Here is a 57671-nt window from a genome sequence, read left to right on the forward strand (position 1 = left end):
TCCGGCAGCAACGTGACTTGCGTCCGAGCCTCACCCTCAATGAACCGTTTCATGATCGTCCCCGCCACGATCTCGACGATCAGAAGGTTAGACAATCACTGGCGTTTTCACACAGCCTGGGTCGATAGCGGCCATTCATTCACGTCCACGCTTAGTTGGCCGCAGGCCATTATCGTGTGCCCCTGTGCCCCGAAATTTGACACGCTTTTCTGCAGCATGAGATGTTGCCCTCATGACGAACTACAGCTGCGTAACCTTGATGCGCCCCATGATGTCCCCCTTCGGCGGGCCATAGGGCGTTGCGCGTGTAAATTCCACTCATCCCCTAAGCCCCGCCCACAATGGTCGGGGCTTTTTCATGCTCCGATCATGAGCACACATGATAAGGAGCATGAGCATGTTGGAGATCCGCCCAGCCAGGTACAGCGACGCCGAAGTCGCTTTCGATATCCGGCTTCAGGCTATACGGCACCAGTGTATTACCGTCTACACGCCAGAACAGGTTCAAGCCTGGACGCAGGTGCCGTTGACGGACCGGTACCGGGCCAGTGTCGAGCGCCAGTACCACATTGCATGGTGGGGCGAAGCAGCGGTGGCCACGGGGTTTATTGATTTCCAGTCGGCTGAGCTGGGTGCTGTATTTGTCCTGCCGGGGTTCATGGGGCAGGGAATTGGCAAGTCCATGATCCATTACCTGGAGCGGCTGGCGCTTGAGGCCGGGCTGGCCGAAATACATCTGGACGCGACCCCAAACGCTACTGCGTTCTACCATCGGTGTGGGTTCCACGGGGAGGAACGCGGCATCTACACCTCGCCTTCGGGGCTTGAAGTGGCGTGCACGCCCATGCGCAAGCGATTGATCGGATGAAGAGGGCAGGTTCTGTGGGAGCGGGCTTGCCCGCGAACACCGGCGTAGCCGGTGCCATCCACAGCGTCGCCTGCTTCGCGAACAAGCCCGCTCCCACAGGACCCGGTAGGAGCGAGCGCAGCTCGCGATGGGCTGCAAAGCAGCCCCAGCACTATGAGCCGCGAGGCTGAAACCCTGGGGCCGCTGCGCGCCCCATCGCGAGCTGTGCTCGCTCCTACCGGGGGCGGCGCTGGCCTGGAGATGGGCGCTTGATCGGCAGCCCAGGGTTGTGGTGTAGGTCAAGCGCCGGTGTTCGCGTATCCCATTTTTGGGCACTCACGCATTGCAGCGCAGCGCCAGGGCGGCGGGTGGACTCTCAAGGGCTCACACCGTTTCCTCGACGCGTTCGGTGGCGGGCTGAGGCGATGACGCATGGCGGTTCTGCGGTACTTCCAGCCCAAGGTGCCCGCGCAACGTACGGGCCTCATACTCGCTACGGAACAGCCCGCGCTCGCGCAGGATCGGCAGCACCTCGTTGGTGAAACGGGCGAAGTCGCTCGGTGCGCCCACATGAATGTTGAAGCCGTCCACGGCACCCTCGCGGAACCAGCGTTCGATTTCGTTGGCCACGGTCAGCGGTGAGCCGACGAACTTGGAGTAGGGCTGGCCGAAGCGCAGGGCCGCCTGGCGCAGGGTCAGGTTCTGTTCGGCGGCCACGCGCTTGATGCGCTCGGCGTGGCCACGGTAGCCGTTGCTGCCCAGGTCGCCCAGTTGCGGGAAGGGCGCGTCAAGGTCGTACTGGCTGAAGTCGTGATAGTTGAAGGGGCGGCCCAGTTGCACCAGCGCCTTGTTGAGGTCCAGCTCACCCTTGCGTTCGCGCTCGATGGCCTGAGCCTGCTCGTCGGTATCGGCAATGATCGGGTCGATGCCGGGGAACAACAGCACATGATCGGGGTTGCGTCCCTCCTCGGCGGTGCGCCGTTTGATATCGGCGTAGTACTCGACCGCGTCTTCGAAGTTGTCGACGCCCGCGAAGATGCCTTCGGCGATCTGCGCCGCCAGGCCACGACCCGATTCAGAAACCCCGGCTTGAAAGATCACCGGCTGCCCCTGGGGCGAGCGGGAAATATTCAACGGCCCTGTGACCGAGAAAAACTCGCCCTGGTGGTCCAGACGATGCTGCTTGCTGGCTGTGAGGAAGCGCTTGTTGGCTTTATCGCGGGGGAAGGCGTCATCCTCGTAGGAGTCCCACAAGCCTTGTACCACGGCGACGTGTTCATGGGCGCGGCGGTAGCGCTCGCCGTGGTCGATATGCTGCTCGCGGCCGAAGTTGCCGGCGGCACCCTCCAGGCCGGTGGTGACCACATTCCAGCCGGCGCGGCCATGGCTGATATGGTCCAGCGAGGCGAACTGGCGAGCGACGTTGAAGGGTTCGGTATAGGAGGTGGTCAGGGTGGCGACCAGGCCAATGCGCTCGGTGGCGCCCGCCAGCGCCGACAGAAGGGTCAACGGCTCCAGGCGGTTGAGAAAGTGCGGCGCCGACTCGGGGGTGATGTACGGGCTGTCGACGATGAACACGAAGTCGAACTTGGCCGCTTCGGCGGCGCGCGCCTGTTGCTTGTACCAGTCGATATCGATGCTGGCATCGCCAGGTATCTCTGGGTGCAGCCATTCGTGCTGGGTAGTACCCACGCCGGTGAGAATGGCGCCAAGGTGCAGTTTGCGTTGAGTCATGGGGTTATCCTTTCATCAGAAGTTGTAGGTCAGCCGAGTGAAGTAGTAACCACCGGTAAAGCCGTAGGGCGAATAGGCGCCGTAGCCTTTGGTCATGGTCTTGCTGCTTGGGTTCTGGCGCTCGGGGTAGATATCGAACAGGTTCTGCGCACCAACGGCCAGGTTGAGGTCCTTGGTCAGTTGGTAGCCCACATCCACATCCGTGATCCAGCGTGCCTTGTACTCGCGGTCCAGGCTGCGGTCAGCGGCGGAGTTGACTTCGCGCCAGGAGCCGTAGCGGGTCAGAGTCAGGTTGCTGGTCCAGCGGTCCAGCTGCCAGTTGGCGCCAAGAATCAGCTTGGTGTTGGGTTGTACATCGGTGATGAAATTGCGGGCCTGGCGATCCATCAATGCGTAGTTGGCACCCTGGATGCTGACATTTTCCTTGTAGCTGAGGATGTCGGTCTGGTTCCAGTTGAAGGCCGCCGTCCATTTCACTTTGCCCCAGTTGCCCAGGGCCTGGTCGTAGTTGCCGACCAGGTCCAGGCCCTTGGTACGGGTGTTGGCGCCGTTGGTGAAGTAGCTGCCTCCGGTGGTTGAGTCGATGCCGTTGGCCAGCAAGGTCTGGGTCACTTCGGGGCCAAGCAGGGTACCGGTCAGGGTGATGCGGTCGCGCACGTTGATCACGTAGGCGTCGGCAGTGAATGACAGGCGCTCGTTGGGCTGGAAGGTGGCACCGAGGCTGAAGTTGGTCGAGCGCTCGGGTTTCAGCGCCGTCGCCCCCAGCGCTTGAGCGGCGCCCGATTCGACCGGCAGAACGCCGTAGTTGATCGACTGGTAAACCCCATTGACCACGCCATAGGTGGTCGAGCGCGCACTGAACAGGCTGTTGGCCAGCGAAGGCGCGCGGAAGCCGTTGCTGACGGTTGCCCGCACCGCGAACTCAGGGGTGAAGTCGTAGCGGGTCGTCAGCTTGCCGCTGCGGGTGGCGCCAACGCCCTGGTTGTAGTGTTCGTAGCGCAGCGCGCCACCCAAGTACCACTGCGGCAGCGGGTTGAAGCCGACGTCTATGTAGCTTGCCACGCTGTTGCGGCTTGTGCTGGTGGCTTCGGCCGGCGAGATACCGTTGGTGACCTGGGCGCCGGACGCGGCGCAATCACCGGGGGCACGGCAGTAACCACCGTTGGCCCAGGAGGCCCAGTCACCGTCGCGGACCTGATAGGTTTCCTTGCGGTGCTCCAGGCCCACGGCCAGGTCCAGTGGTTTTTCCAGGCCGATATCAAAGCTGCGGCTGAGGTCGAGGTTGCTGGTCAGTTGGGTGGCAATCCAGGTGCCGGACTCGAAGTGATTGGGCGTCGCCTCGCCGAGCGACGGGTTCTGGTTGTGCGTGGTGCCTTGCAGTGCGGCATTGCGCCCGTAGGTGCTGGACAGGTCCCAGGCCCACTCGCCGATCTCGCCACGCCCGCCAAGGGCCGCCTGGAAGTCGTCTTCATCGATGTACCAGGTTGGCGTGTAGCCGGCGGGGTAGCCATTGGGGCCGGTGGTGATGGTGTTGGTGATGGTCGGCAGGCGGAAGTTCTGGCCCTGCTCGGCCTTGCGGTGCGAATAGGTGGTGAAGGAGTACAAGGTGAGGTCGTCGCTGACTGGCAGTTCGGCGTTGTAGCCCAGGGTCAGCAAGTTGATCTTCGGCGTGCCGTAACCGCCATAGGTTGCCTTGCCGGCCTTTTCATAAGCCTCTGCATAGCTATAGCCGTTGGCGCTGGCCTTGTTGTCGTCGTTCTGGCTGCGCGCATCCAGCGCCAGCTGGAGGATGCCGCCATTACCGATTTCGAAGCCCTTGTTGAGGCTCTGCTGCACGGTCTGCTTCTTGCCGTCGTATCCCTGGCCGACGTTGGTCACCGAAGTGCCGGACTCGTCGGCCTTGAGGATCACGTTGATCACCCCGGCGATGGCGTCCGAGCCATATTGCGCGGCAGCGCCATCACGCAGTACTTCGACGTGGTCGATCAGGCTGATGGGGATCAGGTCGAGGTCGGTGGGTGCGGCGCCGGCATGGATGCCGCTGATGTTCAGGGTGGCGCTGGTATGCCGGCGCTTGCCGTTGACCAGCACCAGCACTTGAGCGGCGTTGAGGCCACGCAGGCTTGGCGCGCGGGCCATGCCGCTGGCATCCCAGCCGGTTTTTTCCGGCAGGGTGAAGGAGGGCACGGTGGCGCTCAGCGCTTCCATCAGGCCGGGTTTGCCGGTTTCCTGCAGTTGTTTGGCGCTGATTACGTCGATCGGTACCGGGCTGGTGGTGACGGTGCGTTTCTCCGAGCCCCGGTTGCCGGTGACGATCACCGTGCCCAGTTGCGCCGAGGTGGTCGCCTGGTCGTCGTTGCTGGCGGCGAAGGTGGTTGGGGCGCCCAGGCTGGTGCCGGCGGCGGCCAGTGCCAGCAAGGCGGGTCGAACGTGGACGGTTGGCAGATGTAAAGGCATGCTCTCTCTTCCTGAGGCGCTATTGATTTTTGCTTGCACGAAGCCTGTCCGCCGGGCTGGCCCGGCAGAAGGAATGAATGGTGCGCAGTGGGAGATCGCCGCTCCCGCAGGGTCCCTGCTAATTCAATGAGGTAGCGTTTTCTCTATGAACGGGTGGCTAGGGAGCCTTGGCGGCAATTGCTTCGATCTCGACCAGCGCGCCTGGCAGCGGCAGGGCAACGACCTGCAACGCCGTGCGGGTGGGTTTATTGGGCTGGTCGGCGGTGGCGAAGAATTTTGTGTAGGCCGCCTGCAGGCCGGCGAAGTCGAGCTTGCCGCCGTTGGCCGGGTCACCGACCAAAAACACCCGCAGTTGCACGATATCGCCCAGGTCCAGGCCCTGGCTTTGCAGCGCCGTGCGGATCTTGCTCAGTACCGAAAACGCCTGGGTTTCGGTGTTGCCGTACGCCGCAATCGTCTGCGGTGCAGCCTTGGGGTCGGCAACGTCCGGCAGGGTGCCGCTCACGAAGGTCAGCGCGGCGCCTGCCGGCACGGTCACCAGTTGCGAAATGGGGAAGTTGGAGCCAGGTGGGGCGACACGTTTGATGGTTTCGGCCTGGGCGTTGAGTGCAGACAAAGTCATAAGGGTTCCAAGTAGCAAGGCGGCGGTTTTCATGGGCAGGTTCCTGGTTCAGGCGGCGACGCCGCGTTGCTGTTGTTGCGCGTGGTTGGCGATCTGCTTCACCACATGGCGCGCGGACTCGGCGGCGGTGTTCTGCCAGATGCCGACGCCACCGTGGGCCAGGGCATCGCTGGCCAGCCAGGTGCGCCCCTTGGCCTGGTTGAGCTGGCTGTAACCGGGCTCGGCCACTTCGTCTTGCACGATCCACGGGCTCTCGCTGAAGGGCACTTTCGACCAGTTGACGGCCACGCCATTTTGCAATTTGCCGCCATGCCCGGGGTGTAGCGACTCCACCGCACTGCGCGATGAAGCCAATTGCTGGGCAAGCGACTGGCTGGCGAACTTGCGCGCCACGTCGCCGTTGTTGTAGGTGCCGATGAGCACGCCACGGGCGCTGTTGAGGTGGTCGCTGGGGTACCAGAGCAGGCGCGCTTCGTGGTTGATGTAGGAAAGGCCGCCATAGATCTGGAATTCGCTTTCCCAGAAGCGCGGCGCCTGCCAGGCCACCTTGTTGGCCAGGTCCGGCTTGGCCAGTTCGATGGCGTCTTGCGTCGGTTTGCCGAAGTTGTGCTCGACCTTGGCCAGCAGTGGCAAGGGAATGGTGACAATGGCGTAGTCAGCGCTCTCTACCTGGGTCTTGCCGCTGCGCCGGTCACGCCAGCTGATGCGTGCCCCGCTGTCGGAGGTCTGGATCGCCTGCACTTCGGCGTGCAACTGCACCGCGTCCTGCACCTTGGCGTACAGCGCCTTGGCAATTTGGTCCATGCCGCCCACCGGCTGGAACATGGTCGCGGAAAACTCAGGGATTTCGTCAAAAACCAGTGGCAACATCAGGTTGGGGTTGAGCAACTGTTTAAGGGCAACCGGTTGGCGCTGGATCGGCGTCTGCTCACCTGCGCCTGCGAAGCGGCTGTAGCCGGCGCGCACGGAGCCTTGGTATGTGCGCTGCTCGTTGAGGTCGCCGTAGACCTTGAGAAAATCCAGCAGCGCCTTTTGGTCGGCGGCGTCCAGCTGCTTGTCCAGTGCCTTGCTGCTGACGCTGCGCGACAGCAGTTCGCTGAGATGGCCACGGGTATCGTTGACCGCCTGGCGCAACAGCAACGGCGGCTGGCTGAGGTCGGGTTGGGCGAGGGCGTTGCGGCTGCTGTTGACCAGCACTTCCAGCGGTACGCCGAGTTCGCGGCAGTAGCCAAGGATGGTCAGGTGATGGCTGGGCAGGCGCGCTGGGCCTGCGTTGAAGTAGTGGCCCTCATCGAACTGCACCGTCTGGCGAGTGCCATCGTTGTGTTCGATGCGGTCGCCATTGCGCAGCGTCCAGGCCCGCCCGCCGATCCGCTCGCGGGCTTCGAGGATGCGTACGTCGAAACCGGCCTTGCGCAGTTCATAGGCACTGACCAGGCCACTGATGCCGGCGCCGACGATCAACACGCGCTTGCCGTTGCCGGCTGCGGTCGGCAGGCCCAGTGGGGCGAAGCTGGTGGCGGCTGCCGTGCTTGGCAGCAAGCCCAGCGCGGATAGGCTGCCAAGGGCGGCGCCGTAACCGCCAGCGGCCATCAGGTGGCCGATCAGATCCCTACGGGTGAGTCCCATATCGAATGTTCCTTATCGAAAGTGGTGGCCAGCCGGGCGGCTGGCCCAACGTGAACTAGAGGCCGTAACGCACGCTGAGCAGCGCGGTGACGGTGACCGTTGGCAGGCGCTCGTTATCGGCTGCATTCGCGAAGTGGGCGAGAGGTGCAAGGGGTGCCAGGGCACTGGCAAGGGCGGGGTGATCGAGCGCGATATTCGGCGAATGGTTCATGGCCGCGAGTTCCTGACAACCAACAGTGGAAGTGATGTCGGATGCCAGCATGCCAAGGCCATTTACCACGCCGATGGTCGGCTACGGATACGGACGAAGGAGCGGAGATCCTTTGCCTCCACCTGTCCGTGGTCGGTCTGAAGGGAACATATCTCTATAAGAAAATATTTTGAAAGACTTTATGGTTCTATTCTAATTATCGAAAATATGCATTTATAGTGATATATAAAATATGGGTTACGCATTTTGTTGACTGTTAGGTCGCTACCGATGACAATTCATCGCCAGCAAGCTCGCGCCTATGGAAAAATCGCAACTATCTGATTTAGAAGATTTTTATGTAGGATCGGGCTTGGCCCGCGAAGCAAGCACCGCGGTGCATGGCACCGGCTTCGCCGGTGTTCGCGGGGCAAGCCCGCTCCTACAGAGGATTGCGGCGCGCCTGCTGGCACTGTTCCCTGGGAGACAGCGCAGCCCGCGAGTGCCGGTCAGATGGAGATTGCGCTGAGTGGATAGCCGGCGCGATAAAAGGGTTGTGGTCACGGCCAAGGCTGTCCGGGTCGTCCTTGTCAACACAGCGCTACGCGCTACGATTCACCGCCGGACAGGGTGGCTGGAAATGCCTCCAGGCGATGGGCCAGGCCCACTTCGGTAAGCGTCTGCACGGCGCGATCATCGAGCCGGCAGGGCTGCTTGCCCCAACGTTCATGATCGATACCGAAGCCTTGGCTCGCTGCAAGAAGCAGCAGCAATTCATTGCAGATGGCGGCTACCTGACCATGACGCCCCAGGAGCTGTTCGAATCGAATGCTCAGTTCCACGAGACGCTGGCCAGTTTTTCCGGCAACCGATTTCACGTTCAGACGGTTCGTCGTCTCGACCAACTTCGCCGTTTGGTGGAGTACCGTCAGGCGAGCAAGCGCGCACCTCGGCGAGAGCAGGCGGTTGAACATCTGGCGATCCTGGCTTGCCTTGAAAAAGGTGATCGGCTGGCTGCGGCTGACCATATGCGCAAGCACCTGGAGCAAGCGCGCCGGCATAAGGTGGCAGCTGAGTTGTTTGAGGCCGTTGAGTTGCCTGTTGAGGCTGCTTTTGCGTCGGCCTGAGCAGGCAGCCTGAACCGCGTGTTTGACGTCATCAAGGCAGCACGATCAGGGGTGTTTTGGCGCTATTGATTTTTAGGCGCCCCGCAGGTGTCACGAACGATCAACTTGGGTTTGAGCAGGTACTTCATGGGCGGCGCGTCTGGGTTCTTCAGGCGCGACAGCAGCATTTCACTGGCCACCTCTCCAAGACGCTCTGGCTCCAGAGCCAGTGTCGTCAGGGGAGGGCTGCAGTAGGCCGAGGCAGCAGTTCCATCACTGCCGACCAAGGCAATATCCTCTCCGGCTCTCAGGCCGCGATTGCCCAGTTCGCTGAGGGCGCCTGTGGCGATGAGGTCGTTGTAGCAGACCACGCCAGTAGGGCGGTGTTTCTGGTCAAGTAGCCTGCTCATGCCGTCCTTGCCACCGGCCAGGCTGATAGCTGTTTCGATCATCCAGTCAGCATTCGGTGTGATGCCATTTTTCTCAAGGCAATCAGCGTATCCACGCAGACGCTCCAAGCTGACCGCATAAGTGCTGTTTCGACCGATGAATGCGATGTCCCTATGGCCAAGGTCGATCAGGTGCTGGGTCGCCATCTGGATGCCCAGGTAGTTGTCGGCGCCTACGAAATCGGTGTCATCGCCTCCCAGCGCCCGCATGACGGTGACGAAGGGCATTCCCCATTGCCCGAGCGAGGCGACGAGCTCTACCGGGGTTTCGAATGTTGGGCAGATGATGATGCCCGCAGCTTTGTGCTCCCGCATCGACGCCAATACCTGACGCTGTACGTCCTGATCCTCAGCCGTATGGGCAAGCAGGGTGATGTAGCTGGACTCCAGCAGTTTGCGCTCGGCGCCAATCAGTAGCTCCACAAAAAAGGAGTTGCTCAGGTCGTTCACCACCATCCCGATGACGTTGGACACACCCTGGCGCAGGTTCGCGGCGCTTCGGTTGTACACGTAGCCGAGCTGTTCAGCGGTAGCGCGGACCTTTTCCGCTGTGGCAGGGCGGACCAGGGGGCTGTTGTTCAGAACCAGCGAAACGGTTGATTTCGATACACCGCTCGCCTTGGCGATATCGGTGATGGTGACCTTTTCTTCGCTTTGGCGCGTGCTCAACGGAAAAATCTCTACTGATGACGGGATAGGAACGTTCCAAACGTACCAATTTTATGCCGTTCAATGCTAGCCAGTTATCGACGATCTTACCGATTCTGAGCGTTTTTCTCGTACAGATCGTTTGATTTTCCCACCATTGCAACTCAGGCCATCCCAGCCCCGGCCGATGAAGGGTGTTGACAGCTTAAATCAGGCAATTTACCGTTTTGGAACGTTCCAAAAACAATGTGGAACGATTTAATAACAAAAATGGTGATCGTCATGAACGTTGTCTACTCACTGCTTTCCCTGCTCCGCTTGCGTACCTGTGCGCGTCCTTCTGCTTTGCATTCAGCCCCGACCCGCTCCCCGGCGACTGCCCAGTTCGTGCTCACTGAAATGAACGCGGATCCGTTCGCAGGCGCCTTGGGCTTGGCCGTGCTCGCGAACATCGCAAGTGTTAGCCCAAGACATTGAGAGACAGCCGCGCCTGAGCGCTGCCATTCCAAATTTCCATACGGCGAAAGGTTTTATGAAAAAGCTCATCACTGCTGAACAGGCTGCGAGCCTTATCCACGACGGCGACACGGTTACCGTCAGCTCTTCCAGTGGCCTTGCATGCCCTGATGCAGTGCTGGCCGCCCTCGGGCAACGCTACCGTGACACGGCTCATCCTGCTGGCCTCACCCTGCTGCATCCGATTGCTGCAGGTGACCTGTACGGCATCAAGGGGATCGAGCACCTCGCACAACCTGGCCTGATCAGTAAGGTGGTGGCGGGTTCCTACCCAAGCGGGCCTTCGTCCCAGCCGATGCCAGAGATCTGGCGGATGATCACCGACAACGAGATTGCCGCGTATAACGTGCCCAGCGGCATCCTGTTCGATTTGCACAAAGATGCTGCGGCCAAGCGTCCTGGTGTGCTGACCAAAGTGGGGCTCGATACGTTCGCAGATCCATCCCGCCAGGGTTGCGCGATGAACGAACTCGGTGCCGAGCATCCGATTGTCGAAAAGGTGACCTTCGCGGGTGAGGACTGGCTTTTCTTCCCAACCATCGTCCCTAAGGTCGCCATCATTCGTGCGACCACCGCAGATGAACGCGGCAATCTTTCCTATGAGCATGAAGGCGGCTTGCTGGGCGCGCTCGACCAAGCGCTGGCTGTGCGCAACAGCGGCGGTATTGTCATTGCTCAAGTCAAACGGGTGGTTCGTGCGGGTTCGCTGAAACCCCACCACGTCCACGTGCCTTGCAACCTGGTGGACCACATCGTGGTTGATCCTGAGCAGATGCAAACCACCCAGGTTGCTTACGATCCCGCTATCAGTGGTGAAATCCAGCAACCAGAATCCACCTTTGAAATTGCCCCATTCAATCCCGAGAAAGTCATTGCCCGCCGCGCGGCGATGCAGGTTGAGCAGGGTATGGCTGTGAACCTGGGCTTTGGCATCTCCGCCAACGTACCGCGTATCCTCCTGGAAGAAGGGCACAACGGCGCAGCGACCTGGGTGATCGAGCAAGGCGCGGTGGGAGGGATGCCACTGCTGGGCTTCGCTTTTGGTTGCGCCGCCAACGCGGATGCAATCATGCCTTCCTCGGCCCAGTTCACTTATTTCCAGGGGGGTGGGTTCGACTTGACCCTGCTGTCCTTCCTGCAGATCGATCGTCACGGCAACGTCAACGTGTCGAAGTTGCCAGGCAAACCCTACCTGACTGCAGGTTGCGGCGGGTTCGTGGACATCACAACCCATGCCAAGCGGATTGTGTTCTCTGGTTTCTTCACCGCCGGTGCCAAGCTCGAAGCAGGTAACGGCGAGCTGCAGATTCTGCAGCCAGGCAAATCTCGCAAATTGGTAGAAGCCGTGGATCACGTCACCTTCAGCGGCCGTATGGCGCTTGAGCGTGGCCAAGACGTCACCTATGTGACTGAGCGCTGCGTGATGAAGCTCACTGCACAGGGCCTTATGGTCACCGAAGTTGCCCCTGGTATCGATATGGAGAAAGACGTGCTTGCCCAGGCCGAGTTCCCGCTGCTGGTGGCGGACAACGTCAGTGTCATGAGCCCCGCACTGTTCACCGACGCCCTGATGGGCCTGGAACTGAAGGAGCGCCAAGCATGAGCGCCGAAGGCATTGTCTCCCTTGAGATCCAAGGGCATGTGGCAATCGTCACACTTGAGCGTCCAGCCAAGCTGAACGCGCTGACGCCTGAAATGATCACCGCCCTGGGCAATGTTGCGAGTGATCTCGACAAGCGTACCGACTTGCGGGCGGTGGTGCTGACTGCCAGTGGCGAGCGCGCGTTCTGTGTCGGCGCCGATATCCGCGTTTGGTCGGGCTTGCAGCCTCTGGATATGTGGCGCCAGTGGGTGCGTGACGGCCATCGCGTGTTCGATGCCTGGGCCAACCTTCGCTTGCCTGTGATCGCAGCCATCAATGGGCATGCATTCGGTGGCGGCCTGGAGCTGCTTGCAACGGCAGACATTCGCGTGTCTGAGCCTGGCGCGACCTTCGCACTTCCGGAGGCTGGTATCGCGACCTGCCCAGGGTGGTCGGGCACCCAGCGCCTGGTGAAGCTGATCGGGCCAAGCCAGGTCAAATTGATGGCCTTGACCGGGCGCCGCATCGATGCAAACGAAGCTCAGCGCGTAGGCCTCGTCCAGGACATCTGTGAGCCTGGCGACGCGCTGGCCCATGCCTTGGAGCTGGCCCGGCAGATCAGCCAACAGGCACCGATTTCCGTGCAGCTGACCAAGCAACTTATCGACGCGGGCACCGGCATCAATGTAGCGGCTGTGCTCGAAGGGATGGCCGGCGCACTCGCCGCCACCACCGCAGACGCAAAAGAAGGCTTGGCCAGCTTCAGCGAGCGTCGTCCAGCAGATTACCAAGGAGTATGAAATGCAATTCTTGCCTGTAGATAACCCCACCCAGATCATTGGCCAGCCTTACAAAGGCCGCATGCTGATTGATGGCGAACTGTGCGAGGCGCAGAGCGGCGCTCAAGCTGAGCGCCGTAGCCCGGCACACGATGTGGTGGTGGGTATCTATCCTGATGCTGCTCAAGGTGACGCCGAGCGTGCTGTCGATGCTGCACGTGCCGCCTTCGATGAAGGCACATGGCCGAATATGTCGGGGCGTGAGCGCGCCGAAGTGCTGCTCAAGGTGGCCGAAGGCATTTCGGCTCGCGTCGAAGAGATGGCCCTGATCGAATGCCTGGAAACCGGTAAGCCCCTGAGCCAAGCGCGTGGGGAGGTGAGCGGTTGCGTTGACCTGTGGAAATACGCGGCATCCCTCGCGCGCACCTTGCATGGCGAGAGCTACAACACCCTGGGTGACTCGCATCTGGGCGTTGTCTTGCGTCAGCCTGTGGGTGTGGTGTCGATGATCACGCCCTGGAACTTCCCGATCTGGATCCTGAGCCAGAAGCTGCCCTTCGCCTTGGCGGCGGGGTGCACCACCGTTATCAAGCCAAGCGAGCTCACCAACGGCACCACCCTGATGCTGGGCGAGATCCTGCTTGAAGCAGGCCTGCCGAAAGGCGTCGTGAACATCGTGACCGGCCTGGGCCCAGCCGTCGGCCAGCCACTGGTTGGCCACTCGAAAGTCGACATGGTTTCGTTCACCGGCTCTACTCGCGTAGGCCGTCTAATTGCTGCCGAAGCCGGCGCTGCGTTGAAAAAGGTGTCGCTGGAGCTGGGTGGCAAGAACCCACAGATCATCTTCCCTGACTGCGACTGGGACGCTGCCGTGGATGCTGTTGTCTTTGGCGTGTACTTCAACGCAGGTGAATGCTGCAACAGCGGCAGCCGCATCCTGGTACACAAAGACATCGCCGCGCGCTTCTCTGATGCCGTCATCGAACGCGCCCGCCAAGTACCGGTGGGTGACCCCCTGCACCCTGACGTGAAAGTTGGCGCGATCATCAGCGAGATGCAACTGGGGGGAATCCAGGCTGCCATCGACGACGCTCGTAAAGCCGGCGCGACCATCAGCTTGGGGGGCGAGCGTCACGAAACCGAGCGTGGCCTGTACCTGCAGCCGACCATCGTCACCGGTGTAACGCCGGAGATGACCATCGCCCGTGAAGAAGTCTTTGGCCCCGTACTGTCGGTACTGACTTTCGACTCGCTGGATGAAGCCATCGCGCTGGCCAACGACACCTGCTACGGCCTGTCGGCTGCAGTTTGGAGCAAAGACATTGATGTCTGCCTGAAGGCGGCTCGCAAGATCGATGCGGGTACCGTGTGGGTCAACACCTTCCTGGATGGTTTCGCTGAACTGCCATTCGGTGGCTTGCGCGATTCAGGGCTGGGCCGTGAGCTGGGCCGCCATGCTGTTGAGGATTACACCGAGCAAAAGAGCGTCCAATTGCACATTGGCGAGCGCCAGAACTGGTGGCTTGCGAAGTGAAACGCCGAGCTTTGTTGCACAAAAATTGGAACGTTCCAAACAGTTGAGAATGCAGCCATGACAAACAACAATATTTCGCAACGTCCCATCGCACTGGTCACCGGAGGCCGGCGCGGAATCGGCGCCGCCATCGTGCTTCGGCTGGCTCGTGATGGTTTCGACGTTGCCTTTACCTGCCGTAGTGAAGACGAAGTGGCCCGACAGCTGTGTGCTGAGATTGAGTCGCTGGGCGGGCGAGGGCTGGCAGTTGCCAGTGAGTTGCAGAGCCTGGAAGCCCACGTTCAATTGCTTGAGCGTGTTCAGGCGTGGGGTGGTGCAGTCGATTGCTTGGTAAACAACGCCGGCATTGGCTCGCCGTCCCGTGGCGATCTTTTGGCAATGAAACCGGAAGCATTCGATGTAGTGCTGGCAACCAACCTGCGTGGGACTTTCTTCCTCACGCAGCAGGTGGCTAAGCAGATGCTTGAGAACCCCTCGTCGCATCCCCGCAGCATCGTCAATGTTTCCAGCGTGAGCGTAGAGCTCGCTTCCCCGGAGCGTGGCGAATATTGCATGTCCAAGGCTGCCTTGGGCATGTCCACCAAGCTGTTTGCCTTGCGCCTGGCTGCGGAAAACATTGGTGTGTTCGAAGTGCGTCCAGGTGTGATCCGTACCGACATGACCGCTGGTGTGGCTGACAAGTACGAGCAGCGCTTCAAGGATGGACTGGTACCGATGGGGCGCTGGGGTGAAACCAGCGACATCGCTGCCATCGTCAGTTCGCTGGCCAGTGGGCAGTTTGGCTTTGCTACTGGCTCGGTCATTCATGCCGATGGCGGCCTCGCCATCCCACGTCTGTGAGTGCCGTCATGACGTACGACTACATCATTGTCGGCGGTGGTTCGGCGGGCTGTGTGCTCGCCAATCGACTCAGCGAAAATCCAAGCAATAAGGTGCTGCTGCTGGAAGCTGGAGGAGGGGATCGCCATCCCCTGTTCAGCATGCCGGCTGGCTTCGCCAAGATGACCAAGGGACGGGGCTCCTGGGGCTGGTCGACAGTGCCCCAGAAGCACCTGAAAAATCGGGTACTGCACTTCACCCAGGCCAAGGTTATTGGTGGGGGCTCCTCCCTCAACGCGCAGATCTACACGCGTGGCGCGGCGGCTGATTATGACGAGTGGGCCAGTGAGTGTGGCGCTGAAGGCTGGGCCTACGAAGATGTCCTGCCTTACTTCAAGCGCGCTGAAAAAAACCAGCGTTATGCGAACCAGTATCACGGCTATGACGGGCCACTGGGGGTGTCGAATCCCATCAGCCCACTGCCAATCTGCGAAGCGTTTTTCCAGGCCGGTCAAGAGTTGGGCATTCCGTTCAACCCCGACTTCAATGGTGCCGAACAGGATGGTTTAGGCTATTACCAACTGACCCAGTTGAATGCCAAACGCTCTTCAACGTCTGTTGCTTACCTGCGGCCGGCAATGCATCGCTCGAACCTGACCGTTGTGCTCAATGCCCTGACTCATCGAGTCGTGCTTGAAGGCAAGCGTGCAGTTGGCGTTGAGGTTTCCGTGCAGGGGGCAACCCCAGTGCTCCACAAGGCTGCGCGAGAAGTCATCATCAGCAGTGGTGCTATCGGATCGCCCAAGCTGCTCCTGCAATCCGGCATCGGCCCTGAAGATCACCTTCGTGAAGTGGGCGTGAAAGTTGAGCATGCATTGCCTGGCGTGGGCAGCAATCTCCAGGATCACCTGGATCTGTTTGCCATCGCGGAATGCACCGGTAAGCATACCTACGACCCATACGGCAAACCGCACATGGCCGCATGGGCTGGCCTGCAATACTGGCTGCTGAAGAAAGGCCCTGTAGCGTCCAGCCTGTTTGAAACGGGTGGGTTCTGGTATGCCGACCCTGCAGCCCGTTCACCTGACATCCAGTTCCACCTCGGCCTGGGGTCAGGCATCGAAGCGGGTGTCGCTCAGATGAGCAACCCGGGTGTGACCCTCAACTCGGCGTTCCTGCGTCCTCGCTCGCGCGGCACCGTTCGGTTGGCCAGTGCCAACCCCACCGATGCTCCGCTGATCGATCCGAACTATTTCGCCGACCCCTACGACCGCGACATGTCGATCAAGGGCCTGCGCCTGGCGCGTGAAATTCTCGCGCAACCTGCGCTCAAGCGCTTCGTCCTGGCCGAGCGCCTGCCTGGCCTCGACAGGCTCAGCGACGAGCAGTTGTTCGAATACGCCTGCGCGAACGCCAAGACCGATCACCACCCGGCAGGCACCTGCCGCATGGGCCACGGTGATGATGCGGTGGTTTCGACCAACCTCAAGGTCCATGGCCTTACCGGCCTGCGGGTCGTGGATGCGTCGATCATGCCTCGCTTGAACAGCAGCAACACCAACGCCCCGACCATCATGATCGCCGAGAAAGCGGCAGATCTCATTCTTGGCAAAGCCCCCCAGTCAGAGGAAAAGTCTCGTGAATATTCTGTTGCCCACGCTTGATGGCCGTATTGATCGCTACGAGCTGAAAAACGCTGATGCGCCTTTTGCCAAGTTCGAGAAGCGCCCGCTGAGCCGCATCGCCTACGCTGCCGCTCACGTGGTGATCGATCCCGCTCGCCCAGCCAACCCGTGGGACGAAACGGTCGCCATCGACTGGGACAAGACCCTGGGCTTTCGCGAGTACCTGTGGAGTCTCGGCTTCAAGATCGCCGAGGCGATGGACACTGCTCAACGCGGCATGGGCCTGGGCTGGAAAGATTCCGCCGAACTGATCCGCCGGAGCGTCACCCACGCTCGCCAGATCGAGGGTGCTGACCTGAGCTGTGGCGTGGGCACCGACCAGTTGCTCGTAACCCCATCGACCACCCTGGACGATGTACTGACCGCCTACCGTGAACAGTTCGAAGTGGTCGACAGCGTAGGTGGCAGCGCCATCCTGATGGCCAGCCGTGCACTCTGCGCGGTAGCCAAGGGTGGTGAAGACTACGAGAAGGTCTATTCGACCCTGCTGGGCGAAGCTCGCCAGAAGGTCATACTGCACTGGCTGGGCGAAGCGTTCGACGCCAACCTGCGCGGTTACTGGGGCAGCACCGATGTGCCGACCGCGATGAACACTGTGCTGTCGATCATCGAGTCCAACGTCGACAAGGTCGACGGCATCAAGATTTCGCTGCTGGAAGCTGAGTGGGAGATTGAGCTGCGTCGCCGTCTGCCCGAGGGCGTCAAGCTCTACACCGGTGACGATTTCAACTTTGGCGAGCTGATCGCAGGTGATGCCACCCATCACTCCCATGCACTGCTGGGTATCTTCGACCCGATTGCCCCGGTTGCTGCGCATGCGCTGGCTGCGCTGACCGAGGGCGACCTGGCGCGCTATCACGCCTTGATGAACCCGACTGTTGCATTGTCTCGCGAGATCTTCAAGGCCCCGACCCGCTACTACAAGGCAGGCGTCGTGCTGCTGGCTTGGCTTAACGGCCACCAGGACCACTTCACCATGCTCGGCGGTATGCAGTCGGCTCGCTCGCTCTCGCATTACAGCGAAGTGTTCCGTTTGGCGGATCAGGCCGGTGTCCTGATTCAACCTGAGCTGGCTGTTGAGAGAATGAAGGGACTGGCGTCGGTGCACGGAGGCATCACGGGCTGATTGACGCAGCACAACCGGGCGTAGGGTTCGTGCGTGCGAGCCCTACGTGCGACACAAGAACAATAAGGGAACCCCCATGAGCACCATAGCCAATAGCATTACGGACACCGCCGCCGAGGCGGTTGATAAGAAAGATCTGCACCGGGTCATCGTGGCGAGCATCGCCGGGAGCGCCATGGAGTGGTACGACTTCTCGATCTATGGCACAGCGTCAGCCTTGATCTTTTCTGAGTTGTTTTTCCCAGGGCTCGACAAAGTCACTGCGCTGCTGGCGATCTTCGCCACCTATGCAGTCGGATTTGTTGCGCGGCCATTCGGTGGACTGTTCTTTGGTCGCGTGGGCGACCGTAAAGGCCGGAAGTTTGTATTGGTTTCCACCGTCCTGTTGATGGGGGTATCCACGCTGTTGATCGGCTTGCTCCCCACCTATACGCAAATTGGCGCCTGGGCGACAGGGTTATTGGTGATCTTGCGACTGCTGCAGGGGTTTGGCTCTGGAGCCGAGCAAGCAGGTGCCTCGCTGATCGTGGCGGAGTTTGCGCCCAAAGAGACCCGAGGCTTCTACGCTTCGCTGCCTTTCGCCGGCATCATCATTGGCATTCTGCTGGCGGCAGGGATGTTCTCGCTGGTGCAACAGATGCCCCATGACGATTTCATGGCGTGGGGCTGGCGGATCCCTTTCCTGTTCAGTGTGGTGGTCATTGCCGTTGGCATCATCATCCGCTTGCGGGTTAAGGAGAGTCCGGTTTTCGAGGAGATGAAGCGCAAGAAGCTCGCGAGCAAGCAGCCCGTCAAAGACCTGCTTCGTTATTCCCGCAAGAACCTGATCGTGGCGTGCTGCCTGCGTATGGGTGAAAACGGCACCTCGTACCTCTATCAGGTATTCGCCTTGAGTTACCTGGCCAAGGTACTGCTGATCGATAAGTCGGTAGGCACATTGGGCCTGATTGCCGCTGCAGCTGTATCGGTGTTCACCATTCCTTTTATTGGCTACCTGTCGGATCGCCTGGGCCGTCGCGTAATGTACCGGGTAACAGCACTGATCGCTGCGCTGTGGGCATTTCCTGCCTTCTGGCTGTTCAACACGATGGACTCGACACTGATCGTATTGAGCATGGTCGTTGCGATCAGCCTGGGGGCCTTTGGCATGTATTCGGTGCAAGCCGCCTACTTCCCTGAATTGTTTGATGCGAGGTATCGCTACACCGGTATCGCTGTAAGCAAGGAGTTTGCTGCTCTGGCGTCTGGTGGTATCGCCCCGTTCGTTGCCGCTGCGTTGCTGAGCTGGTCGGGTGATCACTACTGGCCTGTGGCTGCTTACGTCATGTTGCTGGCGGGTATCTCTTTCGTAGCCACTTTCTTTGCACCCGAGACACGCGGTTCTGAGATCAGTATCTGATCTTGGCGATTACACCTATCCAATAAAAAAAGTGAGGCGTGTATGACGGTTCAACTCGAAATGCCTGTGCAGGCCACGGCCATTGCGCCGTCGGCGACCAAAGTTGCCTTCATTGTGGTCACCAGTTTGTTCTTCATGTGGGGGCTTTCCCATGGTTTGCTGGATGTGCTTAACAAGCACTTCCAGGACACGTTGAACGTGAGCAAGGCCCAATCGGGCTACCTGCAAGCGGCCTACTTCGGTGCTTACTTCGTCGTCGCGCTGCCCGTTGGGATTTTCATGGATCGCTTTGGCTACAAGGCTGGGATCCAGGTGGGGCTGGCGCTCTTTGCGCTGGGCGCGCTGCTGTTCATTCCCGCCACTGGCGCGGGCACGTTCTTCGCTTTTCTCGGCGCCTTGTTCGTCTTGGCGTGCGGTTTGGGTTGCCTTGAAACAGCAGCGAACCTCTATGCTGCAGTGCTGGGCAAACCGGAACATTCTGCGCGGCGGCTGAACCTCGCTCAATCTTTCAACGGACTGGGTGCGTTCGTAGGCCCACTGATTGGCGGCTCGCTGTTTTTTGCTCCCCCTGTTGCTCTGGTGGGTTTCACCATCGATCCCGTCATGCTGACTTACGTCTGCCTCGGCTTGGTGGTCGTCTTGATGATGGTCGTGTTCGCGGCGGTGCCACTGCCCGAAATTCAGGCCCAAGGTACTTTGTCCAGGAAAGAGGTGAATGGCCGCTCGCTGTGGTCGCACTCGAACTTTACCGGCGCCTTGATTGCGCAGTTCTTCTACATTGCTGCTCAAGTAGGTGTCGGTGCGTTTTTCATCAACTACGCCATTGAGCACTGGAGCGGCCTGACCACGCAGAAAGCCTCGTACTTTCTGTCTATCGCCATGCTGAGCTTCATGATCGGTCGCTTTGTCAGCACCTGGCTGATGCGCTTCATCCCTGCCACCACCCTGCTCATTGCATACGCATTGTTCAACGCTGCCCTGTGCGCCGTGGCGGTGTCGGGTATTCAGACGCTCTCGGTATATGCGTTGGTCGGTGTGTTCTTCTTCATGTCCATTCTCTATCCCAGCATCTTCGCCATGGGGGTTCGGAACCTGGGTACGCATACCAAGAAAGCGGGTTCGTACCTGGTCATGACGCTGGTAGGTGGCGCTATCGCGCCATACTGCATGGGGGCCATCGCTGATGTCTACGGCACGGCTACGGCGTTCCTTGTTCCCCTCCTATGTTTCCTCGTTATCGCGGGCTACGGCATTAAGCAGCGTGGTGAGATTTGATTGTTGGTGCTTGAGTCGGGTGTTTTCGATGCAAGACAACTGTTGGTTGGCGGTCAGGGGTTCAACAGCTTGTTGGTCAGGATGCAACTGTGAACGCCTGCGTTAATTATTAACTGATTGAACTAAAAGGCTTTTATTCCTTGGCACGGTTGCTGCTGACCCTCCATCAAATGCCCATGGGGCAAGGAGGAGTGGGCATGAACGCACGTGTAATTACCCGCGTTACAGGAGAAAAAGCCATGAGCCAACCCATCAAGTTCGCCTACTGGGTTCCCAACGTCAGTGGCGGCCTCGTCGTCAGCAAGATCGAACAACGCACCAGTTGGGACATCGACTACAACCGCAAGCTGGCGCAGATTGCCGAGCGTTCCGGGTTCGAATACGCGCTGTCGCAGATCCGCTTCACCGCCGGCTACGGGGCAGACAATCAGCACGAGTCGGTGACCATCAGCCACGCGCTGCTGGCCGCCACCGAAAAACTCAAGGTGATCGCTGCCATTTTGCCTGGGCCATGGACACCCGTACTGGCGGCCAAGCAATTGGCTAGCATCGACCAGTTCACAGCGGGGCGCATCGCCATCAACGTGGTGTCCGGCTGGTTCAAGGGCGAGTTCCGCGCCATCGGTGAGCCATGGCTGGACCATGACGAGCGCTACCGCCGTTCCGAAGAGTTCATTCGTGCCTTGAAGGGCATCTGGACCCAGGACAACTTCAGCTTTCACGGCGATTTCTACCGCGTCAACGCATACACCCTCAAGCCCAAGCCGCTGCAGCAACCGCACCCGGAAATCTTCCAGGGCGGCAGCTCGCGGGCCGCGCGTGACATGGCCTCAAGGGTCTCGGATTGGTATTTCACCAATGGCAACACTGTCGAGGGTATCAAGGCCCAGGTCGATGATATTCGCGCCAAGGCAGCGGCCAACGGGCATTCGGTGAAGGTTGGCGTGAACGCCTTCATCATCGCCCGTGACAGCGAGGAAGAGGCCCGCGCGGTGCTGGCGGAGATCATCGACAAGGCCGACCCGGAGGCGGTCAATGGCTTCGGTAGCGAAGCGAAAAACGCAGGCGCGGCAAGCCCGGAAGGCGAGGGTAACTGGGCCAAGTCGACCTTCGAAGACCTGGTGCAGTACAACGACGGCTTCAAGACCAACCTGATCGGTACGCCACGGCAGATCGCCGAGCGCATCGTCGCGCTCAAGGCGGTCGGCGTCGACCTGATCCTCTCCGGCTTCCTGCACTTCCAGGAGGAGGTCGAGTACTTCGGCAAGCATGTCTTGCCGCTGGTGCGCGAGCTGGAGCAGGAGAAGCGTGCATCCCTCGCTCTGGCCTGAGGTACGCTGCCGCCTGGTTGGTATTGCGCGGCGCGCGCAGCCTGGCCAGCCGCATGGCGGTACACGAGGGCCAGGCGCTGGAAATCGCCTGCTGGCTGCAGGGGCATGAAGCCGTGACGCGGGCGTATCACCCGGGCTTGCCGGAGCATCCTGGGCATGCCCTGTGGTAACGGGATTTCAAGGGCAGCAACGGCCTGCTCAGCCTGGAATTGGTCGATGGCAGCCAGCAGCGGGCAGAGGCGTTCGCCGATGGCCTGCGGCTGTTCGGCATCGGCGCCTCCTGGGGTGGGTACGAGAGCCTGGTGACCCTGGCTGAACTGGGCGATCGGTGCTTTGCCACGCCGGTGCGGGGCAGGCTGGTGCGTCTGCATGTGGGGCTGGAGGATGTCGGGGCGCTACGGCGGGATCTGCAGCAAGCGCTGCAAGCAAGCGGGTCGGTTTAGTTTGCTTTTTGAGGGGGAGAGGCCGCTGGTATGCAACGGGTAAATGGGCGCCACGTCTTCTGGGCGAAGTGGATCCTGTGTTGGCCGAGCAGTTCAATGAGGCCTTTCGCGCCTTGTTCATCGTGGGAAAAGCCGAGCCCCTGGTAGCCCTGGCCGAGGCTGAGTTGGCGCCGCATGGGGGATTTCTGTTTGACGGCGATTGCCGCACGGCTCCAGCGTCATGGCGTAGACGGGAATGATGTATCCTCGGAATGTTTTCTTCGATCGGCGGCGGCGTGGCGGCCCCACCTGTCCTGGCCCCTTCGCGGGCAAGCCCGCTCCCACAGGTACTGCACCGGCCTCAAGGCTTTGGAGGCCCTGTGGGAAAGCACCCAGCCCTACCAACAGCTTCGAGAAAACCTCATGGAACGAAAGCCATCTCCAACCGACTGGGTGATCCGCAGTGCTCGCCCCGGCAGCGTCGAGCGCATCGAAGCCTGGTTCGGCAGCCATGGCTACGATCCGCACCGCCACGACACCTATTCGATCGGCCGCACCCTCGCCGGCGTGCAGAGCTTTCACTACAAAGGCGCATTGCGGCACGGCGTGCCGGGCAACACGCTGGTGTTGCACCCGGACGAAGTGCATGACGGCATGGCCGGAACGGATGCAGGCTTTCGCTACCGCATGGCTTACATCGATCCTTCGCTGATCCAGAACGTGCTTGGCGGTGAACCGTTGCCATTCATCGCGGGCGGGCTGTCCAGCGACCCGCGCCTTTACCGTGCCAGCGAAACCTTCGTGCAAGCACTGGATCACCCGCTGGAAACCCTGGAAGAACAGGACGCCGTCTACGACCTGGCCATGGCGCTGCGTTCCGTCGGCGGCAAGCCACGCGGTCGCAAACGCCTGGATTACCGCTCTGCCGAGCGCGCCCGGGCGTTCATCATGGAGCACCTGCACCAAGGCATCACCCTGGAGATGCTCGAACAGGCCAGTGGGCGTGAGCAGTGGAGCTTGTCGCGGGACTTCCGGGCGCTGTACGGCACCAGCCCCTACCGCTTTGTCACGCTGCGGCGCCTGGACTGTTTCCGCCGGCTGATCCTGGATGGCTTCACCTTGGTGGATGCCGCCCTGGCCTCGGGCTTTCACGACCAGAGCCACATGACGCGCCACTTCACTCGCAGCTACGGCGTGTCACCCATGCGCTGGCTGGAGCGCTTACGCCCCTCTGGCTGACTTGCAGGATCGTACAAGCGCCGTGTGCGTTTCGTTCGATAGGCTGATCGCTCAAACCTAGAGAGGATCGGTCATGAACGATATGTATCAGCAACGCGCATCGCAACCTGTGAACCTGGCCCAGAAGGCGTCACTGATTGAGCAACAGTGGAGCCCAAGGGTGGTCGCGGAAATGAACGACTACCAGTTCAAGGTCGTGCGCATCGAAGGGGAGTTTATCTGGCATTCGCATCCGGAAACCGACGAAGCGTTTCTGGTACTGGAAGGTACCTTGCGGATCGACCTGCCGGAGGGCTGCGTTTATGTGCAGCCGGGTGAGTTGCATGTGGTGCCGCGTGGGGTGGAGCACCGCACGGCGGCGCAGGGGGAGGCGAAGCTGATGATGATTGAGCCGCGGGGTGTGCTGAACACCGGGCATGAAGGAGGAGAGCTGACGGCGCTGAACGACGTCTGGATCTGAGCCTCTAGAGCAGGTAGTTCCAGCCAAACTATGGAAAATGTACCCGCAAAAATACCCTTGATACCCTTAAAGGATTCGCGAACGAGAACTGCCATTTCTGACGGCTGAGGCTGTGGCCCCGGCTGATCTTCAGGGTAGCTCCATGGACATTGTCGATTACAGGGTCAGCTATTCGTTGAGGCGGGGAGCAGTGGTACCTAAAATCTGGCCTACCTGGACCGTAGTGCCTGGCGATACTGTATCCATCCACTCTACCGCCTTGGGTCCAAACAGGACGATGACGGTAGACCCCACGTCAAACGTACCCATCTCGTCACCCTGCGCCAGCTGAACACTGCTGTTTCCAGCGAGAGGGTAGGCGAATGTCGTCACTGTTTTGCCCGGAGCGTTTACCAGGCCTGCCCAGGCCGTCCTGATCGATGCCACAATCATCGCACCCACCAGCACCACCGCCATGGGGCCAAGCGCCGTTTCAAACAGGCAAATGACTCGCTCGTTACGTGCGAACAAGCGCGGTACTTTCGAGACGGTCAGGGGATTTACCGAGAACAGCTTACCGGGTACATGGATCATTTCTCGCAGGGTGCCAGCAATCGGCATATGGACACGATGGTAGTCACGCGGGGAAAGGTAGATCGTGACAAACTGCCCATCATGGAAACGTGCGGCCTGTCCAGCGCCGCCTAGCAGTTCCGTCAGGGTGAAGTCATGCCCCTTGGCCTGTAGCAAGCGCTCGCCGGTGGTCGGTCCAATTTGGCTGATCGATCCATCGGCAGGGCTGGTCACTGTTCCGAAGCCTCCTTGCAAAGGCCGTAATCCCGGCTTCAGTGCGCGGGTGAAGAACGCATTGAAGTGCGGGTAATCTTCGGCGTGCTGGCCGATTGCCGCGCTCATATCGACCTTGTACCGTTTGATGAACCCTTTGATAAGCCGGTTTTTCAACCAGGGTGATTTGCATCTGGCGATCCAGCCCGCCACGCGCGACAGTGCGTGGTGGGGCGCCAGGTACTGACCCAACATGAACAGCCGCTCGCTCATCGCTGTTCACCCGCCACGACCTGCGCGGTGTCGTCACGCTGGATGGCCGCCACCAGATGGTCTGCGACGTGCGTGGCCCAAGCCGCAATGGTCAGGCTCGGCGGCCTACCGGGTGACGTCGGCAAGGCTGCGGCGTCGGCCACATACAAACCAGGGTTGTCGAAGATTTCACCGTTGGCGCCGATCACACCATCCTCCACCGATGCACCCAGGCAGGCGCCGCCCAAAGGCTGCACGGTGATTGGGGCGCGAGGCGCGTGGATGCGCGTGCCGGTAGTACGCTCGATCGTGCTTACTTCGTAGTCGATCTCCTGGTAGACCGGGCTCAGTGCCTTGTCGTAGCGAACAGTGAGTTTGCCATCCTTCACGCGGAGGCTGCCGTTGTTGTGATCCTTACCCAGCGCGACGATGAAGGTATTCTTGCGCAGCCAGCGCTTTAGCCATTGGGGCAAGGGCATGTCGTCGATACCTTGGATCGCTGCCCGTAACACCTGAGCAGACGTGCTGGGTGAATCCTTGCTGCGAAACGGCCCGCTCAGCGGCAGGCCGCGACTAAGGTCCATCGCGGCATTTTCTCGCCAGAGGGCAAAGTAGCCGCCGTTGGTGCCGAAGTTCATCCCAAGCCTTGGCATGCCAGTAAGCGCTTTGGTTTCGTCCCGGCCCTTGAACAGCAGCGAAACGGTATTCAGGCAGCCTGCGGCGAGGATCACGTGCTTGGCCCGGAGGCTGTGCGAGGTTCTGCTGCGGTGGTCGAGGTACTTCACCTCGTAGCGCGCACCGCCCTTGTCGGCTGCGCCCACCTTATAGATGGCAGTTGCTTCGCATAGGTCCTGCACCTTCAATCCCTTTTGCATTGCCGGCCAGATCACGGCGAAATCGAGCGTGGTCTTGGCACCTGAAAATGATCCCAAAACGCTGTTGCTTTTGTAGTCGCATTCCCAGCGGTCAACGCCGTTGGCATCCGTCACCTTGGCAGGCACGCCAGGCTGATCGGGCAGTAGAAAGCCAAGCAGCGGATTGGCCAGGCCTTCGGTAGAGAGTTGGCCCTCGTAGTTTGTCAGGCTGATGCGATTAGGAACCTGGTCGCTTGGCGCTGCGGCTCTTGCCCCGAGCAGTTGAATGACTTGGGTGTAGTAATCGTCCATCCGCGCTTGGCTGATCGAGGGATGGTGCCCATCCCAATAGGTAGGGCTTGCGGGTTTGGCCAACATGCCAGCGTAGATATGGCTGCCACCGCCCACGTTCGAGGAGCACACCACATTGATGCCATCGCCGTGGTAGGCCTCGACGAAGCCTTTGCGGTTCAACAGCACCTGCCGTTTCGAGAGGTGAGAGCGAATCGACCGCAAGCCATGGGTGAATGCCTTGCCCCCCTGGGGCAAAGGCGCCGGGTCGACCACGCCAATGGAGCGGTTAGGTACCGTGTCGCGCCACGGCCCGCGCTCCAGCATGACCACGTTGCAGCCTGCATCGACCAGGCGCTTGGCGGCGATCGCACCGCCAAACCCACTGCCGATCACCAGAATTTCGACCGGGTCTGTCATGCATCAGGCCCCTTGGCGTGCTGGCGCTGACTCTGCCTGGCTGCCAGACGCAGCCTGATGTGCGTCGCGCTCGCGCAGGGCGGCGATCAGGCGGTCAGCCACATTCGCAGACCACGCAGCGATTGTCAGGCTTGGCGCGCCGCCAGGGGAAGCGGGGAGGGCGGAGGCGTCGGCCACGTACAGCCCGGGGTTGTCGAACACTTCGCCATTGGCGCCCACCACACCGTCGGCGATCGAGGCGCCGAGGCAAGCGCCGCCTATGGGGTGAACCGTCACCGGGTTGCGGGGCGCGTACACCTTTGTACTCGTCGCGCGCTCGATGTTCGCCACCTCGTTGGCGATCTGATCGTAGATCTCGTTCTCGCCCGTCTTGTAGGCGATCCTGAACCGCCCGTTGTGCATCGACATGGTGCCGGTGTTGTTGTCCCCGCCGAAGGCGATGATCACGGACTGCTTGCGCAACCAGCCTTTGAGCAGGGGCGGCATCGGGATGGCATCGATTCCCTGAATGCTCGCCCGGAGCACCAGCACCGAATGGTTCTGCGAGTCCTTCAAGCGGAAGGGGGAGCCGATCGGCATCCCTTTGGACAGGTCCTTGCTGCTGTTCTCTTTCCACAAACCGAAGTAGTCGCCATTGCCACCAAAGCGCATGCCCAAGCGCGGCATGCCGGCAAGACCGCCGTTCACATCCCGGCTCTTGAGCAGCAGGCGCACGCTGCCAAGGCCACCGGCTGCAAGGATGACATGTTCCGCCAAAACACGTTCATGGGTGTTCGTGTTGTGATTCCTGAAGCTCACCTCGTAGCGCATCTGCTGTGAAGGATCACCGTTGAGCCGCCGAATTCCGACAACTTCGCATTGCGCCTCGATCTTCAGGCCCTTCTGCATCGCAGGCCAGAGGGTAGAGAAATCCAGCGTTGTCTTGGCTCCGGAGGGTGAGCCAAGGAAGCTGTTGTTCTTCATATCGCACTCCCAACGCTCCAGCCCATTGGCATCGACGCGTTTTTGCGGCTGGCCTGGTTGCTCGGGTATCAGGAAGGCGACGGCGGGATGGCCCAGGCAGCTCAGCGTTCCACCATAGTTGGTGTGTTCGATGCTGTTCGGCACCTGATCCTGCGGGGTCAGCGGGCGTGCCTGGTAGGTGCTCAGGAGCTCTTCGTAGTAGCGCTCCATGTCGGCGTTGCACAGGCCCGGATGCCGAGCGTCCCAGTAGTTGGGTACCAAGGGGCGATCCATGAACCCAGCATACACATGGCTGCCACCGCCAACACCCGAGGAGCAGATGACGTTGATGCCGTCACCGTGGTAGGCCTCGATAAAGCCCCGCTTGTTCAGGACGATGTCTTTTTTCAGGCGGTGCGAGCCAATGCAGCGCAAGCCGTGGGTGTATGCCTTGATGCCTTGGGGCAGCGGTACCCGATTCTTGATGCCCAGCGACCGATTGGGCAGCGTGTCGCGCCAGGGGCCACGCTCAAGCATCAACACATCACGCCCAGCTTCTGCTAAGCGGCGCGCAGCGATTGCGCCCCCGAAGCCACTTCCGATAATCAGCACTTCTACTTTTCTTTGCATGGTTCAACCCGCAGAGGCAGCGTTCCAAATGAGCAATTCGAGAGGCCCGCTCCCGAATTGGCTCTATTTGGCGCGCAGAGGTTGACGGGGGCCAAGCAAAGAAAATGGGTGCGTACGAAAGGAATTCTTTTCAGCACCGCCAAAGGTTGCCAGCCATGGGCAACTTCAATCGTTCGCGGCGAGCCTGGGTAGGGCACAAAGCCCCTTGCGGCAAAGAATTTGTTTGCCAGATGAATAGTTTTACTCATTTGGCCCCTGGGCATTTCTGCTACCAGAATCAACGATTCCCCGGGATCAGCCTGGGCTGCCCTACGACGCTGAGGAGATGCTGCACATGGCGGTTAACACCTACAAGGCGATGCAAGTCATCCGGCCGGGTGGCTTGCAACTGGTGGAGTTGGAGGTCCCAACGCCCGGCATCGATGAAGCGCTGATCCGGGTCGAGGCATGCGGTATCTGTGGCGCGGATGCCGGTGCAATCGAGGGCCTGGAGGCCGGGCTGAAATTGCCGCGCACCCCAGGCCATGAGGTGGTTGGACGCATCGTCGCGCTGGGGGCTGCCAGCACACGCTGGCAGATCGGGCAGCGTGTCGGCGTCGGCCGGCTGGGTGGCCATTGCAATGCCTGTGAGCAATGCCGGCGGGGTCACTTCAACCTGTGCCAGGACCAGCCGGTGGTGGGCAGTTCGCAGGACGGGGGCTATGCGCAGATGATGATCGCTCGCGTCACGGGGCTGGTCGCGATCCCCGATGTGCTGGGCTCTGTGGACGCCGCGCCGCTGCTGTGTGCGGGCATTGCCACCTTCAATGCATTGCGTAAGTCAGGCGCCCTGGCCGGGGATTTGGTGGCGGTCCACGGGATTGGCGGGTTGGGGCACCTGGCGCTGCAGTATGCCAGGCGGATGGGCTTGCGGGTTGCCGCCATCGGCCGCGGCGCGGACATCGAGGCCCTGGCACTTGAACTGGGCGCCCATTGCTATATCGACAGCCAGGCGCAAGACCCGGTGGCGCGTCTGAAAAGCCTGGGCGGTGCGCAAGTCATCCTGACCACCATCACCGACAGTGCTGCCGTTTCCCCGTTGATGGGCGCATTGGCACCGCAGGGCACGTTGCTGGTGGTCGGCGTCGGTCGTGAGCCGCTGAGCATCATGCCGGGGGCCCTGGTAGGGGGGGAGCGCACCGTCAGGGGCACCATCACCGGCACGCCTTACGAATCGGAAAAAACGCTGGACTTCAGCGTGATGGCTGACGTTCGTGCACGCATCGAGACAATGCCGTTGGAGCGTGCCTGGGAGGCCTACCAGCGGGTGCGCTCCGGCGAGGTGCAGTTCCGCATGGTACTGACCATGAATGACGCCTGACCGGCGCCGTTTCCATTCGCTATCAAGGAGGACAGACGTGGTGTTCAAGTTACTCGCGGGCGCGATTTACCTTGCAATGCTGGTGGTGCCAGGTGCAGGCCTGGCGGCGCAGGAAGGCATGACGCAAAAGGTGGTATTTCAGGAAGTGCGCAACGCCACCATCAAGCTGGGCTTTGGCGACGTCACTTTTCTGATCGACCCCATGCTGGGCGCCAAAGGCGCCTACGCCGCAGCCCCTGGCGCGCTCAACGAGCACCTGAGAAATCCGCTGGTGGATCTGCCAGTACCGGCAAGTGATGTGATGAAGGCCGATGCGGTCATCGTGACCCACCTGCACATCGATCATTGGGATGACGCTGCGCAGAAGATGCTGCCCAAGGCGATACCGGTCTTTGCGCAGAACCCTGAGGATGCTCAAAGGATCCAGGCCGCAGGTTTCGAAGATGTCCGGGTGCTCACTGGGCACAGTGAGTTCAAAGGGGTACAGCTTTCACGCACCGATGGGCAGCACGGCAGCGATGCGACCTTGGCCATAAGGGGCAAGCAGCTGGGCAACGTCTCGGGTGTGGTGCTGCAAAAACCAGGTTTCAAGACCGTTTATGTCGCGGGCGACACCGTCTGGAATACCCATGTCGAGCAGGCCATCGCGCGCTACAAACCACAGGTCATCGTGCTTAACGCAGGCTACGTGCGTTTCAAGGACATCGAAGGCGCAGTGATCATGGGCAAGGACGACCTTTACCGAGCGGCGCAAGCAGCCCCAGGTGCCTATGTCGTCGCCAGCCACCTGGAAGCGCTCGGGCACGCCACCCAATCGCGCCAGGAACTGGCCGAATTCATCCAGCAGAAGCAGCTCGACCCCCAGCATGTACTGGTGCCCGCAGATGGGCAGATGTACAGCTTCTAGGGGCCCGCGACTTCAATCAAAGCAAGACCTACCCAAAGAGGCAGCCTCATGTTCATAGGATTCATCCCTGTGCTTTTCGCTTTCGCAGCGACCCTGGCATCGTTCAGAAACCTCCCGCTGGCACGTACCCTGTGGATCGTGTGCGCGGTGCTGGTGGTGGTCTGGACCACCTGGCACGGCGCCCATCATATGTCCGATCTGAAACAGCTGGGGTCCTGGTAAATGAACGCACAACTGACTGATAACCGCTTGGGCCAGATCGAGCTGGCTGCGATTGCAGGGATCTGCTTCCTGCTGCTGGATGCATTTTTCTACCAGCTGGTGCTTGGCGAGCTGCCCTGCGCGTTCTGCAACCTCATCCGTGTTTGCCTGATGTTGTTGGGCTCAGGGCTGCTGCTCAACCGGGTCTTCGGCATCAACCCCTGGAATTATGTGCTCAGTGCGTTCGGGGCGTTGATCGGCAGCCTGTTGAGCCTGCTGTTCATGTTCGCCAAGGCGCCGGCCTGGACCAAGCCAACAGGCTCGGCCATTTTTGGCCTGCACATGTATACCTGGACGTTCATGGTCTTCACCGCAGCCATCATGTTCTGCCTGATCATGGCCGTGCTGTATGCGCGGCGTGACACCCAAGTAAGCGAGCCAGCTTCCCTGGCCGCAAGGCCCAAGGCTCATGGCCTGATCATCGGCGTATTCGTAGCGCTGGTGGCGGCAAACCTGGTTTCGGCGTTTCTGCAGAACGGGTTCGACCACTTCATGGCGGGCGGCCAGCAGCATTATCGAATGCTGTACGACGGCGATGTCATGAAGCCTTGAAGGCCGGCGCCCGCGTGTGCTTCAAGACGGTTGGTGGTTGCTGGCAATTTCGAGGAAGCCGGCAATGTAGTCGATGCGCTGTTCATCTTTGCGTACGCCCAGATGAATGCTTTTGTGCAGGCCATGTGGCCCGATGCGCAGTGACCGCAAGGGCAGGCCCTGGCCTTCCTCATGCAGCAGCCACTCCGGCAACACGCTGATGCCGCGCCCGGCGGCGCTGAGCTGCAACATCAGTTCGGTGGTTTCCGCCGTGATCCTGTGGTGGGGGCGGCAGTTGGCGGGCACCAGGAAGCGGCTGTAGATGTCCAGGCGCTCCAGGCTGACCGGTACGGTGACCAGCGTTTCAGCCAACAGGTCCTGGGGCTCTGCCCAGGGCTTGCTCACCAGTGGGTGGTCCTGATGCATGATGAGCACCAGCTCGTAATCGAAAACTGGGGTGAACAGCAGCTCGGGTCGATCGATGGGGTCAGGTGTAATCAACAGATCGATCTCATGGCCCAGCAGGGCAGCGACCCCGTCGAAGCGAAACGCTGTGCACACCTCGAAATCGACATCCGGCCAACGCCGCAAATAAGGCCCCGTCACTCCCATCAGCCATTTCTGGCAAGGATGACACTCCATGCCGGCGCGCAAGGCGCCGCGCCGCCCATCGGCGAAGTCAGAGAGCACCCGCTGGGCGTGTTCCAACTGAGGCAGCAGGCGCTCCGCCAGGCTCAGCAGGTAGTTGCCAGCCTGCGTGAAGCGCAGGCTGCGGCCGTCTTTCATCCACACCTTGATGCCACTGCGCTCTTCGAACTTGGCGATGGCGTGGGACAGGGCTGACTGGCTGACGTTGAGCCGCTCGGCAGCAGCGGTAACGCTGCCAGTGCGGGCGACTTCGCGCAGTATCGACAAATGCTGAACGTCGATCATTCATGTACTCCGCTCATGGTTTGATGAAGTAATACCATTTCTGTTCATGATCCGATGTTGCTACAAATACCGCAAGGCGCTTGAGCCCCGACCTCATGAACAGGCTGGATACCAAGAAAATGACTACCCAAGCACTAGCCCCCGCAACCCGTGAACAGCACGCCTCGCTGTTCGATGAAGTCATCGATCGGCGGCATACCAATTCCATGAAGTGGGACTATGGCCACAACTTCCTCACCCCCGAGGAGCGGGCGGCCGACCCGTTGCCGATGTGGGTGGCCGACATGGATTTCCGCTCCCCGCAGGCCGTGATCGACGCGTTGAGCGAAGCCGTTCAGTTCGGCGTATTCGGCTATGCCGGTGGGGCGCGCAAGTCCTACGTGGATGCCGTGATTGGCTGGCAGGGCAAGCGCTTTGGCTGGGACGTGTCGCGTGACTGGCTGATCCAGGCCTCGGGCATCATCACCATCATGAAAACCGCCATTCAGGCGTTCACCTCCCCGGGTGACTCGGTGTTGATCCAGCCGCCGGTCTATGTGCATTTTCATGACGATGCGCGCATCAATGGCCGTCACCTGGCATTGGCACCCCTGACGTTCGATGGCGAGCGCTACCACTTCGACGAGCGCAAGTTCGAAGCCGCCATCCAGCCCAATACTCGCTTGTTCATCCTGAGCCATCCGCATAACCCGACCGGCAATGTCTGGTCGGAGGCCGAGCTGCGGGCGATGGGTGAAATCTGTGCGCGTCACAACGTGCTGGTGCTCTCGGATGAAATTCACCAGGATTTCATTCTCAACCCACACAAGCAGCATATTCCTTTCGCTTCGCTGGGCGAGGCGTTCGCCCAGAACAGCATTACCTGCACTGCACCGAGCAAGACCTTCAACATGGCTGGCCTGCAGACGGCCAACATCTTCGTTCCCAACAAGCGGATCCGCGAAGAGCTGGTGCGTCAGTACGACCGCAACCTGTACCGCTATGTGAATGCCCTCGGCATGGTGGCTGCCGAAGCCGCCTATACCCACGGCGAACCTTGGCTGGAGCAGATGCTCACCTATGTGCGCGGTAACCAGGCGCATTTCGCCGAGGCGATTCACGCCGCCACCGCGCAAATCAAGGTGATCCCTGCCGACTCGCTGTACCTGACCTGGATGGACTGCCGGGGCCTGGGCATGGATGCCCAGACGCTGGATCGCTTCATGCTGACCAAGGCCCGTGTCTGGCTCGACAAAGGCCAGAAATTTGGGCTGGAAGGCCACGGTTTCATGCGCGCCAACCTCGGTTGCAGCCGAGTGACCGTCGATGAAGCCATTCAACGCATCACGCGGGCCGTGCAACAACGCTGAGCTGCCTCATATGAAACTCAAAGGCTTGCGCCATGCACGCAAGCCTTCGCTGGTACTTGCCTGAACTGCCGCCTTAATAAACATCACAACAACAAGGTGAACATGATGAGAAAGTCCCCCATCGTCCCGATGGTATGCCTCGCTGCCTCGCTGATTTCCGGTGTCTCGTACGCTGGCACGCTAAAGGACGTGCAAACGCGCGGAAAGCTCAATTGCGGCGTCTCCACCGGTAATACCGGTTTGTCTGCACCCGACGCGAAAGGCGCCTGGCAGGGCCTGGATGTGTCCTTGTGCCGTGCCGTCGCCGCTGCCGTGCTGGGTGATGCGAACAAGGTCAACTTCGTGCCCACCACCGGGCAGACGCGCTTTACTGCGCTGGCATCGGGCGAGGTCGACCTGCTGGTACGCAACAGCTCCTGGACCTTCACCCGTGACGTCGACCTCAAGCTGACGTTCGCAGGCATCAACTACTACGACGGCCAGGGTTTTCTCGTGCACAAGAACCTGGGCGCCAATTCGGTCAAGGACCTGGATGGCGCGTCCATCTGCGTACAGACAGGTTCCACCCATGAGCTGAACCTGGCGGAGTACGCCCGCAACCACGGCATCAAGTACGAACCTGTGCCCATCGACTCCACCGCCGAAGGGGAGCAGAAGTACCTGGCGGGCGCCTGCGATGTATTCACCAACGACGTTTCCGGGCTGGCAGCCTCCAAAGCCAGCTTCGCCAAGCCCGAAGAGCACAGGGTGCTCAAGGAACTGATCTCCAAGGAACCGCTTGGCCCCATGGTGCGCCAAGGCGACGACCAATGGGCGGACGTGGTGCGCTGGACGCTCAATGCGTTGGTGGCAGCGGAAGAGTTGGGCGTCGACTCGGGCAACGTTGCAAAAATGACGGCCGGTTCGGACAACCCCGAGATCAATCGCCTGCTGGGTTCCGAAGGGAACTACGGTGAGCAACTGGGGCTGGACGCCAAATGGGCCAGCCGTGCCATCGCGGCCGGCGGCAACTACGCGGAAATCTTCGACAACTCCCTGGGCAAGAACACGCCCATTGGTCTCGAACGAGGCCTGAACGCCCAATGGAACCAGGGCGGCCTGCTCTACGCTGAGCCGTTTCGCTGATTCGCCGCGCTAGCTGGCGTGGTGTTAGACCATTGATGCGAAGGGCCGACCGGCCGTGTTGAAGCGGCCTGGGCCGGCCCACCCTCTCCGGGAGAGATTGACCATGTCCACCCTTACACTGACTGACAAGAAAGCCACCGAGCGGGCTTTCTCGTTGGGCATGCTGCTGCATGACAAACGCTACCGCAGTTACACCATCCAGATCATCGCGCTGATGTGCCTGATGCTGGCTGCCGCCTGGCTACTGGACAACACCGTGCGCAACCTCGCGGCGCTGGGCAAGGATTTCTCATTCAGCTTCCTGTGGAGTGCTGCAGGTTACGACATCAACCAACACCCCATTGCCTATGACAGCCAGATGAGCCATGGCCGAGCCGCACTGGTTGGGTTGCTCAACACCCTTGTACTCGCGGTCCTGGCCTGCATCACCGCTACGGCGATCGGCGTGGTGGTCGGCGTGCTTCGGCTGTCGAACAACTGGCTGGTTTCTCGGTTGATGGGCGGCTATATCGAGTTGTTCCGCAACATCCCGGCGCTGCTGTGCATCCTGGTCATCGGCGCGGTCATGGCGCAATCCATGCCGGCTCCCAGTAGCTACCGTGATGCGGGTGATACCGCCATTGCCGTGACCAATCGCGGCATCTACATCCCCGAACCGCTGTTCCAGCATGACCTGGGCAGGCTGGACCTGGGCATCGTGCAGCCAAGCCTGAACGTCCTGGTCGTGCTCGCAGTGGTCTTGCTCAGCCTGTGGGCCGATCGCTTGCTGCGCCGCCGTGCCGGCCAGGTGCAGAGCAGTACCGGCAAGCGCCCGATCCTTTGGTGGAAGCGCTTGATCATCCTGCTGGGGCCAACCGCGCTGCTGCTCGAAGCACTGGGCTTGCAGCTGGGCTATCCGCAACTGCGTGGCTTCAATTTCCAGGGTGGCCTGCAATTGGGCAATGCCCTGATCGCCATGTGGGTCGGCTTGAGCCTTTACACCGGGGCGTTCATCGCCGAGATCGTGCGCAGTGGCATCCAGTCCATCACCCGCGGGCAAACCGAAGCCGCGCACGCCCTGGGGCTTCGGCCGGGCCGCACCATGCGCCTGGTGGTCTTGCCACAGGCACTGCGGGTGATCGTGCCGCCGCTGACCTCGCAGTACCTCGACATCACCAAGCAGACCTCGCTTGGCCTGGCCGTGGGCTACATGGACCTGCGTTCGACACTCGGTGGCATCACCATCAACCAGACCGGTAGAGAACTGGAGGGCATCCTGCTGATGATGCTGATCTACCTGGTCATGAGCTTGCTCATTTCAGGTGCGATGAACCTCTACAACAACCACGTCAAACTGCAGGTGCGCTGACATGGACCAACCTTCGATTGCCTGGTACCGCGATACCTTGCTGCCCCAGGCCGAGCCACCGGCAGGGCAGACGGGCGTCATCCATTGGCTGCGTGCGAGGCTCTTCAACGGCTGGTACAGCAGTGTGCTGACGACAGTGGCCGTGTTGGCTGTGATCGCCCTGGTCAGTGCAGTGTTGCCCTGGCTTGCCAACTCGGTGTGGCACGCGGACTCGCTGAGTGAATGCCGCCGCTTGATGAATGGCGAGCCCGGTGCCTGCTGGGGCGTGATCCGCGAACGCTGGCCGCAGTTGCTGTTCGGCTTCTACCCGCAGGATGCCTACTGGCGGCCGCTGGCCTCTTTCGTATTGCTGTTCGCGGCCTTGGGACCAATCTTGTTCAAGTGGGTGCCGTCGAGGGTGCTCTGGTTCAGCGCGGTGTATCCGGGCCTGGCGTTCTGGCTGATCTGGGGTGGCTCGCTGTGGCAACCGGTCCTCGCCTACGCAGGCATCGCAGTGGCCTGGCTGGCCTTTACCGTGATGCGGCGGCTGGGTAACGGGGTGGCGCTGGCAGCTGCGCTGGTCGCTGCAGGCGCATGGTGGCTGCACGGCATGCAATACCTTGTGGCTGTCGTCGAATACCTGTCACCCCTGTCGTTGCAGGCCGTCAGCTCCCGTGACCTGGGTGGTTTCTTGCTGTCGTTCGTGGTCGGCGTCAGCGGCATTGCCCTGTCGCTGCCATTGGGCATCGTGCTGGCCTTGGGCCGGCGCTCGTCGATGCCGCTGATCCGCGTGATGAGCGTCACCTTCATCGAATTCGTAAGGGGTGTGCCGCTGATCACCTTGCTGTTCACGGCATCGCTGTTGCTCAACTACTTCTTGCCCCCGGGCACCTCTTTCGACCTGATCCTGCGCGTCATCATCATGGTGACCATTTTCTCCACCGCGTACATGGCGGAGGTGATCAGAGGCGGGCTGGCAGCACTGCCACAGGGCCAGACGGAGGCGGCCCAGGCGCTTGGCCTGGACTACTGGAAGGCGCAGCGCCTGGTGATCATGCCGCAGGCGTTGAAGATCTCGATCCCAATGATCGTCAGCACGTTCATTGGCCTGTTCAAGGACACCACGCTGGTGGTGTTCATTGGCCTGCTCGACCCCATTGCCCTGTCCACGGCCATTCGCGCCAGTACCCAATGGCAAGGCGTGTACTGGGAGCTGTTCCTGTTCATTGGCGGCATGTTCTTCCTGTTCTGCTTCGGCATGTCGCGTTACTCGATTCACCTTGAGCGCAGGCTCAAGACCGATCACCGTTGAGGAGCCAAAACAATGAAAACCGCGCCACTCGACGCCCAGCAGGCGTCCACCCAGGAAGTCGCGATTCAAATCAGCGGCATGAACAAGTGGTATGGCAACTACCATGCCTTGCGCGATATCAACCTGACGGTTGTGCGCGGTGAGCGCATCGTGATCTGCGGCCCTTCGGGCTCCGGCAAGTCGACGATGATCCGCTGCATCAACCGCCTGGAAGAGTTCCAGCAGGGGCGTATCGTCGTGGACGGCACCGAGCTGACCAGCGACCTGCGCAAGATCGACGAAGTGCGCCAGGAAGTGGGCATGGTGTTCCAGCACTTCAACCTGTTCCCGCACCTGACCATCCTGGAGAACTGCACGCTGGCGCCGATCTGGGTGCGCCAAGTGCCGCGCAAGCAGGCCGAGGAGCTGGCCATGCATTACCTGGCCAAGGTGCGCATTCCCGAGCATGCGCACAAGTTCCCGGGGCAACTCTCGGGTGGTCAGCAGCAGCGTGTGGCGATCGCCCGCGCCTTGTGCATGAACCCCCGGGTCATGCTGTTCGATGAGCCTACCTCCGCGCTGGACCCTGAAATGATCAAGGAAGTACTCGATACCATGATCCAGCTGGCGGAGGAGGGCATGACCATGCTCTGCGTCACCCATGAAATGGGCTTTGCCCAGGCGGTGGCCAACCGGGTGATCTTCATGGACCAAGGGCAGATCGTGGAGCAGAACGAACCCAAGGCGTTCTTCAGTAACCCGCAGTCCGAGCGTTCCAGGGCATTCCTGAGCCAGATCCTCAGGCACTGATTCAGCAGTATCTCTGGCGTCATCACGTTCCGAGGAGGTGGGTACGTCCCTCTCCTCGCTTTTTTCGGCGATAGGAGCGGCACATGGGCGCATTTCCTTTCACCGACTTACACCGCGCTGCGCACCTGCGCGTTGCGTTGTGAGCGTTGCAGCCACGACAAACTGGCCATCGCCAGCACAACGGGTACCAGGATCAGGCCGGAAACCGTGCTCCATCCGAATGCGTCGAGCAGCCCGCCAGAGAGAAACGACCCCATCACCATCGTGCCGAACACCACGAAGTCATTGATGGCTTGAACCTTGGCGCCTTCTTCAGGCGCGTGGCACGTCAGCACCAGTGCTGAGGCACCGAGGAATCCAAAATTCCAGCCAATGCCGAGCAGCACCAGGGCCAGCCAGAAATGGCCGACGCTCATGCCCGACATGCCGGCCAAGGCCGCCAAACCGATCAGCAGCAGGCCGCACTGGATGATCAAGGGCGCGCCGAAGCGGCTGATCAGTCGGCCGGTGAAAAAGCTCGGCGCGTACATGGCGATCACATGCATTTCTATGCCGGTGTTCGTGTGTGTCCTGTCGATCCCGCACAGGTCCATGGCCAGTGGCGCCGAGGTCATCATGAAATTCATCATCATGTAGCTGACCACGCCACACAGCATGGCGACCAGAAACCGTGGCTGGCCCACGATGGGCATGACGTTGCCAGCGGGCTGGGCCGCCGCTTGCGCAGGCGCACGCTTGAACCGTACGCCAACGAGCACCAGGGCAGACAGCGCCGCAACCGCCGCCGCGGCAACGTAGGTGACGACATACGCCTGGCTGGCGAGCCCCATGGTGGCGCTGACCAGCTGCGGCCCCAGCACCCCGGCGACCACGCCGCCGGCAAGCACCGTCGACAGCGCCTTGGGACGTTCCTGTGGCTCGACGCATTCGGCTGCGGCGAAGCGGAATGTCAGCACCACAGCGGCGTAGGCGCCGCCGAACAACATCGCCGCGCAGAACAGCGCGAACGAGCCAACGGTCAGCGCATACGCAGCCAGCAGCCCCATGACCGCACCGCAGGCGTTGCCGATCATGAAGGCCACCGTTCGGCCCCAGCGCCGGGCTACCATGCCGATGGGCAGGGTCACCAAGGCCATGCCGATGACGAATACCGAGATCGGCAACGTCGCAAGTGACGGGGTAGGGGCGAGCATGTTGCCGATGATGGCGCCCGTCGCATACACCACCACGGAGTTGGCGCCTGACAGCGCCTGGGCGATGGTCAGCCGCCAGACATTGGGGTTGAATCTAGATAGAGGCATCACGGTTTCCAGATATTTCAGATAAGACGCGCACGGGGCATTGTCGATAGCGCAATCACCTGCACGCAAAGCAGAAAATATGTGATGGGCCGCAAGAAAATCTTTCCCTCAGGTACCACCGTTAGCAGACTCGCCCTTCATGTAAGCCTGCGGGCTGCTGCCCAGCTCCTGACGAAAGGCATAGATGAAGGCGGACGTTGAGCCATACCCCAGCTCCAGTGCAGTGCGTGTCACATCCAGGCCGCTGCCGAGCATCTCGATCGCCCTGAACAATCGCAGGCGCCGGCGCCAGCTGCGCAGGCTCATGCCGGTTTCGGCGAGAAAGCGCCGGGCCAGGGTGCGCTCGGACATCCCCAGGGTGCGCGCCCACGCCTCCATCTCGGTGGCGTCGGCAGGCTCGGCATAGAGCGTCTCGCACAGGCTGACCAGGGCAGGGCTGGTCGGCCAGGGCAAGGCGGTCGAGATCGGGGTGGTGCGTTGCAACTGATCGAGGATCAGCTGCGTGATGCGCGCCGCGTAACCGTCGTCATCGTGTTCGCTTTCGATACGAGCGGCTTCCACGATCAGCGCCCGCAGCAGCGGCGACACCGCGAAAAGCGTCGGCTGGTCGGCTGGCAGGCCCGATGCGATGCGCTGGTCGATCCACAGGCTGCGAAACTCTGCACCGAACATCGAGCCCACTTTGTGATCCAGGCCGGTCGGGAGCCAGGCCGCCTGCTCAGGAGAAATCACGAACGAGCCTGCCCGGGTCGTGACCGTCAGCACACCGGAGATGGCATAGACCATCTGGTGCCACTCATGTGAGTGTTCCGGAAAACTGTGTCGCGCAGGGATCGACTGAGCACGGACTTTCAGTGGGTCCGGCGGTGGCAGGTTGTGGGGGGCTTCGATTATGTCCCAGTTCATCGTCGAACTCGTGTGCTGTGCGATTGAGGCGTGCATGATGGCAAAGGGGGAAAGGCAGCAACCGGAGCCGTTTTCATGCGCTGTGCAAGTTTGCTCATGATAAACACGCAGATGTCTTTTGTTCTACATCGTATGGCAGGTAGTCGAAAGCCTGCCACCGCTGAATGGGTTCTAATGCTGGCACGAGATGGCCCGCCTGCCGCGCACAGGGTTATTCACAAAAGCGGCCATCTCGTGCCCTTTAGCTTCAACCCATAATAGGAGTTGCAAAAACCATGGCCTGTGTCGACCGTTACAACATGCCCCTTTCGACCGCATCCGAGGCAGCGGCCGAGCGCTACCGTACAGGCGTGGATCTGTTGCTCTCACTGTGGACAGGCGTGGCGGAAACACTGGACGAGGCCATTGCGGCCGACCCTGAATTTGCCATGGCCTACGCTGCGCGTGCGCGTTTTCACGCGGTGCGCACCGAAATCGCCGAGGCCAAAGCCAAGATCGCCAAGGCCAGTGAACTGGTTCAACTCAAGGGCACCGAGCGTGAGCGTAGCCACGTGCAGACCCTGTCCTTCGTGATCAACGGCGAGCCGGCCAAAGCGCTGGCCAATGCGCTGCAGCACCTGGATCAGTGGCCGCTGGACATTGTGATCATGTCGCTGCCACTGGGCGCTTTCGGCCTGTTCGCGTTCTCCGGCATGGCGGATCACGACAAGGCGCGGGTCGAACTGTGTGAGCGTCACGCGCGTCATTTCCCCGAGAACGACTGGTGGTTCCTCAATTACCGTGGCTGGGCGCATGGCGAGAACGGCGATGTCGCGTTGGGCCGTGCACTGACCCAGCGCTCGCTCGAACTGCGCCGCAACAACGTGAACTGCGTGCACGCCGTGGCCCATGTGCTGTACGAGGCAGGCGCCAACGATGAAGCAGGCCAGGTCATCAAGGAATGGCTGCCAGGCTATGACCGCAGCGGTACCCTGCACAACCATATCGCCTGGCACGGTGCCCTGATCGCCCTGGAGCGCGACGATGTGGAGACTGCGCTCGGCCTGTACGCCGAAAACGTCGCCCCGGCTGTGGCTACCGGGCTGCCGATCAACGTCATCAGTGATACCTCGTCGTTCCTGTGGCGCATGCAGGCTTACGGGCACCAGGTGCCAGCCAGCCTGTGGGAAGACGCGGCGCGATATGCCTCCAACTACTTCCAGCAACCCGGCTTCCCGTTCGCCGATTTCCATATGGCGCTGTTGGCAGCCGCGACGGGTGATCAGCGTTCGTTGGAGCAACGCGCTGGCGCATTGGCCGCACTGGTGAACGATGGGAAACTCAAGGCAGGGCCGGTAGTGCCTGCGCTTTGTCACGCCGTGATGGCATTTGCCGAGGGGCATTACACCGACTGTGCGCGCATTCTCGAGCCAGTCGCCCACGAGGTCGTGCGGATCGGCGGCAGTGGCGCACAGCGCGAGATCGTGCAGGACACATTGCTGGTTTCGCTGATGCGTGCGGGTGAGTCCGAGAAGGCACGGGCGCTGCTCGACCAACGCCTGCACCGTCGCCCTTCACCGCGTGATAGCCGCTGGCTGACTGGCCTGGCCACGCACTGAACCACTCGACAGCACATTGATGCAACCTTGGCAGGCTGGCCTGGAAACGGGCCGGCCGGCTGTTGTGCACCCTCGCCACGGGGATTTCCAGATGAGCGTAATCGTCACCGCAACCCCTCAGGGGCTTCGCGGGTTGTTGCTGAAGTGGTTGAGCCCAGTGGCGGTCATCGCCATTGCGCAGTTGTTCGGTACCTCGCTGTGGTTCAGCGCCAACGGCGCAGCCGCATCGCTGATGAGCGCCTGGCAGGCGTCCGCCGCCGATATCGGTTGGCTCACCAATGCGGTGCAGCTCGGTTTTATCATTGGCACCTTGAGCCTGTCGCTCAGTGGTGCTGCCGACCGCTACCGCGCCAGTTCGCTGTTTTTCTGTTGTGCCATTGCCGGGGCAGTGTTCAACCTGGCATTCGCCTGGATGGCGGATGGCCTGGTGTTGGGCGCGGCGCTGCGCTTCTGCGTCGGTGTGACCCTGGCCGGGGTCTATCCCATGGGCATGAAGCTGATTGTCGGCTGGGCTCCTGAGCGCACCGGGCTTGCCCTGGCGCAACTGGTGGCGATGCTGACCTTGGGTACGGCCTTGCCCCACGCTTTGCGCCTGGTGGGGGCCGACTGGTCGTGGCAACTCATCATTACCGCATCGTCCGTGCTGGCGTTGGCCGGAGCGATGTTGATCGCTCTGCTTGGCGATGGACCACACGACCGCAGTGGGCAGCCGGGCATCTCGGCCAACGCCAAGCGGGCAGGGGCTATTCTGGGCGCATTCAGGATCAGCCGTTTCCGTGCCGCGACCATGGGGTACTTCGGGCACATGTGGGAGTTGTACGCCTTCTGGACCGTCGTGCCGCTGATCGTTAGCCGCTCGGCATTGGATCAAGCCTATCCCGTGTTGGGTGTGGCGGGCCTGTCGTTCTGCATCATGGCGTTTGGAGCCGTGGGTTCGTTGCTCGGCGGGCTCCTATCCCAACGTATCGGCAGTGACCGGGTCGCGCTGGCTGCCCTCGGTACATCGGGCGCCTGCGGCCTTCTATTTATTCTGCTCCACACACAACTTCAGCCTTGCGGCTTGTTCGCTTTGCTGGCCCTTTGGGGGGCCAGTGTAGTGGCCGACTCGCCACAGTTCTCGGCCCTGGCTGCGAAAGCCTGCCCTCGCGATGCCGTAGGCAGTGCGCTGGCGATTCAAAACAGCATCGGCTTCGCCATCACCGTGGTGTCCATCGCGTGTACCACGTGGCTGTTCGAACGTGTCGGAATCGACGCGCTGTGGATCCTGGTACCGGGCCCCGTTCTCGGCCTTCTGGGCTACATCTGGTCACTCAGGCAGGCAGACGCCTGAGTGAACGCTTGCTGCATTCCCTTGTAAATAAGAACAAAACTTGAGGTCTTTGCGATGCATGAAGTAGGGGCATGGGGGCTACTCTCCCCGGCGGTAACCATTTGCCTGGCGATCTTCACCCGCCAGGTAATCCTTTCTCTGATGCTGGGGTGTGTGGCCGGGTTTCTGGTGCTTTCCAACTTCCATATCGGCATGGGGTTGGAAAACTCGGTACAAGGTGCTATCGATGTGTTCAAGTCTGACGGCGTGGTCAGGACACTGATTTTTACCGTCATGATCAGCGGCGTGATCCACCTGGCGAGGATCACGGGTGGGATGCAAGGCCTGGTCAACCTGATTTCCGAACGTCTGAAGATCATCCGCGGCCCGATCAGCACTCAACTGTTGGCTGGTCTGCTCGCCATGGTGATTTTCATCGACAGCTACCTGGCCATGCTCACCTCAGGGGCGGCCACCGTCGAGCTGACGCGCAAGCACCGCGTTGCCCGTGAGCAGGTTGCGTATGTGCTGAAGAACGCAGGGATCAGTGCCTGGTCATCGGTGATGTTCAATGGCTGGGGCGCAATGATGCTCGGGATCGTAGCCGTGCAGGTCGAAAACGGCAGCATCGCGGGCAATCCTTTCAATATTCTGGCGCATTCCATTGCCTACAACCTGTTCGCCTGGGCAAGTATTGCACTGGTGTTGCTGAGCATCTTCACGCCGTTTGCCTTTCCCGCGATGCGTCGGGCCAAACAGCGCGCCGCCATGGGCGTAGAGCTTCGCCAGGGGGCCACGCCATTGGCCGCTGTGGGTGAGCAGCCAACGCTGACCGGGGCCGGTGTTTCCAATCTGCTGGTTCCGCTGGTGTCGCTTTTTCTTTTTGTTCCGGTCGGCCTGTTCATTACCGGCAGGGGCGAAATCGCCGACGGCTCGGCGTCTACGGCGATTCTGTGGGCCGTTATCTTTGGGCAGGTCGTCGGGTGTATCCACTACGTGTGGATCAAGCGCGTGATGCGTATCGGCGACTACATCAACCACCTGATCGATGGCTATCAAGCGATGGTGCCGCTGGTCGTGGTGCTGACCTTGGCATTTCTGATTGGTGACCTGTCCAGCCAACTGCAGATTGGCCAGTTCCTCTCGGCTCACTTCAGCGTGCTGATGCCGGTCGGGCTGGTGGCCGCTTTCGTGTTCGTCGTGGCGGCGTTGATCTCTCTGTCCACGGGAACATCCTGGGGCACCTTCTCGATCATGATCCCGATTGGCATCCAGTTGGCCGTGTCCTCCGGTGCAGACCCGTACCTGGTGGTAGGGGCTGCCATCTCGGGCGCCATCTTCGGCGATACCGCGTCGCCAATCAGCGATACCGGGATCGTAACTGCGACGGCCACTGGCAATGACATGATGGACCACATCAAGACGCAGCTTCCGTATTGCCTGACGGCAGCGGGGATTGCCCTGGTCGGGTTCATCGTCCTGGGGTTGACGGGGACGGCTTGGTAATCCGGCACCTTGTCGACCACTGTGCCCATTTTTCAAGGGGAATAGATTACACACATGGCGACTCCAGCCTACTTGAATGCACTTAGGGCTTTCGAAGCATCCGCCAGGCATGGAAGCTTCACGGCTGCTGCCGTCGAGCTGAACGTCACCGCGGCAGCGGTGGGTCAACAAGTGCGCAACCTCGAAGCCTGGCTGGGCACGACGTTGTTCATTCGGGCCGGTCGCGGGACCGGCCAGCTCGAGCTGACCGCGAACGCGCAGCTGGCCTTGCCGGACATCCGTGCGGCATTCGATCGGCTGGCCATCGGAGTGGCGCGATTGAAGGAAGCCAGTGCGCATTCCGGACTGACCGTAACGGTAAGCCCTGCATTCGCGTCGAAGTGGCTGGTCCCTCGGCTTGAAGGCTTTCAGAAGGCGCATCCTGACCTGGATGTGCAGCTCGACACCGATTCGCGCTCGCTGGATTTCTCCCTGGAGCGCGTTGATATCGGTGTTCGTTATGGCAGCGGGCAATGGTCGGGGCTTGCGTCGGAAAAGCTCATGGGTGAATCACTGTTTCCGGTCTGTGCGCCTGACTACCCCTTGCTGCGCAACGGCCAGCTGGCGCCTGACGCATTGAGCAAATGCACGCTGATCCATGACTTGTCCATGGCCAACGACGCCGCATTCCCCACGTGGCGAAGCTGGCTCGACCGCGCAGGCTACCGCAACGTGAATGCCGCACATGGCTTGCGAATCAACAACTCCGCAGCGGTGTTGCAGGCTGCGGTCGAGCGGCAAGGCCTGGCGCTGGCGCGAAGCGTGATGGTGCAGGACGACCTCAACGCCGGGCGCCTGATAAGGCCGCTGCTGGAAGGGCCGAGCGAATGGGCGTTGCAGCAGGCTTACTACATCGTTTACCGGCCCGCTCATCGTGAACTCACCCACGTACGTGTGTTTCGCGAATGGTTGCTGGCGGAGGCGGGCACCGTTGTCGCCCAGGCGCCGCCAGACTGAGCGAGCTGTATCCATATCCCAACAAAATTCATTCATGCGACAAGGAGCACCCCGTGACACTCGAACACATTGTCGAGTCGGCAGGTGGCAGGCTGGAGAACACTATCAAGGTCAATATCGGCTGAAATTCGGGCTGACTGGAGACTCCAGTCAGCCCGAGGTGGTCGAGCATCGATCAGATTTGCAGGGCGACAAGAAAGCGCGACACCATGTTGTACGCCGCGACTGTTGCGACAGCCTCGACAGTGAGTTTCTCACCGAACAGCGCCTTCACCTCGTTCATTGTCTGCAGGCTCACCGCGACGTTGCGGGTGGATTGATCGGTCAGACGCAGTAACGCCGACTCTTGCTCATCGAAGACTCCGGCTATCTCATAGTCACGCAGGCAGGCAGCTTTATCTTCGGTGCCGCCTGCTTGCAGATAGGCGGGGTAGTGCACCCCCCACTCGAATTCAGCAGCATTGAGCGCGGCAACGCGCAGCATGATCATTTCCCTATGGACCAATGGTAGCTCGAACTCGCGCCTTACACGCCCGAGCAGCTCGTTCCAGCCAGTGGCCAGAGGAAAGCTGCGCAGCAATACCCTGTCGATTCCAATCAATTCACCACCAGGTCGCCGCGCCTTCATTGCCGCGAGCAAGGCGTCGGGCGCCGGGTCGTTATCGTGCCAAGGGGTAACTCTGACTTCGCTCATGAATACTCCACCAATGAACAGGACATGGCCTGAGATGCTCGTTCATAGAGGGGGCGCGGAACAAACCAGTTATTCTTCGTGCCCGTCAAAGTTAAGGTTTCCCGGCTGAGCAAAGCCTTCTTACCGGTGCATGGCAGTCACTTCTTACCCGCGTCCAGAAGCCAGTCACGAAATGCCGTGACTTTCGGCAGGCTTGCAGATTCGGGGCGGTATACCACGTAGTACGCCAACGCTGAATGGAACCTGATGTGCGGGAACAACCGGACCAATCTGCCCGCCGCCACATCATCGTGGGCCATGACGCTACGCGCCAGTGCAACGCCCTGGCCATCGATGGCCGCTTGCAGGACCGCGGCGGAGTTGTTGATTTTCAGCGCCCGGGCAGTGGCGACACAGCCGATTTGCGCCTTTTGCACCCAGGCCGTCCAGGTTGGGAAATCAGAGCGGTCATCCATCGACTGGTCGTGGATCAGCGTCTCGCGGCCGAGGTCTTCCGGCGTTTGCAGGCGGGAGGCGTCGCGTAGAAAGCTCGGCGAGCAGACAGGGTAGACCTCTTCATCCATCAGCTTCTGCACCACCAGGCCCGGCCATATACCGGCGCCGTAACGCACACCGATATCGATCCGCTGCGCCACGAAGTCCACTACCCGCAAGTTGGTGTCCAGGCGTACGTCCATATCTGGCCACTGGGCATGGAAGCTCTCGATGCGTGGCAGCAACCACTTCGCGGCGAACGCCGGGCTCACTGTCACGGTAAGCGCACCGGCAGTGGTGCCTTCCTTGAGCCGCTCGAAACCCAGGGTCAGGCGATCGAACCCTGCCCGTATGTCCGGTAGCGCCCGCTCGGCCGCTTCGGTCGCAACCAGCCTGACGCGACCGGTATTGGCCCTGTGAAACAACGCAATGCCAAGCCAGTCCTCAAGCGACCTGACCAGTTGGCCCACGGCTGCCGGTGTGACATTGAGTTCAGCGGCAGCCGCCGAAAAGCTCTGGTGACGGGCGCTGGCCTCGAAGGCTCGCAGCGCGTTGAGGTAGATGGGCGTCTTCATATCGATAAACTTTTTCTTTCTCGCGTGAACATTTTATATCGTTTGTCGCTTCATCGCGTGCCGCGAATAATCGGCGTCAAGGCAGGTACAGCATAGCGTTGAATAGCTGGACAACACGCCTGGGTAGATTGAAAAACTTTCCATCATCACCTGCAACTGTCAGGTGCGAAGAGGTGCGCTATGAGCAACACGTTCAACGGTAAAAAATTGCTGGTCGTCGGTGGTACCAGCGGAATGGGCCTGGAGGTCGCACGTCAAGTGCTGGCCGGTGGCGGGAGTGCCGTCATTGTCGGTAACCGCCCGGAAAAAGCAGAAGCGGCCCGCCAGGCGCTTTCAGAACTCGGCTCAGTGACCGTGCTGATCGCCGACCTCTCCCAGGCGCAAGGCGTGGATCAACTGATCGAAACCATCGGCAGGGAACATGCGGATATCGACCTTCTGGTGAACGCCGCCGGCGTATTTTTCCCCAAGCCCTTTCTCGAACATCAGGGCGCGGACTTCGACCAGTACATGAAGCTCAACAGGGCGTTTTTCTTCATCACCCAGAAAGTGGCTGCAAACATGGTGGCCGGCAAGCGTCCCGGCGCCATCGTCAACATCGGCTCCATGTGGGCAAAGCAGGCTATCGCCGCGACACCTTCTTCGGCGTACTCCATGGCCAAGGCGGGTCTGCACTCGCTGACCCAGCACCTGGCGATGGAGCTGGCGCCGCATGGCATTCGCGTCAATGCCGTTTCGCCAGCTGTCGTGCAAACCCCGATCTATGAGGGGTTCATTCCGAAGGCCGAAGTTCATGGTGCCCTGCAGGGTTTCAACAGCTTCCACCCCATTGGCCGGGTCGGCACGCCCGAAGAAGTCGCCGATGTCGTCGCCTTCCTGCTGTCGGGTAAATCCAGCTGGGTGACAGGGGCGATCTGGGATGTCGACGGCGGCGTGATGGCCGGGCGCAACTGACCAGACCCACACCGATGCAATTGGCCAAACACTTGAGGTAATTGAAAATGATGAAAGACTGGAATGGTTATCGCACCGACCTGCTCGAGCGTGTGGGCGATCTGGCCAAGCAAAGCCCGGACATTACCCGGGGCCTGGGCCTCATTGATGGTGCTGCGGCAAAGACAGGCCACCTGGAACCGAAGATTCACGAGCTGATTGCCCTGGCCGTGGCGGTCACCACCCGCTGCGATGGTTGCATCACCGTACACACCAAGAAGGCTGTCGAACTGGGCGCTTCGAAGGAAGAGATCACTGAAGCGCTCGGCGTTGCCATCGCCTTGAATGCTGGCGCAGCGCTGGTGTACTCGGCGCGTGTCCTCGAGGCCCACGCCCAGCTTCCTGTAGTCTGACACCGATGGGGCCGCCACGGCCCCATTTCATGTTCCCTGGAGATCGCCCCATGCTCGTCAATGCAGACTTCTCTCAGCCAGCCACCGTTGCCGGCGACGACTACCACTGGGTGGCTTCGCCGCAGAGTGGGGTGGAACGGGTGATGCTGGATCGGCTCGGTGGCGAAAAAGCCAGGGCGACGAGCATTGTGCGCTATGCACCGCGTTCCAGTTTTCCGCGTCACCTTCACCCCGGTGGCGAGGAAATCTTCGTGCTTTCGGGGACCTTTTCCGAAGACGGCAATCACTATCCGGCCGGGTTCTACCTGCGTAATCCGCCGGGTTCCAGCCATCAGCCTTCCAGCCATGAGGGCGCAGTCATTTTCGTCAAGCTATGGCAGATGCAAGCGCACGAGTCAGAGCCGGTGAGGGTCGATACCCGAAATGCCGACGCATGGCGGCATGAACATGGACGAGCTGTTTGCCCGTTGTTTGAAAACCACCATGAACAGGTGTGGCTCGAACGCCTGCCGGCGGGGCAGCCCGTGTTCAGCAACACAGATGCCGCCGTTGAGTTGCTGGTAATCGATGGCCAGATAGACATTCCCGACCGATCACTGAGCCAGGGCAGCTGGATGCGTTTTCCCGCAGGCTTGCGCCCGGTCATCACCAGTGGTGCCGAGGGCGCGACGCTGTTCATCAAAACCGGGCACTTGCCTAGCACGCTTGAGCACAGCAAACCATGAGAACTGCAAAAATAGCCATCGTGGGGGCAGGGTTGAGCGGCCTTTATGCAGCCTACAGGCTTGAACAGGTCGGCATTGCCGATTACCGGATTTTCGAAGCCCGGCCATCACCCGGTGGGCGGGTTCTGACGCTGTCATCCGTGCAGATGGCAGCGCTGAAACCTGGCAACGTTGCCACGGCTGACGTTTTCGATTTCGGCCCCTCGTGGTTCTGGCCGGAGTATCAGGAGCAGCTGGTGCAGCTGGTCGAAACGCTTGGGCTCGGTTACTACGAGCAGCATGAAACGGGCGATATGCTTGTCGAGCGCTCGAATCAGGGGCCGGTCATGAGGATGCCCGGTTATAGAAGTGCACCAGCCTCCATGCGTATCAGCGGTGGCATGGGCGCGTTGATCGAGGCGCTGCAACGCAGGCTTGATCCGCAGCGAATACTGACCGGGCAGATTGTGCGCCGTTTGCGCCGCACGCAGGCGGGTGTCGAGGTCGACACGTACGGTGATCAAAGCGGTGAAACGACATGGCAGGCTACCCATGTGCTGCTGGCACTGCCACCTCGGCTGGCCCAGGCCACGATTGATTTCTCCCCGCCATTGCCGGACGGGCTGTCGCGAAGCTGGCAGCAATCCGCTACCTGGATGGCGCCCCACGCCAAGTATTTCGCGACCTATGAAACTGCATTCTGGCGTGACCAAGGCTTGTCTGGTGCCGGGCGCAGCGCGGTGGGCCCGATGGCGGAGATCCACGACGCATCCATTCCCAACGGCCAGGCGGCACTGTTCGGGTTCATAGGCGTTCCGGCGACTGCGCGCAGGGCGCTAGGCGAGCGGGAGCTGCTCGCCCTGTGCCGTGCCCAGTTGGCGCGCCTGTTTGGCCCGATGGCCGCTTTGCCAACCGCGGAATTCATCAAGGACTGGGCCGCGGATCCGTTCACGGCAGTCGAGGCTGACTGGGTGGGTACTGCCCAGCATGCTGCTGCTGCGCCACAGGCTGCAACATCGGGGCCGTGGGCGGGCCAGCTGACCGGCGTCGGTAGCGAATGGTCGCTTCAATTCCCAGGCTACCTGGCGGGCGCCATCGATGCAGTGGACCGGGGGATTGCTTCGTTGGGCATCTGATACCAGCCAGCTGAAGTCCCGGCTGAACACTCATCAGGCCGCTAGCGAAATCGAGTATCTTTAGCCGCCTCAGTCGCCAGGCTGCTCCAGGCGCGGCGCACGATCGATGGTTTAGGGACACGAACGAAATGGCACTCAAGGTGATGGTGATCGGTGGCTACGGCAACTTCGGCAGTATCGTTTGCCGGCACTTGGCGGGTGCGCCGAACATTGCGCTGGTGGTCTCCGGCCGCGACCCGGATAAGGTGCAACGCAAGGTGGACGAGTTGAACACCTCGTCGGGCATTGCGTGCGAAGGTTGGTGTGGCGATGCCATGGGCGCCGGCTTCGCGAGTGTGTTGCAGGCGATGAACATCGAATTGGTGATCCATACCGGCGGCCCGTTTCAGGGGCAATCCTATGCCGTCGCCCAAGCCTGTATCGAGGCGGCGGTGAATTATTGTGACCTGGCTGACTGCCGAACCTTCGTCAACGGCGTGGGCGTGCTGGATGCCAGCGCCAGGCAGGCGGGCGTGGCCATTCTGAGTGGCTGCAGCTCGGTGCCGACGCTGTCGTCTGCCCTTATAGACCAGTACCGCCATCGTTTCATGCGCATTGACACGATCGAGCATGGTATTTCCTCCTCGGCGAAAATGCCGGGGTTGTCGACCGTCGAGGGGGTGCTCGCCTACGCAGGCAAACCGATCCAGCAACTCAGAAATGGCAGGGTACACCCGGTGCAGGGCTGGCAGGACCTCACGCTGCGCAAGCTGCCCCAGCTTGGCACGCGGGTGCTGGCCAACGTTGACGTGCCCGACATGGACATCTTTGCCGGCCGTTATGGCGCCCATACCCTGCGTTTCAAGGCGGGTGCCGGGCTCAAGCTTGGCGGCGTTGCCAATGGCCTGCTGGCTCAGGCGCTGCGCGTTGGGCTCGTGCGCAATCACGCCGTGTGGGCCGCTCGCCTGCATCGCCTGGGCACCTGGTTTGAACGCTTTGGTGATGGCAAAAGTGCGATGTACATCGACGTGCACGGCCTTGGCATAGATGGGCAGCCACTGTCCCTGGCCGTGCAACTGACCGCCTTGAACGACAAGGGCCCGGAAATTCCCAGCTGTGCAGCCGTCGCCTTGGCGAAAAAAATGGCCCAGGGCTACGTGCCTGATTCTGGTGCCCGCCCGTGTGTCGGCGAAATCAGCGTCGATGAATACATGGCCGCCATCAACGACCCGGTCAACCTGAACCTGGCTGTGCATTTCTCTGACGGGCAGGGCTGACCCATGCTCTACCTGGGTCTGAAATACCTGCACGTGATCGCGGCAGTTTTCCTGTTCGGCTTCGGCATGGGGTCGTACCTCTACCTGATCGCCGCGAGCCGCACGGCCAACCCGCACGTGATTGCCCATGTGGCGCGCATGGTGGTGCAGTTCGATACCTGGATCACCACGCCGGCGGGCGTCATCCAGATCATCACCGGCCTGTTGCTGGTCAATCTCTCCGGGCTCGGCGTGACCACGCACTGGGTGCTGACTTCGCTGGTTATCTTCCTGTGCGTGGGCTCGCTCTGGCTACCGGTGCTGGTGCTGCAAAAGCGCCTGCAGCAGATGGCGGCGACGGCGGCACAGGCCGATACAGCACTGGAGGAGGGTTACCGCGAGGTGTACCGGAAATGGTTCTGGATGGGCGTACTCGGCTTTCTGGGAATGTTTGTGATCGTGCTCATCATGGTCACGAAAATGCCCCCGTGGCAGTTGATTGGGGCAATGGCAGACGCCTGAAGGGTTTAGCGCCTGGCACTCCAGGCCACCGCACACAAGGCCAATCCCGCCATATTCAGCGACACCGGATTGAATGCTTCCTTGAGCAACCCCGGGCTGAACACCGCCACATCCACCAGTAGCCCCAGCAGCGCTGCCGCAGCCACTGCGATCGGCCAGGGATTACGCGGTGCAAGCAGTATCCACAGCGCCAGGGCCATCTCCCCAAATCCCGCCAGAGTGGCGAACAGTTGCACCTGCTCGATGCCATGGGCCTGGATCATCATCTGCTCGCCCGTGCTCAGCCACAGCAACTTCGGTACGAGCCCATGGTACGCAAACATGAACGCCAGACCACTGCGAGCGATCCAGTTGATACGTATCAAGGCGTTCATGATGACCCCTTCAAAAAGCGCTGTTCGTGGTCCGGCGGCGGCAACAGGCAGGTGTCGTATTTGCCGAAGAGCCGATAGCGGTTACGCGCGACACGGTCGTAGGCCCAATCGCGCAGCCCCCGTGGGAAGGCACGCAACAGCCGCAGTGTGCGCCACGCGGCGGGCAGTTGCCCGATAACCTCGAACACCGCTTCCGAGCGTAGCCAATAGTGGCGGTCGCGAATCACGGCCAGTGTGTCGAACTGATCCAACCGCAACCCCGCCCAGGCTAGCAATGCCTGCCCTTCGGGCGACTGCACGGCCGCCAACCGCACCCGCCGCGAATGATCATGGCGAATCAGAAAGCGTGCCCAACCGTTGCACAGTTTGCACACACCATCGAACAACACCACGGTTTCACCGGGCCGTAGCAGGGGCGCGGGGGTGGGGCGGGTATGCGATGCGGGCATGGGGGTGAGTCCAATCGGGCCGGGTGAGGCTGGATGATACCTCGGTGATGTACCCCCAAAAATACCCTCGATACCTCCAGCAGCGAAAGGGCCGGCACGGGCAATTATTGGTCACCATGGCCTGTGTTCAATCGGCCCACGCCGCTGAACCTTTCGCCAGCAATTGCCCCAGTCCCAACCGGTACGCGCACGATTGTGATTGGCGATCTCTGACACGGATCCGCATGGTCGTCGACGGCTTTTAGTGTACGTCGGTCCCGGCTTGCTCTGAGGTTGCCGGGATAATGGGTTGTCAGGGCAGTGTGCCAAGTGTCTAATCGGTGCTTGATGGCATGATGAAGCCCATCACTTCCATCGTTCATGCGTTGAATGATGATTGTCGCAATCGCTGAGCAGGGAATGCCCGTTTGATGTCGCCACTTCCTCAACCCAAAGGCCTGATTTTCGATCTTGAGGTGGTGCCGCCCAAGAACAATGAACCTGCCCGGATCATGATGCTCGGCGCCCTTCGGCCTGACTCGGGGGCGGAGTTGGAGCTGAAGGTTTCTGGAAACCCGTTCCTAGCCTTGCAGCAGTTGGATGCACTGTCCGAGGGGGCGAGCTTCGTCCTCGGACACAATGTTATCGACCACGATCTGCCTATCTTGCGCGAGCATATGCCCGGCATGGCTTTGCATGCTCTGCCGGTCATCGATACGCTGCGTTTGTCGCCACTGGCGTTTCCACAAAACCCGTATCATCGGCTGATCAAGGATTACAAGCTTATCCGTGACAGTCTGAACTCGCCGTTGTCCGACTGCCGCTCGACGTTGGTTCTTTTTCAGGATCAACGCCAGGCCTTCACGCAGTTGAACAAGACTAACCAGATGGAGCTTCTCTGCTATCAGGCGTTGCTGACGCCGAGTATGAGGGGAGACCTGGGAGCCTTCTTCGCATCCTTGACTGGGCAGTCTCCGGTATCCGTACCCGAACTCAAAATGCTGATTCCGCAATTGCTGCAAGAGACGGATCCGTCGCAACCGCGGGATTTGAAGGTATGTCGGGCACGACTGGAGCAACTGCTCGACGACGATCTTCAAGGGGAAGAATTGCATTGGTCACTGGCCTATGTGTTGGCCTGGCTCCGGGTATCTGGCGGTAACTCGGTGTTAGCACCTTGGGTTCGACACCAGTTTCCAGAGGTTGGACGGCTAATCTCCGAGCTGCGTGATGTGCCGTGTGAGCGCGAGGATTGTCAGTACTGTCAGACGACTCATGACCCACGCCAGGAACTGAAGCGCTACTTCGGCTTCCCTGATTTTCGCTACGAGCGACCAGGGGAGAGTCTTCAGCACGATATCGTGCTGGCCGGTATGCGTGGCCAGCACGTATTGGCCATCCTGGCAACCGGCGGGGGCAAGTCGTTATGTTATCAACTGCCGGCATTGAACCGGTTCCATCGAAACGGCAGTCTTACCGTCATCGTTTCGCCGTTGCAGTCACTGATGAAGGATCAGGTCGACGGACTGGCGGAGCGCAACGTCCAGTGCGCCGCAGCGCTGAACGGCCTGCTTACTATGCCGGAGCGCGCGGAGGTACTGGAGAAGATCCAGATGGGCGACGTCGGCATTTTGCTGGTGTCGCCCGAGCAGTTCCGCAACAAGGCTTTCCGGCGAGCGATCCGTCAACGTCAGGTTGGTGCCTGGATTTTCGATGAGGCGCATTGCCTGTCGAAATGGGGTAGCGACTTTCGGCCAGACTACCTTTATGTGTCCCGCTTCATCCGGGAGCACACCGATGACCAACCGCTGGCGCAGATCGGCTGTTTTACCGCGACGGCCAAGCCCGACGTGCTCGCGGATATTCAGAGCCACTTCAGGGAAAGCCTGGGCATTGAATTCAAGGTGTTCCCTGGAGGGCACGAGCGAACCAATCTGCATTTTGACGTGCTGCCGTGCACCAAGGCAGAGAAGTGGTCCCGTACGGATGGGTTACTGCGTGAGCACCTGGACGCTCAGGAGGGCGGTGCAGTCGTCTTCGTTTCCAGTCGCAAGAGTGCTGAGGAGCTGTCCGATTTCCTGATTGGCCAAGGCTGGCCTTGCAAACACTTCCATGCCGGTCTTGAGCCCAACAGCAAAACGGACATTCAGGACGATTTCAAGGCTGGGCAACTGAAAATCATCGTTGCCACCAACGCTTTCGGGATGGGCGTGGACAAGGCAGATATACGTCTTGTTGTACATGCCGACATACCAGGCTCGCTGGAGAACTATCTGCAGGAGGCGGGCAGGGCTGGGCGTGATCAGGGCGATGCGCGTTGTGTGCTGTTGTATGACCCACAAGACATCGAAACCCAGTTCGGCATGAGCGAGCGCTCGAAGCTCAGCATCCGTGACATCCAGCAGATCCTGCGCAAGTTGCGTAACGAGAGCAGTCGACGCAAGGGTGGCAAACTGATTATCACGGCGGGCGAAATCCTGTTGGACGATAACGTTGAAACCAGCTTCTCCGCGGACGAACGTGAAGCAGAAACCAAGGTCGTTACGGCGGTTGCTTGGCTGGAGCGTGGTGATTACCTAAAGCGTGAGGAAAACCATACGCAGATTTTCCCAGCACGGCTGGATGTGAGCGAGGAAGAGGCCGAGAAACGTTTGCTCAGGGCCGAGTTGTCGCAGCGTCGATTGGGGGAGTACAGGGCTATTCTGCGCTTTCTCTACGGCGCCGATGCTGATGAGCGGGTGAACACCGACCAATTGATGCAGTTGACCAGCCTGGAATCGGATGAGGTTGCCAGCGCACTCAAGCAGTTGGAGGAGATGGGGCTGCTGGTCAATGACTCGCAGATAACGCTGTATGTACGCCATGGTGTGATGGGGGCTTCCAGTCAGCGCCTGCAGAACACCCTGGAGCTGGAAAAGGCATTGCTGCGGTGCTTGCCAGAGCAGGCGCCGGACGCCGAGCAGGGTGGTTGGCAGGATCTGAATCTGCCGTCACTGACCGCTGAGCTTAAGGCAACGACAGGGCTGGACGAACTGCTTCCGCTGCATGTGCTTCGGCTGTTGCGCAGTCTGGCACAGGATCATGATGCGGATGGTCAGCAGCGCAGTAGTTTTGAGCTCAGGCAACTCAATCGTGACTACCTCAAACTGCGTATTAAGGGTGGTCATTCCTGGGCGAAGATTGTTGGCTTTGGTGACGTGCGGCGCGTGTTGGCGAGCAAGTTCCTGGACCTGTTGGTCGGTAAGCTACCGGCAGGATTGCGTGGCGCGGATCTGCTGGTCGAAACGAGTTTTGGCGAATTGCTCCAGGTGATCGAAAGTGACCTCGAACTGCCGCATCTGATTCCGCCGAACAGGCGCCGTAAGGTGATTGAGCATGTCCTGCTCTATCTGCATCGGCAGGATATTTTGACCCTCAACCACGGTATGACGGTCATGCGCCGGGCTATGACCATCGACGTCAAGAAGGAAGACAAGCGCAAGACTTTCCTTAAGGAAGACTACTTGCGACTCGATGAGCACTACCGCGAGAAGCGCATTCAGGTTCATGTGATGCGTGAATATGCGGAAGTGGCGCTGAAGGAGATGGCAGACGCGTTACGCCTGGTGCTGGATTACTTCACCGACTCCAAGCAGGCGTTCATCAAGCGGCATTTTAATGGGCGGGAGGACGTGCTCAAGCTGGCGACCAGCGAGGAATCATGGAAATCGATCATCGAGTCGCTGAGCACCACTCAGAAACTGATCGTCGCCGACGATGACGACATCAATCGTCTAGTGCTGGCCGGACCGGGCTCCGGCAAGACACGTGTGATCGTGCATCGTATCGCTTTCCTGCTGCGGGTGCGGCGAGTACCAGCGACCAGCATTGTGGCGTTGACCTTCAACCGCCATGCGGCGAACGAGATTCGCAAACGGCTGTTGGCCCTGGTCGGGAGCGATGCCTATGGTGTCGGCATTCTGACTTATCACAGCATGGCCATGCGTTTGACCGGAACCCGTTTTGAACGCGGCGCGACGGTCGACGAGCACGCTCTCAAGCAGGTATTAAGCGATGCCGTCGAGTTGCTGGAAGGTAGGCGTAATATTGAGGGCGAGGACGACCTCCGCCAGCAGCTACTGCGCGGATACCGTTATATCCTGGTCGACGAATATCAGGACATTGATGATCTGCAGTACCGTCTGGTCAGTGCTCTAGCTGGGCGGCACGCGGAAGAGGATGGCCGGTTGTGCATCATGGCGGTAGGCGATGATGACCAGAATATCTATGCCTGGCGCGATACCAACAATCGTTATATCGAGCGCTTTCGCGAGGACTATGAGGCGTCGACCAGCTTCCTGGTCGATAACTACCGTTCTTCCCTGCGCATTATTGAGGCGGCCAACCAGCTCATTGGCCAGAATTCGGCCCGACTGAAAGAGGCCGACCCCATCCGGATCGACAGGGCTCGGCAGGCGCTGCCTGCCGGCGGGCTATGGGAGGAGCAGGATGAGCAACGCAAAGGCCGGGTACTGAGATTGCTGATCGACCCGAGCGACCGTGAGCGCGGCAATCTGCAGGCTCAGGCGTCCATGGTGGAGTTGGAGCGGTTAGTGATGCTCGAGCTAGGGAGTTGGAACGGCTGTGCGGTTCTGGCGCGCACGCACCGCTATCTGTGGCCAATCCAGGCC

Annotated in this window: 48 protein-coding genes and 1 pseudogene (1 of these 49 running past the window's edge); 33 read left to right on the forward strand and 16 right to left on the reverse strand. The window is 60.7% G+C overall.

Annotated elements, in window-relative coordinates:
- The first annotated feature begins 397 nt into the window (after nucleotides 1-397).
- A complete protein-coding gene (locus F3J44_RS13555) occupies nucleotides 398-868 on the forward strand; it encodes a GNAT family N-acetyltransferase (protein ID WP_167273090.1) in 471 nt (156 codons plus the stop codon).
- 363 nt (nucleotides 869-1231) lie between these two features.
- Here F3J44_RS13555 and F3J44_RS13560 read toward each other — a convergent pair whose 3' ends face one another.
- The 5 genes from F3J44_RS13560 to F3J44_RS13580 all read right to left on the reverse strand — a co-directional run bounded on the left by F3J44_RS13560 (nucleotide 1232) and on the right by F3J44_RS13580 (nucleotide 7551).
- Nucleotides 1232-2581: an LLM class flavin-dependent oxidoreductase gene (locus F3J44_RS13560; RefSeq protein WP_167273093.1), complete on the reverse strand. Its 1350-nt coding sequence runs from the start codon at nucleotides 2579-2581 to the stop codon at nucleotides 1232-1234.
- A gap of 15 nt (nucleotides 2582-2596) precedes the next feature.
- On the reverse strand, nucleotides 2597-5038 hold the full coding sequence (locus tag F3J44_RS13565) for a TonB-dependent siderophore receptor (protein WP_167057711.1): 2442 nt from the start codon (nucleotides 5036-5038) through the stop codon (nucleotides 2597-2599).
- 157 nt (nucleotides 5039-5195) lie between these two features.
- Nucleotides 5196-5660 (reverse strand): RidA family protein, encoded by a 465-nt coding sequence (locus F3J44_RS13570; protein WP_205299876.1) that lies wholly within the window; start codon nucleotides 5658-5660, stop codon nucleotides 5196-5198.
- A 48-nt stretch (nucleotides 5661-5708) separates the two neighbouring features.
- The gene (locus tag F3J44_RS13575) at nucleotides 5709-7289 is read right to left on the reverse strand and encodes an FAD-dependent oxidoreductase (protein WP_167273098.1); all 1581 of its coding nucleotides are present in this window, start codon (nucleotides 7287-7289) and stop codon (nucleotides 5709-5711) included.
- Nucleotides 7290-7344: 55 nt separating this feature from the next.
- The gene (locus F3J44_RS13580) at nucleotides 7345-7551 is read right to left on the reverse strand and encodes a hypothetical protein (protein WP_167057702.1); all 207 of its coding nucleotides are present in this window, start codon (nucleotides 7549-7551) and stop codon (nucleotides 7345-7347) included.
- Between the two features lie 581 nt (nucleotides 7552-8132).
- On the opposite strand from F3J44_RS13580, the gene F3J44_RS29595 reads away from it, so the two are divergent.
- Complete coding sequence (locus tag F3J44_RS29595; protein WP_240158367.1) at nucleotides 8133-8606, forward strand: FCD domain-containing protein; 474 nt, start codon at nucleotides 8133-8135, stop codon at nucleotides 8604-8606.
- Between the two features lie 62 nt (nucleotides 8607-8668).
- On the opposite strand, the gene F3J44_RS13595 is transcribed toward F3J44_RS29595, so the two are convergent.
- Nucleotides 8669-9703, reverse strand: a complete 1035-nt coding sequence (locus F3J44_RS13595) for a LacI family DNA-binding transcriptional regulator (protein ID WP_167273101.1) — start codon at nucleotides 9701-9703, stop codon at nucleotides 8669-8671.
- 511 nt (nucleotides 9704-10214) lie between these two features.
- On the opposite strand from F3J44_RS13595, the gene F3J44_RS13600 reads away from it, so the two are divergent.
- The 12 genes and pseudogenes from F3J44_RS13600 to F3J44_RS13655 all read left to right on the forward strand — a co-directional run bounded on the left by F3J44_RS13600 (nucleotide 10215) and on the right by F3J44_RS13655 (nucleotide 23849).
- Nucleotides 10215-11801 carry an acyl CoA:acetate/3-ketoacid CoA transferase gene (locus tag F3J44_RS13600; RefSeq protein WP_167273103.1) on the forward strand — a complete coding sequence of 529 codons (1587 nt, stop codon included), beginning with the start codon at nucleotides 10215-10217 and terminating at the stop codon, nucleotides 11799-11801.
- A complete protein-coding gene (locus tag F3J44_RS13605) occupies nucleotides 11798-12580 on the forward strand; it encodes an enoyl-CoA hydratase/isomerase family protein (protein WP_167273106.1) in 783 nt (260 codons plus the stop codon). Before F3J44_RS13600 ends, F3J44_RS13605 begins: the two co-directional genes overlap by 4 nt.
- A gap of 1 nt (nucleotide 12581) precedes the next feature.
- Nucleotides 12582-14093, forward strand: coding sequence for an aldehyde dehydrogenase family protein (locus tag F3J44_RS13610; RefSeq protein ID WP_167273108.1), 1512 nt, complete (start codon nucleotides 12582-12584; stop codon nucleotides 14091-14093).
- 57 nt (nucleotides 14094-14150) lie between these two features.
- Nucleotides 14151-14933: a 3-ketoacyl-ACP reductase gene (locus F3J44_RS13615; RefSeq protein ID WP_167273111.1), complete on the forward strand. Its 783-nt coding sequence runs from the start codon at nucleotides 14151-14153 to the stop codon at nucleotides 14931-14933.
- Nucleotides 14934-14941: 8 nt separating this feature from the next.
- The gene (locus F3J44_RS13620; protein WP_167273114.1) at nucleotides 14942-16576 is read left to right on the forward strand and encodes a GMC family oxidoreductase; all 1635 of its coding nucleotides are present in this window, start codon (nucleotides 14942-14944) and stop codon (nucleotides 16574-16576) included.
- Nucleotides 16551-17723, forward strand: a complete 1173-nt coding sequence (locus F3J44_RS13625; RefSeq protein WP_167273116.1) for a dihydrodipicolinate synthase family protein — start codon at nucleotides 16551-16553, stop codon at nucleotides 17721-17723. The genes F3J44_RS13620 and F3J44_RS13625 overlap by 26 nt, the downstream gene beginning before the upstream one ends.
- A 76-nt stretch (nucleotides 17724-17799) precedes the next feature.
- Nucleotides 17800-19122: an MFS transporter gene (locus F3J44_RS13630; protein ID WP_167273119.1), complete on the forward strand. Its 1323-nt coding sequence runs from the start codon at nucleotides 17800-17802 to the stop codon at nucleotides 19120-19122.
- A 60-nt stretch (nucleotides 19123-19182) separates the two neighbouring features.
- Nucleotides 19183-20397 carry a sugar MFS transporter gene (locus tag F3J44_RS13635; protein WP_240158370.1) on the forward strand — a complete coding sequence of 405 codons (1215 nt, stop codon included), beginning with the start codon at nucleotides 19183-19185 and terminating at the stop codon, nucleotides 20395-20397.
- A 239-nt stretch (nucleotides 20398-20636) separates the two neighbouring features.
- Nucleotides 20637-21728, forward strand: a complete 1092-nt coding sequence (sfnG, locus tag F3J44_RS13640) for a dimethylsulfone monooxygenase SfnG (RefSeq protein WP_167273125.1) — start codon at nucleotides 20637-20639, stop codon at nucleotides 21726-21728.
- A 17-nt stretch (nucleotides 21729-21745) separates the two neighbouring features.
- Nucleotides 21746-22171, forward strand: a pseudogene (locus tag F3J44_RS29845) (PLP-dependent transferase).
- Between the two features lie 402 nt (nucleotides 22172-22573).
- On the forward strand, nucleotides 22574-23389 hold the full coding sequence (locus F3J44_RS13650) for an AraC family transcriptional regulator (RefSeq protein ID WP_167273128.1): 816 nt from the start codon (nucleotides 22574-22576) through the stop codon (nucleotides 23387-23389).
- Between the two features lie 82 nt (nucleotides 23390-23471).
- The gene (locus F3J44_RS13655) at nucleotides 23472-23849 is read left to right on the forward strand and encodes a cupin domain-containing protein (protein WP_205299891.1); all 378 of its coding nucleotides are present in this window, start codon (nucleotides 23472-23474) and stop codon (nucleotides 23847-23849) included.
- Nucleotides 23850-24017: 168 nt separating this feature from the next.
- On the opposite strand, the gene asd is transcribed toward F3J44_RS13655, so the two are convergent.
- The 3 genes from asd to F3J44_RS13670 are packed head-to-tail and all read right to left on the reverse strand — an operon-like array spanning nucleotide 24018 to nucleotide 28003.
- Entirely contained in the window at nucleotides 24018-24887 is an 870-nt protein-coding gene (gene asd / locus F3J44_RS13660; protein ID WP_167273133.1) for an archaetidylserine decarboxylase, read from the reverse strand.
- Nucleotides 24884-26431, reverse strand: coding sequence for a GMC oxidoreductase (locus F3J44_RS13665; RefSeq protein WP_167273136.1), 1548 nt, complete (start codon nucleotides 26429-26431; stop codon nucleotides 24884-24886). The genes asd and F3J44_RS13665 overlap by 4 nt, the downstream gene beginning before the upstream one ends.
- Before the next feature lie 3 nt (nucleotides 26432-26434).
- Complete coding sequence (locus F3J44_RS13670) at nucleotides 26435-28003, reverse strand: GMC oxidoreductase (RefSeq protein ID WP_167273138.1); 1569 nt, start codon at nucleotides 28001-28003, stop codon at nucleotides 26435-26437.
- A 334-nt stretch (nucleotides 28004-28337) separates the two neighbouring features.
- Here F3J44_RS13670 and F3J44_RS13675 point away from each other — a divergent pair, with 334 nt between their 5' ends.
- The 3 genes from F3J44_RS13675 (at nucleotide 28338) to F3J44_RS13685 (ending at nucleotide 31083) form a co-directional block, all read left to right on the forward strand.
- Nucleotides 28338-29363 (forward strand): alcohol dehydrogenase, encoded by a 1026-nt coding sequence (locus F3J44_RS13675; RefSeq protein WP_167273141.1) that lies wholly within the window; start codon nucleotides 28338-28340, stop codon nucleotides 29361-29363.
- A 40-nt stretch (nucleotides 29364-29403) separates the two neighbouring features.
- Entirely contained in the window at nucleotides 29404-30270 is an 867-nt protein-coding gene (locus F3J44_RS13680) for an MBL fold metallo-hydrolase (protein ID WP_370526754.1), read from the forward strand.
- Nucleotides 30271-30492: 222 nt separating this feature from the next.
- Nucleotides 30493-31083, forward strand: a complete 591-nt coding sequence (locus F3J44_RS13685) for a disulfide bond formation protein B (RefSeq protein WP_167273143.1) — start codon at nucleotides 30493-30495, stop codon at nucleotides 31081-31083.
- A gap of 21 nt (nucleotides 31084-31104) precedes the next feature.
- On the opposite strand, the gene F3J44_RS13690 is transcribed toward F3J44_RS13685, so the two are convergent.
- Nucleotides 31105-31995, reverse strand: coding sequence for a LysR family transcriptional regulator (locus F3J44_RS13690; RefSeq protein ID WP_167273146.1), 891 nt, complete (start codon nucleotides 31993-31995; stop codon nucleotides 31105-31107).
- Nucleotides 31996-32114: 119 nt separating this feature from the next.
- Here F3J44_RS13690 and F3J44_RS13695 point away from each other — a divergent pair, with 119 nt between their 5' ends.
- The 5 genes from F3J44_RS13695 to F3J44_RS13715 all read left to right on the forward strand — a co-directional run bounded on the left by F3J44_RS13695 (nucleotide 32115) and on the right by F3J44_RS13715 (nucleotide 37897).
- Entirely contained in the window at nucleotides 32115-33344 is a 1230-nt protein-coding gene (locus F3J44_RS13695) for a MalY/PatB family protein (protein WP_167273148.1), read from the forward strand.
- 105 nt (nucleotides 33345-33449) lie between these two features.
- Nucleotides 33450-34469 carry an amino acid ABC transporter substrate-binding protein gene (locus F3J44_RS13700; protein WP_167273150.1) on the forward strand — a complete coding sequence of 340 codons (1020 nt, stop codon included), beginning with the start codon at nucleotides 33450-33452 and terminating at the stop codon, nucleotides 34467-34469.
- A 103-nt stretch (nucleotides 34470-34572) separates the two neighbouring features.
- Complete coding sequence (locus F3J44_RS13705) at nucleotides 34573-35817, forward strand: amino acid ABC transporter permease (protein WP_167273153.1); 1245 nt, start codon at nucleotides 34573-34575, stop codon at nucleotides 35815-35817.
- A gap of 1 nt (nucleotide 35818) precedes the next feature.
- The gene (locus F3J44_RS13710) at nucleotides 35819-37108 is read left to right on the forward strand and encodes an amino acid ABC transporter permease (protein ID WP_167273155.1); all 1290 of its coding nucleotides are present in this window, start codon (nucleotides 35819-35821) and stop codon (nucleotides 37106-37108) included.
- Between the two features lie 78 nt (nucleotides 37109-37186).
- Nucleotides 37187-37897 (forward strand): amino acid ABC transporter ATP-binding protein, encoded by a 711-nt coding sequence (locus F3J44_RS13715; RefSeq protein ID WP_240158371.1) that lies wholly within the window; start codon nucleotides 37187-37189, stop codon nucleotides 37895-37897.
- 107 nt (nucleotides 37898-38004) lie between these two features.
- On the opposite strand, the gene F3J44_RS13720 is transcribed toward F3J44_RS13715, so the two are convergent.
- The gene (locus F3J44_RS13720) at nucleotides 38005-39198 is read right to left on the reverse strand and encodes an MFS transporter (protein WP_167273625.1); all 1194 of its coding nucleotides are present in this window, start codon (nucleotides 39196-39198) and stop codon (nucleotides 38005-38007) included.
- Nucleotides 39199-39306: 108 nt separating this feature from the next.
- On the reverse strand, nucleotides 39307-40104 hold the full coding sequence (locus tag F3J44_RS13725) for a helix-turn-helix domain-containing protein (protein ID WP_167273161.1): 798 nt from the start codon (nucleotides 40102-40104) through the stop codon (nucleotides 39307-39309).
- 299 nt (nucleotides 40105-40403) lie between these two features.
- Between F3J44_RS13725 and F3J44_RS13730 the strand changes: the two genes are divergently transcribed.
- The 4 genes from F3J44_RS13730 (at nucleotide 40404) to gcvA (F3J44_RS13745) (ending at nucleotide 45513) form a co-directional block, all read left to right on the forward strand.
- Nucleotides 40404-41702 carry a tetratricopeptide repeat protein gene (locus F3J44_RS13730; protein WP_205299880.1) on the forward strand — a complete coding sequence of 433 codons (1299 nt, stop codon included), beginning with the start codon at nucleotides 40404-40406 and terminating at the stop codon, nucleotides 41700-41702.
- Between the two features lie 91 nt (nucleotides 41703-41793).
- The gene (locus tag F3J44_RS13735; protein WP_167273166.1) at nucleotides 41794-43032 is read left to right on the forward strand and encodes an MFS transporter; all 1239 of its coding nucleotides are present in this window, start codon (nucleotides 41794-41796) and stop codon (nucleotides 43030-43032) included.
- A gap of 54 nt (nucleotides 43033-43086) precedes the next feature.
- The gene (locus tag F3J44_RS13740; protein ID WP_167273167.1) at nucleotides 43087-44517 is read left to right on the forward strand and encodes a Na+/H+ antiporter NhaC family protein; all 1431 of its coding nucleotides are present in this window, start codon (nucleotides 43087-43089) and stop codon (nucleotides 44515-44517) included.
- A 54-nt stretch (nucleotides 44518-44571) separates the two neighbouring features.
- Nucleotides 44572-45513, forward strand: a complete 942-nt coding sequence (gene gcvA, locus F3J44_RS13745) for a transcriptional regulator GcvA (RefSeq protein ID WP_167273169.1) — start codon at nucleotides 44572-44574, stop codon at nucleotides 45511-45513.
- A gap of 175 nt (nucleotides 45514-45688) precedes the next feature.
- On the opposite strand, the gene F3J44_RS13750 is transcribed toward gcvA (F3J44_RS13745), so the two are convergent.
- Entirely contained in the window at nucleotides 45689-46207 is a 519-nt protein-coding gene (locus F3J44_RS13750; protein ID WP_167273171.1) for a carboxymuconolactone decarboxylase family protein, read from the reverse strand.
- 137 nt (nucleotides 46208-46344) lie between these two features.
- A complete protein-coding gene (gene gcvA / locus F3J44_RS13755) occupies nucleotides 46345-47256 on the reverse strand; it encodes a transcriptional regulator GcvA (protein ID WP_167273173.1) in 912 nt (303 codons plus the stop codon).
- Between the two features lie 180 nt (nucleotides 47257-47436).
- Here gcvA (F3J44_RS13755) and F3J44_RS13760 point away from each other — a divergent pair, with 180 nt between their 5' ends.
- The 6 genes from F3J44_RS13760 (at nucleotide 47437) to F3J44_RS13785 (ending at nucleotide 52199) form a co-directional block, all read left to right on the forward strand.
- On the forward strand, nucleotides 47437-48210 hold the full coding sequence (locus tag F3J44_RS13760; protein WP_167273174.1) for an SDR family NAD(P)-dependent oxidoreductase: 774 nt from the start codon (nucleotides 47437-47439) through the stop codon (nucleotides 48208-48210).
- A 50-nt stretch (nucleotides 48211-48260) separates the two neighbouring features.
- On the forward strand, nucleotides 48261-48602 hold the full coding sequence (locus F3J44_RS13765; RefSeq protein WP_205299894.1) for a carboxymuconolactone decarboxylase family protein: 342 nt from the start codon (nucleotides 48261-48263) through the stop codon (nucleotides 48600-48602).
- Between the two features lie 50 nt (nucleotides 48603-48652).
- Nucleotides 48653-49327 (forward strand): cupin domain-containing protein, encoded by a 675-nt coding sequence (locus F3J44_RS13770; RefSeq protein WP_167273179.1) that lies wholly within the window; start codon nucleotides 48653-48655, stop codon nucleotides 49325-49327.
- Entirely contained in the window at nucleotides 49324-50442 is a 1119-nt protein-coding gene (locus F3J44_RS13775) for an FAD-dependent oxidoreductase (RefSeq protein WP_167273181.1), read from the forward strand. Before F3J44_RS13770 ends, F3J44_RS13775 begins: the two co-directional genes overlap by 4 nt.
- Before the next feature lie 128 nt (nucleotides 50443-50570).
- Nucleotides 50571-51698, forward strand: a complete 1128-nt coding sequence (locus tag F3J44_RS13780) for a saccharopine dehydrogenase family protein (protein ID WP_167273184.1) — start codon at nucleotides 50571-50573, stop codon at nucleotides 51696-51698.
- Nucleotides 51699-51701: 3 nt separating this feature from the next.
- A complete protein-coding gene (locus F3J44_RS13785; RefSeq protein ID WP_167273185.1) occupies nucleotides 51702-52199 on the forward strand; it encodes a DUF2269 domain-containing protein in 498 nt (165 codons plus the stop codon).
- 5 nt (nucleotides 52200-52204) lie between these two features.
- Here the strand turns inward: F3J44_RS13785 and F3J44_RS13790 are convergent, their stop codons facing one another.
- Together F3J44_RS13790 and F3J44_RS13795 are read right to left on the reverse strand one after the other, a co-directional pair.
- Nucleotides 52205-52573, reverse strand: coding sequence for a DoxX-like family protein (locus F3J44_RS13790; protein WP_167273188.1), 369 nt, complete (start codon nucleotides 52571-52573; stop codon nucleotides 52205-52207).
- Nucleotides 52570-53022 (reverse strand): thiol-disulfide oxidoreductase DCC family protein, encoded by a 453-nt coding sequence (locus F3J44_RS13795; RefSeq protein ID WP_167273190.1) that lies wholly within the window; start codon nucleotides 53020-53022, stop codon nucleotides 52570-52572. Before F3J44_RS13795 ends, F3J44_RS13790 begins: the two co-directional genes overlap by 4 nt.
- A gap of 410 nt (nucleotides 53023-53432) precedes the next feature.
- Between F3J44_RS13795 and F3J44_RS13800 the strand changes: the two genes are divergently transcribed.
- On the forward strand, nucleotides 53433-57671 hold the 5' portion of the coding sequence (locus tag F3J44_RS13800; protein WP_167273193.1) for a RecQ family ATP-dependent DNA helicase. The gene runs 885 nt beyond the window's last position; the window shows 4239 of its 5124 coding nt (coding positions 1-4239); it begins with the start codon at nucleotides 53433-53435; its stop codon lies beyond the right edge, outside the window.

The organism is Pantoea sp. Tr-811 (genome assembly GCF_011752535.1).
Lineage (GTDB): Bacteria > Pseudomonadota > Gammaproteobacteria > Pseudomonadales > Pseudomonadaceae > Aquipseudomonas.

Excerpts from the sequence above, each read along its gene's own strand:
- F3J44_RS13555 (WP_167273090.1), top strand. The coding sequence starts at position 398 with ATGTTGGAGATCCGCCCAGCCAGGTACAGCGACGCCGAAGTCGCTTTC.
- F3J44_RS13560 (WP_167273093.1), bottom strand. The coding sequence starts at position 2,581 with ATGACTCAACGCAAACTGCACCTTGGCGCCATTCTCACCGGCGTGGGT.
- F3J44_RS13565 (WP_167057711.1), bottom strand. The coding sequence starts at position 5,038 with ATGCCTTTACATCTGCCAACCGTCCACGTTCGACCCGCCTTGCTGGCA.
- F3J44_RS13570 (WP_205299876.1), bottom strand. The coding sequence starts at position 5,660 with ATGACTTTGTCTGCACTCAACGCCCAGGCCGAAACCATCAAACGTGTC.
- F3J44_RS13575 (WP_167273098.1), bottom strand. The coding sequence starts at position 7,289 with ATGGGACTCACCCGTAGGGATCTGATCGGCCACCTGATGGCCGCTGGC.
- F3J44_RS13580 (WP_167057702.1), bottom strand. The coding sequence starts at position 7,551 with ATGCTGGCATCCGACATCACTTCCACTGTTGGTTGTCAGGAACTCGCG.
- F3J44_RS29595 (WP_240158367.1), top strand. The coding sequence starts at position 8,133 with ATGGGCCAGGCCCACTTCGGTAAGCGTCTGCACGGCGCGATCATCGAG.
- F3J44_RS13600 (WP_167273103.1), top strand. The coding sequence starts at position 10,215 with ATGAAAAAGCTCATCACTGCTGAACAGGCTGCGAGCCTTATCCACGAC.
- F3J44_RS13605 (WP_167273106.1), top strand. The coding sequence starts at position 11,798 with ATGAGCGCCGAAGGCATTGTCTCCCTTGAGATCCAAGGGCATGTGGCA.
- F3J44_RS13610 (WP_167273108.1), top strand. The coding sequence starts at position 12,582 with ATGCAATTCTTGCCTGTAGATAACCCCACCCAGATCATTGGCCAGCCT.
- F3J44_RS13615 (WP_167273111.1), top strand. The coding sequence starts at position 14,151 with ATGACAAACAACAATATTTCGCAACGTCCCATCGCACTGGTCACCGGA.
- F3J44_RS13620 (WP_167273114.1), top strand. The coding sequence starts at position 14,942 with ATGACGTACGACTACATCATTGTCGGCGGTGGTTCGGCGGGCTGTGTG.
- F3J44_RS13630 (WP_167273119.1), top strand. The coding sequence starts at position 17,800 with ATGAGCACCATAGCCAATAGCATTACGGACACCGCCGCCGAGGCGGTT.
- F3J44_RS13635 (WP_240158370.1), top strand. The coding sequence starts at position 19,183 with ATGCCTGTGCAGGCCACGGCCATTGCGCCGTCGGCGACCAAAGTTGCC.
- sfnG (WP_167273125.1), top strand. The coding sequence starts at position 20,637 with ATGAGCCAACCCATCAAGTTCGCCTACTGGGTTCCCAACGTCAGTGGC.
- F3J44_RS13650 (WP_167273128.1), top strand. The coding sequence starts at position 22,574 with ATGGAACGAAAGCCATCTCCAACCGACTGGGTGATCCGCAGTGCTCGC.
- F3J44_RS13655 (WP_205299891.1), top strand. The coding sequence starts at position 23,472 with ATGTATCAGCAACGCGCATCGCAACCTGTGAACCTGGCCCAGAAGGCG.
- asd (WP_167273133.1), bottom strand. The coding sequence starts at position 24,887 with ATGAGCGAGCGGCTGTTCATGTTGGGTCAGTACCTGGCGCCCCACCAC.
- F3J44_RS13665 (WP_167273136.1), bottom strand. The coding sequence starts at position 26,431 with ATGACAGACCCGGTCGAAATTCTGGTGATCGGCAGTGGGTTTGGCGGT.
- F3J44_RS13670 (WP_167273138.1), bottom strand. The coding sequence starts at position 28,003 with ATGCAAAGAAAAGTAGAAGTGCTGATTATCGGAAGTGGCTTCGGGGGC.
- F3J44_RS13675 (WP_167273141.1), top strand. The coding sequence starts at position 28,338 with ATGGCGGTTAACACCTACAAGGCGATGCAAGTCATCCGGCCGGGTGGC.
- F3J44_RS13685 (WP_167273143.1), top strand. The coding sequence starts at position 30,493 with ATGAACGCACAACTGACTGATAACCGCTTGGGCCAGATCGAGCTGGCT.
- F3J44_RS13690 (WP_167273146.1), bottom strand. The coding sequence starts at position 31,995 with ATGATCGACGTTCAGCATTTGTCGATACTGCGCGAAGTCGCCCGCACT.
- F3J44_RS13695 (WP_167273148.1), top strand. The coding sequence starts at position 32,115 with ATGACTACCCAAGCACTAGCCCCCGCAACCCGTGAACAGCACGCCTCG.
- F3J44_RS13700 (WP_167273150.1), top strand. The coding sequence starts at position 33,450 with ATGAGAAAGTCCCCCATCGTCCCGATGGTATGCCTCGCTGCCTCGCTG.
- F3J44_RS13705 (WP_167273153.1), top strand. The coding sequence starts at position 34,573 with ATGTCCACCCTTACACTGACTGACAAGAAAGCCACCGAGCGGGCTTTC.
- F3J44_RS13710 (WP_167273155.1), top strand. The coding sequence starts at position 35,819 with ATGGACCAACCTTCGATTGCCTGGTACCGCGATACCTTGCTGCCCCAG.
- F3J44_RS13715 (WP_240158371.1), top strand. The coding sequence starts at position 37,187 with ATGAACAAGTGGTATGGCAACTACCATGCCTTGCGCGATATCAACCTG.
- F3J44_RS13720 (WP_167273625.1), bottom strand. The coding sequence starts at position 39,198 with ATGCCTCTATCTAGATTCAACCCCAATGTCTGGCGGCTGACCATCGCC.
- F3J44_RS13725 (WP_167273161.1), bottom strand. The coding sequence starts at position 40,104 with ATGAACTGGGACATAATCGAAGCCCCCCACAACCTGCCACCGCCGGAC.
- F3J44_RS13730 (WP_205299880.1), top strand. The coding sequence starts at position 40,404 with ATGCCCCTTTCGACCGCATCCGAGGCAGCGGCCGAGCGCTACCGTACA.
- F3J44_RS13735 (WP_167273166.1), top strand. The coding sequence starts at position 41,794 with ATGAGCGTAATCGTCACCGCAACCCCTCAGGGGCTTCGCGGGTTGTTG.
- F3J44_RS13740 (WP_167273167.1), top strand. The coding sequence starts at position 43,087 with ATGCATGAAGTAGGGGCATGGGGGCTACTCTCCCCGGCGGTAACCATT.
- gcvA (WP_167273169.1), top strand. The coding sequence starts at position 44,572 with ATGGCGACTCCAGCCTACTTGAATGCACTTAGGGCTTTCGAAGCATCC.
- F3J44_RS13750 (WP_167273171.1), bottom strand. The coding sequence starts at position 46,207 with ATGAGCGAAGTCAGAGTTACCCCTTGGCACGATAACGACCCGGCGCCC.
- gcvA (WP_167273173.1), bottom strand. The coding sequence starts at position 47,256 with ATGAAGACGCCCATCTACCTCAACGCGCTGCGAGCCTTCGAGGCCAGC.
- F3J44_RS13760 (WP_167273174.1), top strand. The coding sequence starts at position 47,437 with ATGAGCAACACGTTCAACGGTAAAAAATTGCTGGTCGTCGGTGGTACC.
- F3J44_RS13765 (WP_205299894.1), top strand. The coding sequence starts at position 48,261 with ATGAAAGACTGGAATGGTTATCGCACCGACCTGCTCGAGCGTGTGGGC.
- F3J44_RS13770 (WP_167273179.1), top strand. The coding sequence starts at position 48,653 with ATGCTCGTCAATGCAGACTTCTCTCAGCCAGCCACCGTTGCCGGCGAC.
- F3J44_RS13775 (WP_167273181.1), top strand. The coding sequence starts at position 49,324 with ATGAGAACTGCAAAAATAGCCATCGTGGGGGCAGGGTTGAGCGGCCTT.
- F3J44_RS13780 (WP_167273184.1), top strand. The coding sequence starts at position 50,571 with ATGGCACTCAAGGTGATGGTGATCGGTGGCTACGGCAACTTCGGCAGT.
- F3J44_RS13785 (WP_167273185.1), top strand. The coding sequence starts at position 51,702 with ATGCTCTACCTGGGTCTGAAATACCTGCACGTGATCGCGGCAGTTTTC.
- F3J44_RS13790 (WP_167273188.1), bottom strand. The coding sequence starts at position 52,573 with ATGAACGCCTTGATACGTATCAACTGGATCGCTCGCAGTGGTCTGGCG.
- F3J44_RS13795 (WP_167273190.1), bottom strand. The coding sequence starts at position 53,022 with ATGCCCGCATCGCATACCCGCCCCACCCCCGCGCCCCTGCTACGGCCC.